This window comes from Intrasporangium flavum, from assembly GCF_001956915.1.
In the GTDB taxonomy this organism is placed as follows: domain Bacteria; phylum Actinomycetota; class Actinomycetes; order Actinomycetales; family Dermatophilaceae; genus Monashia; species Monashia flava.
On sequence record NZ_MLJO01000002.1, the window covers coordinates 114,580 to 167,916 of the forward strand.

Below are 53,337 nucleotides of genomic sequence, written 5' to 3' on the forward strand. Positions count from 1 at the left end.
CCACGGCGAAGTTCGGGGCCGTAGGGTTCTCCGACGGCCTGGCCGCGGCCCTCAGCGGGTCCGGCGTCACCGCCACCACCGTGGTCCCCGGGCTGATGCGCACCGGCTCGCACCAGCGCGCCACCTTCGCCGGCGACGCTCCCGCGGAGTACGCGTGGTTCGCGCCGGCCGCATCGCTTCCCCTGCTGTCGGTCGACGCCGAGCGCGCGGCCCGGCGCATCGTCGACGGCGTGCTGGCGGGCAAGCCGATGGTGGTGCTGACGCCGCTCGCCTGGGTCGGCATCCGCGTGCGCGGCCTCGCGCCGGCGACGACCACGCGGGTGCTCGGGCTGCTCGGGCGGTTGCTGCCGGAGCGGCCCGAGAGGGGCAGCCGTCGCACCGTCGCAGGTCTGGAGGCAGCCCGTCGGCTGGCCTCGCCCCTCGTGGACCGCCTGACCGTGGCCGGGGACCGCGCAGCGACGCAGACCAACCAGTCCCCGCCGCCGGGGGAGTGACCCGGGGGAGTGACCCGGGGGAGTGAGCCGGGGGAGTGACCCGGGACCCCGACCGGGCGTCCAGCCTTCTCCCAGCCTTTCCTGACCATCTCCTGACCGAGCCCGGCCGTAGCCCCGGGTGGTGTCGGATCGTTGACCCGGTCGAGCGAGAACGCCGTCGTTCTCGCCCGATGGTGGTCACCACACGCCTCGGGGGCGTCGTCTCTTCGCGATCCAGGAGAACGCATGCTGTCACCCACGTCCCGCGTGCCGCGCTTCCGCGCGCCGCGCTCCCGCGCCGTGCCCCTGCTCGCGGCCGCCTCCCTCGTCGGGGGGCTAGTCGCCGCGGCGCCCGCCCTGGCCGCGACGCCCGACAACGGCTCGGTCTCCGACACGAGCACGAGCGTCCAGTGGTCCGCCGGACCGTTCGCGGCGCCCAACGTCACCGGCACCACCGGTGACGTCACGTGCGGGCCGGGCCTGTGCGACGACTTCGCCCTGCACGTGACGACACCGGCCGGCTACGGCGACACCCACCAGCTGACGGTCAAGGTGGGCTGGGGCAACGCCGCCGCCGACTTCGACGTCTACCTGCTCGACCACAGCGGCGCCGTCGTCGCCTCGTCGGCGTCGAGCTCGGACCCCGAGGTCGTCGTCGTGCCGCCGACGAGCGGTGACTACACCGTGCGGGTCGTGCCCTTCGCCCCGCTCGGGGAGTCGGTCACCGGCACCGCGAGCCTGACCGACGTGCCGGCCAACCCGGCCCCCGGCACGGCCACGCCGCCGACCTTCAGCCAGTACGGCGCCCCGGCGTCGTTCGCCCGGGCGCACGACGCCGGCGAGCCGTCCATCGGCAGCAGCCACGCGACGGGCTCGACCTTCTACCAGGCGCTCTACGACACGTACAAGGCCACGTGGGACGACACCGTCTCGCCGTCGAAGGTCACGTGGACCGACGTCTCGGCCACGCCGGCCAAGGGCTGCGCCACGGGTGGCTCCACCTCGCTCGACCCGATCGGCTTCACCGACGCCAGGACCGGTCGCGTCTTCGAGAGCCAGCTCGCCGGCAAGACCTCCCTCATGTGCTACTCCGACGACGAGGGCAAGACGTGGTCGCCGAGCCAGGGAGGCGGCCTCAACTCCGGCGTCGACCACCAGACGGTCGGCGGAGGGCCCTACTCGCCGGGCGGGATCGGTGCGCTGCCCACCTCGACGTACCCGAACGCCGTCTACTACTGCAGCCAGGACATCGCCGACGCCAACTGCGCCTCGAGCCACGACGGTGGCGTGACGTTCGGGCCGGCGATCCCGATGTACTCGCTCCTCGACTGCGGTGGCCTGCACGGTCACGTCAAGGTCGCCCCGAACGACGGCACCGTGTACGTGCCGAACAAGTCGTGCGGCGGCAACCAGGCCGTCGCCGTCAGCGAGGACGGCGGCACGACGTGGTCGGTGCGCAAGGACCCCGCGAGCACCGCGGGCGACTCCGACCCGAGCGTCGGCATCGGCGCCAAGGGCACGGTCTACATGGGCTACCAGGCGGCCGACGGCACGCCCCGCGTCGCCGTCAGCCGCGACAAGGGCAAGACGTGGACCGACGACCAGAACGTCGGCGCGAGCCTCGGTGTGCACAACACTGTGTTCCCCGCCGTCGTCGCCGGTGACGACGACCGCGCCTCGTTCGCCTTCATCGGCAGCACCACCTCCGGCAACTACCAGGACGCGACGAACTTCAAGGGCGACTGGCACCTCTACGTCTCGACCACCTACGACGGCGGCAAGAGCTGGGTCACCGTCGACACGACGCCGACCGACCCGGTCCAGCGCGGCTCGATCTGCACCGGCGGCACGACGTGCGGCAACGACCGCAACCTGCTCGACTTCATGGACGCCACGGTCGACCGCACCGGACGCGTCGAGGTGGGCTACGCCGACGGGTGCACCGGCGCGTGCGCCCAGCCCGGCGGCGCCCAGAACTTCGACGCCTACGCCACCATCGCGCGCCAGCAGACCGGCAACACGCTCTACGCCGCCTACGACGCGCTGCCCAACCTGACGCCGACCGCGATGACGGTGGCCAAGGCGGGTGGGCTCTACGCCACCAGCGCCACCGTCGCCAACACCGGCAAGGCGCCGGCCTCGGGCGTCACGGCGCGCCTCTTCGTCGACGGCGTCAACGTGGCCACCTCGGCGCCGACCGACCTCGCAGCGGGCCGGTCCACGACCGTGGCCTTCCCGGGCGTGCGGCTGGCCAAGGGCACCCACGCGGTCGCCGTCGTGGTCGACCCCGACGGCCGCATCCGCGAGTCGGACGAGGGCGACAACCGGCGCCAGACCCAGGTGACCCGGTGAGGGCGCGGGTCGGCCTCGCGCTCGGAGCGCTCGCCGGTGTGCTCCTGCTCGCCGGGTGCGGCGACGAGATGGAGGACGCCATGGCCGAGACCGCCTCGGGGTCGACGCCGGCCCCGCTCGTCTGCGCGAAGGACGCCAAGCCCGTCGCCCTGCCGGACGGGTTCCCCTCGCAGGCAACGCTGCCCGCCGGCTACGTCGTCTCCGCCGTCGAGGCCCGCAGCGGTGGCCGCACGGTGGTGACGGCCGTGTCGCCGAAGGCGTTCGAGCAGACCCTGGCCGACATGCAGGGCGCGTACTCCACGCGCGGCTGGACCGCGTCCGAGGGCGAGGTCGAGGAGCGCGACGCCGAGTCCAACTTCGACGGCAACGGGCTGCGTGGCCGCTGGGCGATCCGGCAGATCCCGGACTGCACGGGCAACACCTCGGTGAGCGTGCTCATCGGCAAGTGACCGCTCGGTGGCGGGGCGACCGACGCGCCTCGCCACCGGGCTCCCGGGTCGCGTCATCGGGCCGCACCGTTTGCAGGACGCCGCAGCCACCTCCGGAGCACCATGTGCTCATGCGCGACGCGGTGTCCGGGGACGGCGGGCGGCGCCCGGCCCGTCACCGTCCGGCGCCGGGCGACCTCGGCGTGCTCGTCGTCGTCGCTGCCGCCTACTACCTCGGGGCGCGCCTCGGGCTCGGCCTGTCGCTCGTCGAGCACAACGTGACGCCGCTGTGGCCTCCGACGGGGATCGCGGTGGCCGCCTTCCTGCTGCAGGACCGCAGGCGCTGGACGGCCGTGACGGTGGCGGTGCTCCTGGCCGCGTTCGCCGTCAACCTGCCGATCAGCACGGGGCCGGTACCGGCGGCCGTGACGGCCCTGGGCAACGCCGCGGCCCCGCTCGTGGCCGCGCTGCTGCTGCGCCGGGTCGGCTTCCGTCGACAGCTGGACCGCCGGCGCGACGCCCTGGCCATCGTGCTGCTCGGCGCGCTGGCGAGCATGCTCGTCAGCGCCACCGTCGGGGCCGGCACGCTCGCGGCGTCGGGGTCGATCCCGATGAGCGAGCTGCCCTCCGCGTGGGCCGTGTGGTGGACGGGCGACGCGATGGGCGTCCTCGTCGTGACGCCGTTCCTCCTCGCGGTGCCGCTCATCACCGACGGCACGTGGGGCCGGTGGCAGTGGCTGGAGGGCGCTGCCGTGCTCGTCGCGACCGGCCTGGTGTCGGCGTGGGCGGCCTTCTCGCAGCTGGCGGTCCTCGTCCTCGTCCTGCCCGTCCTGGGCTGGGCGGCGTGGCGTCTGCAGCTGCGCGGTGCCGCACCCGCCGCGCTCGTCGCGTCGGTCGTCGCGACCTCGGCGGCGGCGCACCAGAGCGGACCGTTCGCGGGGCTCAGCCTCCTCGGGCAGATGCTGAGCCTCCAGTCGTTCAACGCGTGCGTGGCGCTGACGTCGTTCTTCCTCGCCTCGCTCGTCAGCGAGCGCCTCGACGCCGCGGCAGCCCTCTCCCGGTGGGCGGCCGACCTCGAGGTGCGCGTGGCGCAGCGCACCGCCGACCTGTCCGAGGCGAACGCGCGGCTGCGGCGCGAGATCCGCTCGCGGTCCCGGGCGCAGCGGCAGCTGAGCCACGAGGAGGCCCGGGCCGAGCGCGAGCACGAGATCGCCGGGGTGCTCCAGCGCAGCATGCTGCCCGGCCGGCTGCCCGACCTGCCCGGCATCGGCGTGGCCGCCCGGTACGTGCCCGCGACGACCGACGTCCAGGTCGGCGGCGACTGGTACGACGTCATCCCGCTCCAGCGCGGGCGGGTCGGTCTCGTCATCGGCGACGTCGCCGGCCACGGCGTGCAGGCCGCGGCGACGATGGCGCAGGTGCGGATGGCCGTGCGTGCGTACGCCGTCGAGGACCCGTCACCGGTGAGCGTCCTGTGCCGCGTGCACCGGCTGCTGTCACGGCTCGCCGCCGACGAGATGGTCACGCTCGTCTACCTCGTCGCCGACCCCTCGAGCGGCACGGTGCGCCTCTCGAGCGCCGGCCACCCGCCGCCCCTGCTCGTCCACGCCGGGGCCTCGCGGCACCTCGACGGCGCGCTGTCCCCGCCGCTCGGGGTGACTCCCGAGCCGTCCTACACCGAGGTCGTCCACGCGCTACCGCCCGGGGCGACCCTGCTGCTCTACACCGACGGCCTCGTCGAACGCCGCGGCGTCGCGATCACGGACGGCCTCGAACGGCTCGCGGCCAGCGCGGTCCGCCTGGTGGGGGAGGACGGCACCGACCTCGGGGCGCTGTGCGACGCACTCCTGCACGACCTGCTCGGTGACGCCGACCGCTCCGACGACGTCGCCCTCGTGGCCGTCCGGACCGAGCCGGTGGTGCAGGGTCGGCCCGACCCGTCCTGAGACGGGGTTCGTTCGACTCAGGAGAAGAGCCAGCGGACGACCGTGACGGCACCGACGACGAGCACCGCGCCGAGGGCCAGCACGCCGACGAGGCACCCGAGCGCGCCGGCGGCCTCGCGCACCGAACCACGCGTCCGCTCATCCGGAAGATCGGGGTCAGGGACACGACGGGTCGGGAGGTCCTCGATCGCGGACAACCGGGTGCGCACGTGCACGGAGGTGGTCGCCGTGTCGGGTCACCGTGGGAGGTCAGCCTCGACGCGCCCCATGAGGCGCTCGCGCAGCTCGCGGTGGGCATCGGAGGTCATCGGGCGAGCATGGCAGGCAAGGGCGCCCGGCCGCCGGTGGTTTTGCGCGCGTCGCGGCCGACCCGGCCGGGGTCGGGGCCGCACAGACCTACACTGGAGACGCGTCGCTGCAGGGGATCACGAGGGGTGGACGCTCATGTCGGCTCGACGCTCGACCATCGTCGCGGCCTGTGCCGCGGCCGCGCTCGCGGGGGCTGCCGTCCCCGGCCTGACGGCCCGCGCCGCGACGCTCGCCGCGCCCGCGCGGGTGACCCTGGTCAGCGCCGCCACCGCGGCACTCACCCCCGTTGACCTCGCCAAGGCGACGCTCGCCCGGATGACCACGGCCCAGCGCGTCGGCCAGCTGTTCATGGTCGGGGGTCCGGCCACCGGGCTCGGCAGCGCGACCGAGTCGGCCATCACCCGCTACCACGTCGGCAACCTCGTGCTCACCGGTCGCACGACGAGCGGCACCGCCCCGGTCCGGGCCCTCACTGCCCACGCCGACGCGCTCACCACGTCGGCGGCCACGGCCGGCGTCCCGTTGTTCATCGCCGCCGACCAGGAGGGTGGCTACGTCCAGGTGCTCCAGGGACCCGGGTACTCCCGGATGCCCACGGCGCTCACCCAGGGCAGCTGGTCCGACGCCACCCTGACCGCGAACGCGACGACGTGGGGCTGGCAGGTGCTGCGCTCCGGCGTCGACCTCGACCTCGCCCCGGTCATGGACACCGTCGCCAAGAGCTTCGCCTCCTCCAACCTGCCGATCGGCTACTACCAGCGCGAGTACGGCTACACGCCCTCGGTCGTCGCCGACAAGGGCACGTCCTTCCAGCGCGGCCTGCAGGTCTCCGGCCTGGCGACGACCCCGAAGCACTTCCCGGGCCTCGGCCGCGTCACGGGCAACACCGACACGTCGGCCGGCGTCACCGACACCGTCACGACCCGAACCTCCGCCGACCTCGTCCCCTTCAAGGCGGCGCTCGACGCCCACGCCCGCGTCCTCATGGTGTCCTCGGCGTACTACCGGCTCATCGACGCCACGCACCCGGCGGTGTTCTCACCGACGGTCATCGGCGGGATGATCCGCCACGACCTCGGCTTCACCGGCATCGTCATCAGCGACGACCTCGGCAACGCGCGGCAGGTGACCGGGTGGACGCCGGCCGCCCGCGCGGTCCACTTCCTCGAGGCCGGCGGCGACGTCGTGCTCACCGTGGACCCGACGGTGGTCCCGGCGATGGTCTCGGCCGTCACGTCGAAGGCCGCCACCGACAGCGCGTTCCGCGCGAAGGTCGACGCCGCCGCCCTCCGGGTGCTCACCGTCAAGGCCCAGGACGGCCTGCTCGCCCCGCGCCCACCGGTCGACGGCGTGCTCGGCACCTCGACCGTCGTCGCGCTCCAGCGCTGGCTGGGGACCACCCGCACCGGTGTGTTCGACACGGCGACGATCCGGGCCCTGCAGGCGCGCATCGGGATGACGGTCGTCGGGGTGTGGGGCCCCAACTCGATGGCGGCGATGCAGTCCTACCTCGGCATCTCACGCGACGGCGCCACCTCCTGGAACGCCCGCACCGTCGCCCAGCTCCAGCGCTACCTGGCCACCCAGCTCTGAGCCGCGCCCGGCCTGCGCCGACGCGTCAGTCGATCGACTCGCTCCGCACCTCGGTGGTCGGGGCCGGGACGTCGGTGACGCGGGCGGCGTGCGCCGACACAACGTACGGGTTGCCCTGGGCGACCTCGTCCGCGACGGCCTCGACCCACGGGTCGGGCATCGGTCCCAGACCCGCCGCGTCGACGGCCTCGACGAGCGCCCGGACCACCTCCGGGTGGCTGCGGCCACCCTCGCGGGCCATGTCGTTGATGATCGTCTGCAGTCGCTCGTCTCGCGCGCGGGCGATGTTCTCGCGCTCGGCGTCGTCCATCGGGTCCGTGGTCGGCTCCATGGCCGCCTCCTCGGGGTCGGGTTCTCGGTCGGGCGCGCTCCTCCGGAGGTGGCCGTACCCGCTCGGTTCGACTCCGGCACGCTCGTTTCCTAGACTCTCTGGGTCCATCTGCACGGATCCGGGCTCAGGGGACCGGACGAAGACCGGAAGGCCGTCGTGGGTTCCCTCGTCCTCGAAGCCGTCCTCTCGAGCGTGCTCGCCACGCTGGGATGCCTCCTCTCCGCACCACGCCGCTCCTCGGGCCGCGTGCGTCGCGCCACCCCCGCCTCGTGGCCGGCCCGAGCGCTGTTCCCGCTCGTGCCGCTCGCCCTCGTCGGCGCGGGGACGCTGGCCGTCGCCGACGCGTCCGAGGTGGTCGTGGCCGTCGGCGTGCTCTGGGTGGCCACGCTGCCCTGGCTCGGCAAGACGTCACGCTGGGGGGTCTGGGCCCACTCCGCGTGGGCGCTCGCGGTCGCCGCGGGCCTGTCCTACGTCGGCGCGATGCTCTGGTGGACGCTCGACTCCGGCCTGAGCGGCCTGACCCTCGTCGGCGCCTGGCTGCTGCTCGGGCTCGAGGCGGCCGCTTTCCTGCTCCTGCTCGCCTACGGCTGGGAGGTCGTCGACGTCCTCGGCAGCCGGCGCTGGCACCGCCGGCTCGCGCCCGGCACGACCGCCGTCGCCGCGACGCGCACCGACCTGCCGTTCGTCTCGATCCACGTGCCGGTCCACAACGAGCCGCCGGACCTGGTGCTCGACACCCTCCGCTCGCTCGCCGCCCTCGACTACCCGGCGTACGAGGTGCTCGTCGTCGACAGCAACACCGAGCGCGACGCGCTCGTGGCCCCGGTCGCGGACTTCTGCGCCGAGCACCCCGACGTGTTCCGGTTCCACCGCCTCCTCGACTGGCCCGGCCACAAGGCCGGCGCACTCAACTACGCCCTGACCGTCACCGACCCGCAGGCGCTCGTCGTCGGCGTCGTCGACGCCGACCACCAGGTCGACGCCGACTGGCTCCTCCAGACCGTCGGTGCCTTCGAGGACCCGCAGGTCGCCTTCGTCCAGAGCCCGCGTGACTACCGGGACTGGGAGGGCTCGGGCTACCTGCGCCGCCTGTACTTCAGCTACGACTACTTCTTCTCGGTCTCCCAGCCCTCCCGCGACGAGCGCGACGCCGCGGTCTTCGGCGGCACCATGGGCCTCGTCCGGCTCAAGGCGCTGCGCGACGTGGGCGGCTGGGACGAGGGGTGCGTCACCGAGGACGCCGAGCTGTCGCTGCGGCTGCTCGCGGCCGGCTACAGCGGCCACCACCTCGACCGCTCCTTCGGCCGTGGCGTCCTGCCGCTGACCTTCGAGGCGCTCAAGCAGCAGCGGTTCCGGGCGTGTTTCGGCGGCATGCAGATCCTGCGCCGGCACTGGCGCACGCTCCTGCCGTGGAGTCGCACCCCGCTGGACCGCAGCCAGCGCCTCGCCCACCTCGTCGGCGGCCTCCAGTGGGTCGGCGACCTGCTCTCGCTCGTGTTCGCCGCGGTCGTCGTCGTCAGCCTGCTCGACGTCGCCCTCGGTGACGGGCTCGTCCTGCAGCGTCTGGGCGGTCTCGTGCTCGTCGCGGTCCCGGCCCTCATCCTCTTCGGCCTGCTGCGCGCGGTCGCCGTCGTCAAGGTCGTGGCGCAACGGGCCACCTGGCGCGACGCGCTCGGTGCCTTCGTCACGTGGCTCTCGCTCGGCTGGGTCGTCTCGGCCGCCGTGGTCCGTGGGCTCACCGCCCCCGAGGGCGTCTTCGACCGGACGCCGCGGGCCACGGCCGACACGAGCGTGTCCGGCGCCGTCCGGTCCAACCGGGTCGAGCTGGCGTCGGCGGTCGTCGCCGGCGTCGCGGTGCTGACGGCGGTGCTCGTGCGTCCCGGCGCGGTGACGCTCGGTCTCGCCGCCCTGCTCGTCGTGCCGATCGTCGGGTGGCTGGCCGCACCCGCCAGCACGCTCGCGGCGGCGCGCGCCGACCTGCCTCCCGGCCTGCGCGCACGGCGCGACTCGGAGCGCGCGCGGGCCCGGTGGGGACGCTCCGGCGGCGCTGGCGGCGCCCGCGGCTCCCGCGCCTCCCGCGGCTCCCTGGCGACGGCCGCCGGGGTGGCGGTCGTGCTCGGCGTCGTCGTGCTCGTCGTCTCCCCGGCCTCCCAGCAGACACCGCGCGACAGCGCGCTGCCGGGCGTCCCCCGCACGAGCGTCCGGGTCCAGCCCGACCCGGCGCTCGGCGACGGAGGCAGCACGTGGGCCCCGTCGACGGGTGGAGCCGGTGTCGCCGGTGCGGCCGCCACGGGGACCCCGGTCCCCGGTTCCACCTCCGTCGGCCCGACGAGCGCGTCCGGCGCCACGGGCGCCGCGGGCGCGGCGAGCACCGGGGCCGCGACGCGCGTGAGCCCGTCGACGGTCTCCCGCGGCGGATCCCGCACGACGACCCCGCCGACCTCGCCGTCCGCGACGCAGCCGTCCGGGACCACGTCCACCTCGGCGTCGCCGCCGGGCCAGACCAAGACCGTGCCGGGTGCCACGAACCGCCCGACGAAGACGAAGAGCGCCTCTCCGGCGCCCTCGTCCGCGCCGCTGGCGACCTCGTCGTCCTCGACGCTGTCGATCCCGCTGTCGATCTCCGCGTCGGTCTCGGTGTCCCTGCCCGTGTCGCTGCCGGTGCCGTGACCGGGTCGCCCATCCGCGCGCGACGCGGGTGGGCGCCGCCCGCGGGCCGAGAACACCGGCGTCCGCTGGCAGGATGACGCCATGAGCTCGGACGTCCCCCTCAGCGTGCGCACCCCGTCCCCGCTCGGGGAGTTCCTCCGTGCCCGCCGCAAGGCCCTCGCGCCGGAGGACGTCGGCATCAAGCGTGCCAAGGGGCGCCGGCGCGTCGGCCTGAGCCGCACCGAGGTGGCCGAGCTCGCCAACATCTCGGTCGCCTACTACGACCTCATCGAGCGCGGCCGCGACCTGCGGCCCAGCGCGTCGGTCCTCGACGGCCTGGCCCGGGCCCTGCGCCTCGACGCCGACGGCCGCAGCCACCTGCACGGCCTCGCCGCCGGCGGGCCCCGACGCCGCCGCGTCGAGCCGGAGGAGCTGACCGACGAGCTCGCCGACCTGCTCGACGCCGTGCACCCGAACCCCGCCTACGTCGTCGGCGCGCGGTGGGACGTCATCGGGGCCAACCGGGCCGCCTGCCGCCTCTTCACCGACTGGGAGGGCCGGCGGGCCAAGCGCGAGCGCAACCTGCTGTGGTTCTACTGCTGCGACCCGGCCGCGCGCTCCCTGTTCGTCGACTGGCAGCAGGAGGCCGCCGACCAGCTCGCCCTCTTCCGCGAGGCCTACGCCCGTCACCCCGACGACCCCGGCTACCAGCGGGTCCTCGACGAGGTGTTCCGCGGCAACCCCGACACCGTCGACTGGTGGGAGCGCCACGACAGCGACCCGAGGCGCGGGCGCACCAAGCGCATCCGCCTCGACGACGGCCGGGTGGTGCGGCTGCGCCAGCTCGTGCTCCAGGTGCTCGACGAGCCCGACATCCGCGTCATCAGCTACTTCGCCGACACCGACGACGACCTCGACGCCGCCGACCTCGACAGCTGACCGACAGGGAGGGCGCCCCGACCCACGAACGGTCGAGGCGCCCCGGTCGGCGGCAGCGGTGGCTGCTAGCGCTTGCGGGTGCCGAAGATGCTGCGGGTGATCTCGCGGCCGATGACCGTGCCGGCGGACCGGATCATCGAACGGAACGCCGAGGACTGCACCACCTGCTCGACGATGCCGGGCTCGGGCTTGGCGGCACGCGTCGCGGGCCCCGGCGCAGGGGCCGAGGGAGCCGCGGGGGCAGGTGCCGGTGCGGCCGGGGCCGGGGCCGCCTGGAGCCGGGCAGCGAGCTTCTCGTAGGCGGACTCGCGGTCGAGCACGTCGGCGTACTTCGCCTTGAGCGGCGACGTGGCGACGATGCCGTCGAGCGTCGCCTGGGGCGAGGGGTCCATGAGCGAGTTGGGCGCCTTCATGCGCGTCCAGGCCACCGGCGTCGGCACGCCCTTGTCCGACAGCACCGTGACGACGGCCTCGCCGATGCCGAGGCTCGTCAGGAGCTTCTCCATGTCGTAGGCCGTGTGCGGGTAGGTGGCGATCGCCTGCTTCAGGGCCTTGGCGTCGTCGGGGGTGAAAGCGCGCAGCGCGTGCTGGACGCGGTTGCCGAGCTGGGCCAGGACGCCGGACGGGACGTCCTTGGGCGACTGGGTCACGAAGAAGACGCCGACGCCCTTGGAGCGGATGAGCCGGACGGTCTGCTCGATGGCCTGCAGGAACGCCTTGCTCGCGTCCTGGAAGAGCAGGTGCGCCTCGTCGAAGAAGAAGACGAGCTTCGGCTTGTCGACGTCGCCCTCCTCCGGCAGGTCGTGGAAGAGGTCGGCGAGCAGCCACATGAGGAACGTCGAGAACAGCTGCGGCCGGTCCTGCACCTGCGGCAGCTCGAGGCAGGAGACGATGCCGCGGCCGTCGGCTCCGACCCGCAGCAGGTCGGCGGTGTCGAACTCCGGCTCGCCGAAGAAGTCGCCCGCGCCCTGGTCCTCGAAGGTGATGAGGTTGCGCAGGATGACGCCGGCCGTGGCGCTCGAGAGGCCGCCGAGGTCCTTGAGGTCGGCCTTGCCCTCGTCGGAGGTCAGGTGCGTGATGACGGCGCGCAGGTCCTTGAGGTCGAGCAGCGCCAGGCCGTTCTTGTCCGCGTAGTGGAAGATCAGCCCGAGGCTGCTCTCCTGGGTGTCGTTGAGGCCGAGGACCTTGCTGAGCAGGGTCGGGCCGAACCCGGTGATCGTGGCGCGGATCGGGATGCCGGTGCCCTTGCCGCCGAGCGTGTAGAACTCGCTCGGGTAGGCCTTCGGCTGCCACTCCATGCCGACGTCGGCGGCCCGCGCGGTGATCTTGTCGCCGCCCTCGCCGGGCGTCGCGATGCCGGACAGGTCGCCCTTCATGTCGGCGAGGAACACCGGCACCCCGGCGTCGGAGAGCTGCTCGGCCATCAGCTGGAGCGTCTTGGTCTTGCCCGTGCCGGTGGCGCCCGCAACGAGGCCGTGCCGGTTGAGCACGCTGAGCGGGATCTGGACGGGCGCATCGGCGTGGGCCGTGCCGTCGACGACCGCGGCGCCGAGCTTGAGCACGCCCCCGTCGAACGCGTAGCCCGCCCGGATCTCGTCGATCTGGGCGGTGTCGGTGGTGGCTTCGTCCGGTGCCTCGCTGGCTGAACCGCTCACGCGTCGAACTCTAGCCCGCGCGTACACGGGTTCGCTGTCTATGCTGACCCGGTGATTTTCAAGGCCGTCGGCGACTCCCGCCCGTACCCGGACCACGGACTCGAGACGACGAAGGACTGGTCGAACGTGCCGCCACGCGTCGTGCAGCTCGGCGAGCTCATCACGACCAAGAGCACGCTCGACCTCCGGGGTCTGCTCGCCGACGACTCGACGTTCTACGGCGACCTCTTCCCGCACTGCGTCGAGTGGAAGGGCGAGCTCTACCTCGAGGACGGCCTGCACCGGGCTCTTCGCGCCGCGCTGCAGCAACGTCCTGTCCTTCACGCCCGAGTCCTCGTACTCTCCTGACACACGCGCACCACAGGGGGTGGTGCGCCGAGACGAAGGAGACCCGATGTCGGAGGTCGCGAACGACGACGGCGGCGGCACCTACCGCGTGCGGCGCCAGCGTCGGTCGACCATCGTCATCGCCGTCGTGCTCCTGGCGCTCGCCGGCGCCTTCTACTACGCGTCGAGCTACTGGAACGCCTCGCAGCCCAAGCCCGGGCCGTGCAGCACGGAGCCGGTCGTCGTGCCGCTCGAGCCGCGCGACGTCGCCCTCAACGTCTACAACGCCACGGGCCGGCGCGGGCTCGCCGCGGCCGTCGCCAAGGGGGCCGTCACGCGCGGCTTCTCGGTCAAGGCCGTGGCCAACGACCCGAAGAACGCATCGGTCAAGGGCGTCGCCGTGATCCGCTTCGGCCCCGAGGGGGCGGAGTCGGCGCGACTGCTCAAGCAGTACGTGCCCAAGGCGTCCTACGTCAACGACAAGCGCAAGGGCGACACCATCGACCTCGTCGTCGGCGACGCGTGGCAGATGTTCGGGGCGACGCCCGCCGCGCCGACCCCCACCTCGACGTTGCGGCCCTGCCCCACCGTCACCGTGACCGACGGCTGAGGCAGCCGCGTCAGGACGCGCCGGGACGCGTCGGGACGCGCTGGGACGCGTCGGGACGCGTCGGGACGCGTCGGGACGCGTCGGGCACTTCTCCGACGCGTCCCGCCCCGTGCGTCGGACCCTCAGGACGCGTAGGGGATGCGCTCCCACGACAGGACGTGCTCGGCGCCCGGCCGGGTGACCGAGACCTTGAGGAAGTCCTTGTTGTTGCTCGACCCGTCGACGGTGACCCGGGTCAGGTTCGGGGCCGAGCCCTCGACGCCGTAGAAGTCGAGCCACTTCGACCCGGCCGCGAGCGGGTGGTCGGCGTTGTAGACGTGGCTGTCGCCGTTGAAGAGGTAGACCTCACCGTCGAAGTCGCGCGACTGCGCGACGAGCTCGCGCACGAGTGGCTGGAAGGCCGAGTCGTCGGCCCAGGTGACCTCGTAGGTCGGGTCGAACATGTCGGCCTGGGTGAAGAGGGCCACCGCGCGGTCGTGGCGCTGGCGGGCCGAGGCGAACGCCTTGCGCACCTGTGCGACTGCGGCGTCCATGCGGGCGCGCTCCTCGGCGGCCTGCTCCGGGGTCGGGCTCGAGAAGCCGAGCTCGGGCCAGGGGAGCAGCCCGTTGTTGCTGCCGACGACGTGCAGCGTCGCCAGCTCGACGCCTTGGCGGCGCAGGGAGACGTTCTCCGGGAAGCCCTGTGCTGCTTGGGAGTCCACGGTCATCGGGTCGGCGCTGAGGGTCTGTCCCGGCGTGGGGAAGAACGTCCGGCGGACCGCGGCCAGGCGCTCGAGCGGGTTGTACGTGCCGTTGTTGGTGCGGTGACAGTCGGTCCACTCGTTGTCGCCCGGGGTGTAGAGCAGCGGCATCGTGAACCGGTCGAACTGCGTGCGGACCATGTCGAAGTACTCGTCGGTGCACTGCGAGGAGCCGTTCTTGATGTCGCCGACGTGGATGGTGAAGGCCAGCCCCGGCGTGGCGTCGATCTGGTCGACCCAGCGGGGGAAGGCCGCGACCTGGGCGTCGCCGTACGGCACGTCGCCGATGACGGCGAAGGAGAAGTGGCCGTCCTTGCCCTGGCCCGGCGGGACGTCGGAGGTGGGTGCGGCGGCCGCCGCCACGGCCGGGATCGCGAGGAGGGCGGCGGCGACGGCCGCGACGACGGGGGTGCGGGAGATGTGCATGACTGTTGTTCTCCCGCAAGGCGGCCCGGGCCGCCACCAACGCCGCGTGAACGTCAGACGTCGAGTCGGGCCAGCGTCGCCACCATGAGCGCCTTGATCGTGTGCATCCGGTTCTCGGCCTGGTCGAACACGACCGACGCGGCGGACTCGAAGACGTCGTCGGTCACCTCGAGCTCCTTGAGCCCGAACTGCTGGTGGACGTCCTGGCCGACCTTCGTGTCGAGGTCGTGGAAGGCGGGCAGGCAGTGCATGAACCTGACCTGCGGGTTGCCCGTCGCCGCAAGCAGATCCGCGTTCACCTGGTAGGGGCTCAGCTGCTCGATGCGCTCGGCCCACACCTCCTTGGGCTCGCCCATCGAGACCCAGACGTCGGTGTGCACGAAGTCGACGCCGCGCACGCCCTCGGCGACGTCCTCGGTCAGGGTGACCCGGGCGCCGGTCTCGTCGGCGTAGCGGCGGGCGATGGCAACGACGGCGTCCGAGGGCCACAGCGCGCGCGGGGCCACGATGCGCACGTCCATGCCGAGCATCGCGCCGGTGACGAGCAGCGAGTTGCCCATGTTGAAGCGGGCGTCGCCGACGAACGCGAAGGCGATCTCGCCGTCCGGCTTGCCGCCGCCGTGCTCGCGCATCGTCAGGGCGTCGCACAGCGACTGCGTCGGGTGCCAGTCGTCGGTGAGGCCGTTCCACACCGGCACGCCGGCGTAGGCCCCGAGGGTCTCGACGACGTCGTGGCCGGCCCCGCGGTACTCGATGCCGTCGTAGAACCGGCCGAGGACGCGCGCGGTGTCCTTGGCCGACTCCTTGTGGCCGATCTGCGAGCCGCTCGGGTCGAGGTAGGTCGTGCTCGCGCCCTGGTCGGCGGCCGCGACCTCGAACGCGCAGCGGGTGCGCGTCGACGTCTTCTCGAAGACGAGCGCGATGTTGAGCCCGGTGAGGTGGCGCGGCTCGCGGCGCTCGCGCTTGGCGGCCTTGAGGTTCGCCGCGAGGTCGAGCAGCGCCCGGAACTCGGCGGGCGTCAGGTCGGTCTCCTTGAGCAGGGAGCGTCCGTAGAGGGCGTCGAGCGTCATGGACCGATGTTTCCAGCCCGGGGCCGGGTGCGGCAAAGCGGTCTCAGGTCAGCTGGCGCCACGCATCGCGGACGCGCTCGACCGCGGCCCGCGCGAGGAGGGGTGCGGCGACGTTCACGCCGTTGCCGACGCAGAGCACGACGTCGTCGAGCCGGTGCGTGCCCGGGCGGCCGGCGTGGGCGGCCCACCCGTCGCGGACCCGACGCAGCTGCTCGACGCCGAGGAACGGCGACGGCTCGTCAGGCTGGTAGCGCGCGCCGAGCGGGTAGTCGCGGCCGGGACGGCTGGTCATCTCGACGTGGCAGCCGAGCACGTGCCGCACGCCGTGCTCCTCGGCGAAGGCGACGAGCCGGTCGAGCGAGGCCGCCATGGCATCCGGGTCCTCGACGTAGAGCCGGCCCGGGTAGACGGTGTCGCCGGTGTGCAGCAGCCCGGTCGCGCGGTCGTGGAAGGCGACCGACGCCGCGTGGTGGCCGGGGATCGCCAGCACGTCGACGACGCGCCCGCCGAGGTCGAAGGGTGCCGACGCGTCGGGCGTGGGGGACGCGTCGGTCAGGGATGCGTCGGGTGCGTCGGGTGCGTCGGGTGCGGCGGGTGCGGCGGACGCGTCCGGCGCGGTGAGGCCGAAGAACGCGTGGACCGACGCGGCGTCGTGGGCGACGACCGTCGTGCGCGGGCGGTCGGCGAAGGCGGCGTCGCCCGCGACGTGGTCGCCGTGGGAGTGGCTGTGCGCGACGACGAGGTCGATGCCGCCGAGCTCTTCGGAGCGCGTCCACGCGTCGACCTGCTCGTCGACGACCGCGCGCAGGCCCGCGCCAGGGACCGCGCCGGTGTCGACGAGGAGGGCGCGCTCGCGGCCGAGGAGCAGCAGGACGAACGGCGCCTCGTAGGTGAGGTCCTTGCTCTGGCGCACGAGAACCGTTCCGGCAGCGAGCTGCTCGACCTGGTGGTCGGGGTCGGTGCGGTGGCGGCGGGAGCGCGAGCCGTGGATCCAGCGGTGGCTCGTGTCGAGGGGGAGGGGTTCGGGCATGCGGCTGATTCTGGTGGGTGGTGCGGGTTGGGGGCATCTCTATTCGGGCTGAGGACACGACGCGGTGCGGGGGACGGGGAGACCGGCGGTCGCCCCGGTCTCGGTCGCGTGGACGGGCCGCGACGGCCGATTTCATCCCCGCCGGTCTCCTCCGGTAACCTCCCCCACGGAGGATTCGCATAGTGGCCTAGTGCGCACGATTGGAAATCGTGTTGGGATAAAACCCTCGGGGGTTCAAATCCCCCATCCTCCGCCAACGAGAACGGCCCGCATCGCACGCAGCGATGCGGGCCGTTCTCGCTGTCGGTGCCGGGCGGCAGACTTGCGCGGTGACCACCCACGCCTCGACCGGCCGCCCGCGCCTGTCCTCGTTCTGGCACGACCTGCCGCGCGAGGGCCGCTGGCTCATCTCCACCGTCCTCGTCCAGTCGATCGGCACCGGGCTCGTCCTGCCGTTCCTCGTCGTCTACCTCCACGAGGTCCGCGGCTTCCCGCTCGAGACCGTCGGTCTCCTCCTCGCCTTCCAGGCCGTCGTCGGCATCGTCGTCGTCACGCCCGCCGGCGCGCTCATCGACCGCATCGGCGCCCGTCTCGTCTACGCCAGCGCCCTGCTCGCCCTCCTCGTCGGCGACGTCGTCCTGGCCCTCGCCACGACGCTGCCGCAGGCGGTCCTCGCGCTGCTGTTCTTCGGCTACGGGTTCGGGGTCGTGTGGCCGGCGTCCAGCTCGCTCATCGGCTCGGTCGTGCCGAGCGAGCAGCGCCAGCGGTACTTCGGCATCAACTTCACCCTGCTCAACCTCGGCATCGGCATCGGCGGCATCGTCGGGGGCCGCTTCGTCGACGTCGCGCGGCCCGGCACCTTCGTCACGATCTACCTGCTCGACGCCGCCAGCTACCTGCTGCCGCTCGCGATCCTCCTCGGCCCGCTGCGCCGCGCCGGCGGCCGCGCGCCCGCCTCGCCCGACCACGATGCTGGCGAGCGCGTCTCCTACCGCAGACTGCTGCGCGACCCACGGCTGCGCGCCCTGCTCGGCCTCGGCGCCGTCGCCGCGATCGTCAGCTACCCGCAGCTCAACGTCGGCATGCCCGCGTACGCGCGCGCCGAGGGGCACGTGTCCACCGAGGCGCTGGGCTACGCGTTCGCCGCCAACACCGTCGTCATCGTGCTGCTCCAGCTGTTCGTCCTCCAGCGCATCGAGGGCCGACGCCGCACCCGCGTCACCGTCGTCATGGCCGCCACGTGGGCCGTCGCGTGGGCGCTGCTCGGGGCCACCTCGCTCGTGCCCGGCACGGTCGCGGCCACCGTCCTGCTCTGCGCCACCGCCGGCGTCTTCGGGCTCGGCGAGACGATGCTGCAGCCCACGAGCGCCGCCATGGTCAACGACCTCGCACCCGACCACCTCCGGGGCCGTTACAACGCGCTCAGCTCGCTGATGTTCTCCCTCGCCTTCGCCGGTGGTCCGGTCGTGGCCTCGTTCCTGGTCGGCCGCGGCCTCGGCTGGGTCTACATCGGCTTCCTCGTCGGCGGCTGCGTGCTGCTCGCCGCCATGGCCCTGCGCGTCGAACGACGCATCCCGCCGCACGTCAACGGGGTCCGCGAGCCCGACCCGCTCGTGGCCGCGACCACGTCGACGGGCACCCCGCCCGACCGGATTTCCGGCTGACCGACGCCCCGGCATACACTGGCGCCCGGCACCCCGCGTGGTGGTACCTCTCCGAACTCCCCCAGGGCAGGAATGCAGCAAGGGTAGGAGAGCTCTTCCAGGTACGCGGGGTGTCCCTTTTCCCCCGGTGGCGCGCCCCATCGAGTTGGCAAGGCGTCCCGCGCGTCACACCCGCATGGGACTGGTCACACCCGCATGGGGCTGGAGTGACGGGGCGCTCACTCGATGAAGGGGTGGGTCAGGGTGGGGGAGCGGTGGTGCTGCCGACGCGGAGCGTCACGGGCTGGGTCACGCTGCGGACGCGTCGGCCCTCGAGGCGCCGACGGACGAGGTCGCCGAGCACCCGCCCCTTCTCGCGCCCCCGCTGGTCCATCGTCGTGAGCCGGTGCGGGAGCCACGGCAGGTCGACGCCGTCGAACCCGGTGACCGACAGGTCGGCCGGCACGCGCAGGCCCAGCTCCTCGGCGGCGATGACGACGCCGGCGGCGATGACGTCGGACTGGCACACGACCGCGGTCGGACGCCTCCCGGCCGGGCGGTCGAGCAGCAGGCGCCCCATGGCGATCCCGCCCTCGACCGAGGAGCCGTCGCCCGTCTGCACCGCTTCGGCGCCGGGACCGAACACGTCGCGGAACCCGATGAGACGCCCGGTCGAGGGGATCGTGACGTCCTTGGCCGACACCTCGGTGTCCGGCACGGCACCGGCGACGCTGCGGTAGGTCAGTGGCATCGCGACGTGGGCGACGCGTCGGTGGCCGAGCTCGCGCACGTGGCGGGCCACCTCGGCTCCGGCCGCGCGCTCGTCGACGCGCACCTGGGTGACGCGCCGGTCGCCGGGCACGCCGGTGCTGAACATCGGGATGCCGCGCGAGGCCAGGTGCCCGACCGCCGGGTGCTCGCCCGGGCCGCACAGCGAGAAGACGACGGCGTCGAGGGCCAGGCCCGACAGCTGCTGGACGACGGTGTCGAGGTCGTCGGTCGGCTGGCCGAGCAGGAGCATCCCGGTGGGGACCGACTCGAGCACCTCGGCGAGGCCGTCGAGGACGGCGATGCCGAAGGGGTCGCGGAACGCCGTGCGCAGCCGGCCCTCGACGAGCACGCCCACCGCGCCGGCCCGCCCCTGGCGCAGCGACGACGCGAGGGGGTTCGGCCCGGTGAAGCCGAGAGCGGCTGCGGCCTCGCGCACCCGGATGGCGGTGGCCTCGGCGACCGGGCCCTTGCCGCTGAAGACGAGCGACGCGGTCGAGACTGAGACGCCGGCGCGCTCGGCGACGTCGCGGAGCGTCGGGCGGGCTTGACCGGGGGGCGTCATGGGAGGCATGCTATCGAAACGATTCGACTCGAATCGTTTCGACCATCAACGCGAGAGAAATGAGAGGCTGGGCCGATGGCCGGCGTCGCCACCCCCGAGCTGAGCGTCGTGCGCACCGCGCGCACGGCGGTGTTCACGGCCTTCGCGATCAACGGCGCGGCTTTCGCGGCGTTCGCCTCCCGCGTGCCCGACCTGAAGCACGAGCTCGCGCTCTCCGCAGGCCAGCTCGGCCTGACGCTGCTCGCCGCCTCGCTCGGCTCGGTCATCGGCCTGCCGCTGTCCGGCTGGATCGTCCACCACCTCGGAGCGGCGCGCACCCTGCTCGGCGCGGCCACCGTGCAGGCCGTCGGCTTCGTCGGCGTCGGCCTCGGCGTCACCGTCCTGCAGGAGCGCGCGGTCGTCATGGCCGGGCTCTTCCTCGTCGGCATGGGTGCCGGCGTCTTCGACGTCGGCATGAACCTCGAGGGCGCCTCGGTGGAGCGGCTGCTCGGCCGCGCGATCATGCCGCACTTCCACGCGGCCTTCAGTGGTGGCACGGTCGTCAGCGCCCTCGTCGGGGCCGGCCTGTCGGCCCTGCACGTCTCGATACTCGCCCACCTGCTCGGCGTCGTCGTGCTGCTGCTCGTCATCACCCCGTGGTTCCTGCGGGCCTTCCTGCCCCGCTCCGTCGAGGTGGACGAGCACGGCGAGGAGGTCAAGGAAAAGGCCGGCATCGCCGCGGCCTGGCGCGAGCCGCGCACCCTGCTCATCGGCGTCGTCGTGCTCGCCGCCGCCTTCACCGAGGGCACCGCCAACGACTGGGTCGGCGTCGCGCTGTCGGAGGGCTACGGCCTCGAGCGCTGGGTCGGGGTCATCGGCTTCGCCGTCTTCCTCAGCGCCATGACCGCCGGGCGGATCCTCGGCACCCGCTTCCTCGACGCGAAGGGCCGACTGCCCGTGCTCCGCGTCCTGTTCGTGTCGGCGGTCGTCGGCTGCGCCCTCGTCGTCTTCGGCGGCCCCGTGCTCGCCTTCGTCGGCGCCGCGATCTGGGGCGTCGGGGCGAGCCTCGGCTTCCCCGTCGGCATGAGCGCTGCCGCCGACGACCCCCGCCGCGCCGCCGCCCGCATGAGCGTCGTGTCGACGATCGGCTACACCGCGTTCCTGGCCGGGCCCCCGCTGCTCGGCTTCCTCGGCGACCACGTGGGCGTGCTGCACTCGCTGCTCGTCGTCGGGGTGCTGTGCGGGGTGGCGCTCCTCGCGCTGCCCGCCGTCCGTGAGCCCGAGCAGCAGCGGGTCGACGCCCGCAGCTGAGCCAAACGCGTGGCCACGACCTGCACGGGAAGTGCGCCGTGGCGGAGTTGGCGCGGGGTTCTGGGGTCGGATCGCGCCGGAAGTGCGCCCTGGCGGAGTTGGCGCGGGGTTCTGGCGGGGCCGCCGGTCAGAAGTACTCGGTGATGTACGGGGTCGCGGCGAAGATCGCGTCGAGGGCGGCGTCGGTGTCGGGGGACCCGCCGTCGAGCAGGCCGGCGAGGCGCAGCCGCGAGGCCGACCACCCGCACCACAGCGCCGCGAGGCCGCGCGCGTCGACGCAGGACACCGACGCGTCGGCGCCGCCTGACCCCATGGCGCCACCCGACGCGTCGGGTGCGGCCTCGGCGACGCGGGTGGCCGTCCCGGACCCGCCGTCGACGGCGAGACGCCACCGACCGGCGTTGGCCGGCGCGTCGGGGTCGGCGACGTCGAGCTCGACCGCGGCCGACGTGTGGGTCGCGAAGCCGCGTCCGGCGAACGCGGGGGCGAGGTCGATGACGCGAGCCATCCACGGCACCTGCGTGACCGAGGCCTCGGGCAGGCCGGCGAGCGCCAGCATGACCGGGTCGCGCGGGTCGAGGTAGGTGTGCACGGTCGGGACGGCCGAGGAGCCCGAGCCGACGACGCCCCAGAGAGCCGCGGCCGTGGCCGCGTCGGCGGCGACGAGGTGCTCCACGGTGGCGGCCTCTCCCGACAGGTCGTAGACGACGAAACCGGTCGGCTCGCCGGACCCGGCGTCGTGGCCGGCGACGTAGGTGATGAGCGTCTGCTCCTCGAGCATCCGGCGGAACACCTCGGCGCGCGGCACCATCGGCCCGCTCTGCCCGTGGCGCGCCTGGGCCGTCCGCGTCAGGACGGTGAGGGTGTCGGCGTCCTCGGGCGTCGCGGGGCGGACGCGCCGACCGTCGGCCGCTGAGCCGAGTGCGCGGACGAGGTGCGACGGGAAGGTGGTCCGCGACTGCACGCCACCGACCTCGTAGCCCGAGCGCCGGTAGAGGGCGGGGGCGGTGGGGAAGAGGCAGGACACGACGTCGCCGAGCTCGCCCATCCGGGCGACGAGGGCCCGCGTCAACGTGGTCGCGACGCCGCGGCCGCGCGCGCTCGGCTCGACGTAGACCCCGGCGACGCCACCCATCGACAGGTGCCGCCCGCCCCACGCCTGCTCGAACGGCCGGATGCGCCCCGCGCCGACCACGGCGCCGTCACCGTCGGTGACGACGACCATCCGCCCGCCGAGCGTCTCGGCCGCGACGCGGTCCCACCAGTCGGTGCCGCCGATGCCGAGCGGCCCGAAGGAGCGGTTGCGGATGCGGAGGACGGCCGCCAGGTCGTCGCGGGTGGCGTCGCGGGTGCGCAGGTCGGTCATGCGCCCGAACCTAACGACTGCCGGCGGGCACGGGCGACCGGGTTGTCAGGCGCGGTGCAGGTAGGTGAGCCGCCGCACCTTCGAGACCGCCCAGGCCAGGACCCCGTAGACGAGCCAGCCGATGACCGACAGCCACGTGTACCGGCCGGCCTTGGTCAGCACGGCGATGAGCGAGCCGAGCACGACGACGGTGAGCGCCGGCACGGCGTACCAGGCGATGACCATCTGCGGGCGCAGCACGAACGTCGGCGACCCGCGGAACGCCGCCAGCACGTTGCCCGCGGCCACGAGGACGAGCACGAGCCACAGCGAGAGCACCGCGCTGGCCGGCAGCGAGCCGATCGCGGCGGCGACGGCCGACCAGCAGCCGAGCACGAGGGCCGTCAGGACGGTCGGGACCGTCGCGTGCGCCACCGCCTCGGTGACCTCGCCGGTGCCGAGCAGCGACGGCGTGCCGACGTTGTCGGCCTGCAGGCGCAGGCCCTCTGCCCAGGCGCCGAAACCGAGGTAGAGCGGGAGCAGGCCGATCGTCGCCGCGATGCTCGGGGCCGCCGGCTGCGTGAACGCCCACGTGACGATCGCGCCGCCCAGGAGGGTCAGCCCCAGGCCCGAGAGGAACGCGCCCGGCGTGCGGCGCAGGCCGATGACGTCGCGGCGCACGAGCACCCCGAACGGGCGGCCGGGCCTGAGCCGGGCGCTGCGGCCGTGCCGCACCGGACGCGTCAGGGCCAGGCGCGCGGTGCGCAGGTTGCCGGTGAGCGCCGACCCGGCCATCGTCGAGGTGTTGGCCGAGTGGGTGCGCAGCGACTCGGCGTGCAGCTCGCGCAGCGCGTCGGGGACCCGCCACAGCAGGCTGAGGCCGCGGTCGGGGCCGGGCCACGAGCGCACCTGCGACCAGAGCCACAGCCGCGAGGCGAGCACCCCGAGCACGGTGCCCGAGAGCGTCGTCACGACCATCGTCACGATCCCGCCGAGGTGCGCGAACGCGAGGCCGGCACCGATCGTCAGGCCGCTCAGCGCCCCGACGAAGAGGCCGCCGATCGCGGCGTAGCGCCACCAGCGACGCAGGGCGAGCGACCGGTCGAGCGGGGCCTGGAGCACGAGGTCGATCCACGGCATCGGCGGCACCACCGGGCCGCGGAACCGGCCGGCGAACACGACGGCACCGAGCAGCGCGGCGACCGACGCCACGAGCAGGGCGATGGCCTCCGGCGAGCGCAGCTGCCGGCCGAGCGAGCTCGCGTCGGAGGTGCGGAAGACGGTCTGCACGATCGGCAGGCCGTAGACAAGCGCGCCGAGGAACAGGACGTAGCCGGCGTAGAGGCCCTGCTGGCGCGCCTTGCGGGCGGCCTCGCCGCCGATGACCCAGTCGGCTTGGCCGAGGAGGTCGTGGTCGTCGTAGTCGACGGTGTCGTGCTCGAGGTGGCCGGCCGTGTCGTCGATGTCGTCGGGGGTGCTCATCGCGGGTCCGGTCAGCGTGCCGGGACGATGTCGACGACGCGGGTCGCGAGCGACTGAGTCAGCTCGGGGTCGTGGCAGGCCATGACGACGGTGGTGCCTGCCTCGATCCGGTCGCGGATGAGGTCGGCGACGACCTGGCGCTTGGCCGTGTCGAGCCGCTGCTCGGGCTCGTCGAGGAGCACGACGCTCGCCGGGCGCGAGAAGGTCAGGGCGAGGCGGAAGAGCTGTTCCTGACCGGACGACAGCTCGTGCGGGAACCGGTCGTCGAGGTGGGCGATGCCGAAGCGCTCGAGCAGGGTCAGGCTGCGATCGTCGGACGTCACGGGCTCGCCGCCCCACGTCGAGTCGATGAGCACGAGGTGGTCGACGAGCGTCAGGTCGCGGTAGGTCGTCGGAGCCCCGAGCAGGGCCGCGACGGCGGCGCGCACCGCCCGGTCGCGTTCGTCGGCCTCGCGGCCGCCAATCGTCGCCGTGCCCGTGGTGGGCACGAGCAGGCCGCCGATGATCCGCAGCAGGGTCGTCTTGCCCGACCCGTTGGGCCCGCGCAGCACGATGCACTCGCCGGGGTCGGCGTGCACGTCCGTCGCGAGCAGGAGCGTCGTGTCGTCGATCGTCTTGCTGACGCCCTCCGCACGGACCTCGCCGGTCAGCACCGCGACCGCAGCCATCTGCACCCGTCCCTTCGCCAGAACCCTGTCGAGGCCACCGTATGCCGCGGCCCGGCGCCGACGCCGCCCGGGCGGCTCCGGCGCGGGCGCCGCTCAGCCCTGCTGCGGCACCGGCGGGCCCGCCACGAGCGCCACGGCGGTCAGCGCGAGCACGGCGGCGACGCCGACCCCGACCGCGACGCCCGGTCGCGCGAGGAGCGTGGCGACGACGCGTTCGGCCGGCGTCACGGGCTGCTCGCCGTCACGGCCGAGGCGCCAGCCGCCCTCGAGGCGTCCGCGCCGCTCGAGGCGCCGCTCCCACCAGATGGTCAGGAACGGCGGCACGGCGCTGAGCAGGCCGAGCGCGGCCTCGCGCAGGGTCCACCGCTGGTTGACCCAGAGCAGGAGCGTCACGAGGCAGAAGGCGATGAAGACGACCCCGTGTGCCAGGCCGAAGACGCGGACGCCGAGGTCGGTCGTGCGGGTCACGTACTTGAGGACCATGCCGAGCAGCAGCAGGGCCCACGTGACCACCTCCGCGGCGGCGAGGCGTCGGTAGAGGGTGCGAGGGGTCATGCGGCGTCTCCTACGTCGTGTCGTACTGGAGCGCCCAGTGTGCCAAACCCGTAGGTAGCGCGATCGCCCGCACCTGTGTCACTGCCCCGCTGGGTGGGGCACTGACGCAGGTGGCGTGTCCCGACGGTGCTGCTCGGTGCCCTCTACGTCACTGCCCCGCTGAATGGCTCACTGGCTGGATGGGGCGCTGACGGCGGACGTCGTGCTCGAGGGTGTCCTCAGCCGGTGCGCCGGGCCAGCGTCAGCGCGAAGTCGCCCGCGGCGTCGGTCCACGTGCGCTCGACGTCGAAGCCCGCGGCCCCGAGCTCGGCGGCGAGCCGTTCGGGCCGGAACTTCGTCGAGATCTCGACGCGGATCTCCTCGCCGTGCGCGAGGTCGAAGACGAGGTCGGCCCCCGGCACCGTGACCCGCTGCGGCATGTCGGCCCGCAGCCGCAGGTCCATCCGCTCCTGGCGCGGGTCCCAGAACGGGACGTAGGAGAACGCGTCGACGTCGAAGTCGGCGCCGAGCTCGCGGTTGAGCACGTGGAGACAGTTGGTGACGAAGGCCGCCGTGACGCCCTGGCTGTCGTCGTAGGCGGCGATGAGCCGGTCGGTGCTCTTGACGAGGTCGGTGCCGAGGAGGAACCAGTCGCCGGGCTCGAGGCTGTCGGCGAGGGCCCCGAGGAACGCCGCGCGCTCCTCGACGTAGAAGTTGCCGATGGTGCCACCGAGGAACGCGACGAGGCGCCGGCCCCCGCGCGGCAGGTGGCCCAGGTGCAGGGTGAAGTCGCCGACGAGGGCCTCGACGCGCAGGCCCGGATAGCGCTCGCAGAGCATCGCCGCGGCGTCGCGCAGCGTCTGCTCGGACACGTCGACCGGCACGAACCGCTCGAGGTGCCCGACCGAGGTGAACGCGTCGAGGAGCGTGCGGGTCTTGTCGCTCGTGCCGCTGCCGAGCTCGACGACGGTGGTGGCGTCGCAGGCCCGGACGATGTCGGCGGCGTGGTCGCGCAGGATCTCGCGCTCGCGCTCGGTGGGGTAGTACTCCGGCAGCCGGGTGATCTCGTCGAAGAGGCCCGAGCCGGCGTCGTCGTAGAGCCACTTGGGCGGCAGGGTCCGCGGCTGCGAGCCGAGCCCGCGCCGGACGTCGGCGACGAGGGAGCCGGAGGCCCAGTCGGGGTCGAGGGCCACGGTGACGACGGGCTCCTGCCCGCCCCGAGCGTCGGCGGCGCTCACCGCACGCCCCCGTCGGCGAGGCGGACGCCGGACAGCGCCCAGCGCGAACCGGGCGGGAAGAAGTTGCGGTAGGTGGCGCGGGCGTGTCCCGGCGGGGTCAGCGCGCAGCCGCCGCGCAGCACCATCTGCCCCGACATGAACTTGCCGTTGTACTCGCCGATGGCGCCGGCCGGCGGGTGGTAGCCGGGGTAGGCCAGGTAGGCCGAGGACGTCCACTCCCAGCAGTCGCCGTACACCTGGCGCAGGTGCCCGGTGGACGGGCCGGCCGCGCGCGGGTGGAAGGTCACGGTGTCGGCGAGGTTGGCGGCCGCGTCGGCGCGTGACGCGTCGGTGCCGGACGCGTCGGTGCCGGACGCGTCGGCCTGGCCGTCGGCGACCACGGCGTGCTCCCACTCGACCTCGGTGGGCAGGCGCTTGCCGGCCCACGTGGCGTACGCGTCGGCCTCGTAGTGGCTGACGTGGCTGACCGGCAGGCCCGGGTTGACCGGCCACGTGCCGCTCAGGGTGTGCTCGAACCAGATGCCGTCGACCTCGGTCCAGTAGAACGGCGCCCGCCAGCCCTCGGCCCGCACCCGGCCCCAGCCGTCGGAGAGCCAGAGCTCGTGCCGGTCGTAGCCACCGTCGGCCATGAACCGCAGCCACTCGCCGTTGGTGACGAGCCGGTCGGCGAGCCGGTACGGCTCGAGCCAGGCCTGGTGCAGCGGCAGCTCGTTGTCGAAGGAGAACCCTCCGCCGCGGTGGCCGATCTCGACGAGGCCGCCCTCGACGTCGACCCAGCCGAGCGCGTCGGGCTCGGAGTCGGGGCTGGGGGTGCCGGCGTAGGCCGGCTGGAGCGGGTTGAGCGACAGCACGTGCTTGATGTCCATGAGGAGCAGCTCCTGGTGCTGCTGCTCGTGGTGGAAGCCGAGCTCGATGGTGGAGGTGAGCTTCTCGAGGGCGCCGCCGTCGAGGGTCTGCACGAGGTCGCGCATGCGTGCGTCGACGTTGTCGCGGTAGAGGCCGACGTCGTGGGCGCCGGGGCGGCTGATGAGGCCGCGGTTCGGGCGCGCGTAGCGGGGGCCGACACCCTCGTAATAGCTGTTGAAGAGGAACCAGTAGCGGTCCTGGTAGGGCGTGAACGACGGCTCGTGGTCGGCGAGTACGAAGGTCTCGAAGAACCACGTGACGTGCGCCCGGTGCCACTTCGTCGGCGAGACGTCGGGCATCGACTGGACGGTCTGGTCCTCGGGGGACAGCGGAGCGGCCAGCGCCTCGGTGTGGGCGCGGACCTCGTCGTAGCGGGCCACGATCGTGTCGGCGTCCCACTCGTGCACGGCTGTCGGGTCGGGTGTCGGATCGGACATCGTGTGACCTCTTCCTGGCGGTCGCTGACGGCGCTGGTTGCACCCGGACCTGAACGCCTTCGACCCTAGGTCGGCCCGCCGACAGCCACCACCCCGTTGCGGGACGCGCGGCCAACCGTAAGGACCTGTTCACCGGGCAGACCGGCGTCGGTCCGGACGGTTAGGGTTCCGTGCATGGCCACCGCCCTGTACCGCCGCTACCGGCCCGAGAGCTTCGCCGACGTCATCGGCCAGGAGCACGTCACCGAGCCGCTCATGCAGGCGCTGCGCACGGGCCGGGTCAACCACGCCTACCTCTTCAGCGGCCCGCGCGGCTGCGGCAAGACCACGAGCGCCCGCATCCTGGCCCGCTGCCTCAACTGCGAGGAGGGCCCGACGCCGACCCCGTGCGGCACCTGCCAGTCGTGCGTGGCGCTCGCGCGCGGCGGCACCGGCAGCGTCGACGTCATCGAGATCGACGCGGCCAGCCACGGTGGCGTCGACGACGCCCGCGACCTGCGCGAACGCGCGTCGTACGGCCCCGCGCAGAGCCGGTTCAAGATCTACATCATCGACGAGGCGCACATGGTGACGCCGCAGGGCTTCAACGCGCTGCTCAAGATCGTCGAGGAGCCGCCCGAGCACGTGAAGTTCGTGTTCGCCACGACCGAGCCCGAGAAGGTCATCGGCACGATCCGCTCGCGCACGCACCACTACCCGTTCCGGCTCGTCCCGCCGGCCAAGCTCACCGCCTACATGGAGCGCCTGCTCGAGTCCGAGCACGTCGCGACCCAGCCGGGGGTGCTCAGCTTCGTCACGCGCGCGGGCGGCGGCTCGGTCCGCGACTCCCTGTCGGTGCTCGACCAGCTCATCGCCGGCTCGGGTCCCGAGGGGCTGACCTACGACGGCGCGGTGTCGCTGCTCGGGTTCACCGACGGCGAGCTGCTCGACAGCACCATCGACGCGCTCGCGGCCGGCGACGGCGCGGCCACCTTCCGCCAGGTCGACAAGGTCATCGAGTCGGGCCACGACCCCCGCCGGTTCATCGAGGACCTCCTCGAGCGACTGCGCGACCTCATCGTCGTCGCCGCGGTGCAGGAGGGTGCGGCGCAGGTGCTGCGTGGCGTCCCGGAGGACCAGCTCGAGCGGATGCGCGTGCAGCAGTCCGCCTTCGGCCCCGGGGCCTTGTCCCGCGCGGCCGACATCGTCAACACCGGCCTCACCGAGATGACCGGCGCCACCGCGCCCCGCATGCAGCTCGAGCTCATCTGCGCGCGCATCCTGCTGCCGGCCTCGTCGGGCGAGCAGGGCTACGCCGCACGCCTCGACCGCCTCGAGCGTCGCCTCGAGGTCGGCGGCGTGCCGACCGCCGCCCGCGCCGATGCGCCGGCACCCCCGGCCCTCGCGGCCCCGCCGCGCACCGTCTCCGACTACACACCCCCGTCGAGCGGCGCGACCTCTGGTCCGTCCCTGCCCGCCGGCGGCATGGGCGGGGGTGGCCGCAGCAGCGGCGTCGACCTCGGCGCCTCCGCCGGGGCTCCCGCATCCGCTCCCGCCTCCGCGTCCGCCTCCGCGCCCGCCTCCGGGCCGTCGATGGCGGGGCCGGGTGACGCCGGACGCGTCGACGCCGCCCGCGCCGAGGTGGGCGCGCCCCCGGTGGTCGCGCCGGCCGAGTCCGTCGGGGGTCCGTCGGCCGTCGAGGAGGCGCAGCGCGGCCCCGGGCACTCCACGCCCGGCGCGTCGGCGCCCGAGGTCGTCCACGACCCGTCCCGCGGTGTCGCGCACGCGCACGGCGAGAGCCCTGCGGCTTCGTCGTCGGAGGTCTCCGCAGCCGACGCGGCCCCGAGCGGCGGCATGGACACCGACGCCATCCGCCGGGCGTGGCCCAACGTCCTCGGCCGCATCTTCACGATGCGCCGCATCACGTGGACCTTCGTCTCGCAGAACGCCCAGGTCACTGCCTTCGACGGGCGCACCCTGACCCTCGGCATCGCGACCGCCGGCCTCACGACCACCTTCCGCTCGGGCAACCACGCCGAGATCGTCCGCCAGGCGCTCATCGACGAGCTCGGCGTCGACGCCCTCGTCGACGGCGTCCACGTGGCCGAGGTGTCGCAGCAGGCTCCCGTGGCCCCGCCCGCGGGTTCGGTTCCGCCCCCGCCCGACGAGGCTCCCGCAGGGGGCGGCGACGCTCCGGACGGGGCCGGTGGCTCCGCCGGCGCTAACCCCGCTGCGGCACAGGGCGTTCCGGGCAACGACGGCCCCGGTGCCTCCGCCGCGCGCCCGTCCTGGGGTGACGCCGGCGCCGGGCACGACGCCGGGGCCGCGGGGGGTGCCGCGGGCGGTGCCTCCGGTGGCGGCCAGGGCGGTCAGGGCGGCTCGGGCGGTGCCGCGCCGAGCGCCCGCCTCGCCGACGCCGGCCTCAGCCCGGTGTCCGGCCGCTCGCTCGAGGACAACGCCGGCTGGGGGAGCGTCTCGGGCCCGCCGCCCGACTGGGCCACCGGTCCTGCCGGCGACCCGTCGACCGGCGCGCCGTCCGCAGCGTCCCCGGCCGCGGGCGCCACGGCCACCGCCGTGGCCGCGCCTCCGGTGGGTGCGCCGAGCTCGCCGAGCCAGCCGCAGGCCGCAGCCAGCCCGTCCGCCGACTCCGCCCCGGCGGCGCCGACGGCCACTGCGCTGCGGGGGGCCAGCGCCGCCCGCGCCGCGTTCGCCGAGGCGAGGTCGGCGAGTGCCCGTCGCGCGACCACGGGTGCCGACGACGAGCCCGCCCCCGCACCCCTCACCGACGACTCCGCGGTGAGCGACGACGACGAGGACATCGTCGTGTCCGGCGACATCGGCCGGTCGGTCATCGAGAAGGTGCTCGGCGGCCGGGTCGTCCAGGAGATCGAGGACTAGCCTGGCGACGAGCACGGCGAGCACGGCGAGCCCGACGCGCGTCGGCGGCCGAGCCGGACGCGCCCGGCCCGGCGGTCAGCGCGACAGGCCGAGCTCCCGGGTCAGTCGCGGGACCACGGCGGCGAGCGTCGGGTCGAGCGCGCCGCGCGAGATGACCGACAGCCGCACCGGCAGGTCGACCCGGCACGCGAGCACCCGGTCGTCAGGGCCGGCCGAGCGTCGGGCCGCGCTCGAGGGCAGCACGGCGACGGTGCCGCGCTGTCGCGCCATGTCGACGGCCACCGGCGCCGTCGCGGCGTAGCGGGTGGTGCCCCCGAGCGCGGCGACCCGCTCGGCGATGAGGGGCCCGGAGTTGTCCCACGCCGTGTACACGACGTCGAGGTCGCGGAACGGCCGCGCGCCGCGTCGAGGCCCGTCGACGCCGCTCGGCACGAACGTCACGAGGCGATCGGTGCCGAGCCGCGTGGCCACGACGTGCCTCGGCAGCTGCATCTGCTCGGCCACCCCCACGACCGCCGCGTCGAGGCTGCCCTCGTCGACGTAGGCGACCATCTCGCGGCCGTGGTAGACGATCTGGCGCACCTGCACCTCGTCGCCGATCAAGGTGTCGAGCACGGGGAAGAGGTAGGCCGACAGCCCCGCGAACGTGCCGATGCGCAGGGTTCGGGCCCGCGCGGCGGAGCGGACGTTGGGGAAGACCTGCTCGAGGTGGCCGAGGATGTGCTCGGCCTGGCGCACCAGCTCCGCCCCGGCAGGGGTGGCCGTGGATCCGGTGGTGTCCCGGACGAACAGGGCTGTGCCACAGCGGCGCTCGAGCCGGGCGAGCCGTTGCGACAGGGCCGGCTGGCTCACGAGCAGCTCGCGGGCCGCGGATCCGAGCGACCGGGTGCGGTGCAGCGTCACGACGAGACGCAGGTCGTCGATGTCGGGCACCGCAGCCAATGAGGCCATAGACCTACCTTATGACCTGCGCCCAAGGGTGGGCGTCTACCGGCGCCGTGGCGTCCCCGGGAGGCTCGACGCATGGGTCCCAGACGTGCCATCGCCGTGGTCCTCGCCTCCAACGCGGTCGAGTACCTCGCCTTCCGGTTCACCCAGGTCGCCCTGCCCGTCGTCGTCGTCCAGCAGCTCGGGTCGGCATCGACGGCGGGGCTCGTCGCCGGCGCCTCGGGCGTGCCGGTGCTCCTGTCGCCGTGGTGGGCCCGACGCCTCCGGTCCCGCGTGGTCGACGGCCGCGGCCTCGCCGTCGTGGCGCTCTGCCAGGCGGGGGCGCTCGCGCTCGTGCCGCTCGCCGTCGCGGTCGGCCTGCTGCACCCCGTGCTCCTGCTCGCGGTCGGACTCGTCGTCGGTGCCGGGGACGCCCTCGCCGCGCCGGGCCGCACCGCGCTGCTCGGAGACCTCGGCGACCGGCTCGGCGAGGCCACTGCGACGCGCGCCGTGACGTGGGACGACGCGTCGCGCCGGGCCACCATGGTCGCCGGTCCCGCGCTGGCCGGCCTCGGCGTCCACGCCGGGCTCGTCGACGCGATGCTGTGGGTCGAGGCGGCCGGGCTCGTGCTCTCGGCCGTCGTCGTGCGCCGCGTCGTGCTCGACCACTCCTCGGAACCGGCGTCCCGACCCGTGGACACCGCTGACGCCCCCGTCGGCACGCGCGGCACGCCCGACGCGCCCGGCATCCTCGAGTCGGTGCGCGCCCACCCGCACGTCGTCCGCGGCTGGGTCATGCGCGGCACGAGCTGCCTGCTGTGGTTCGCCTTCGTCCTCGGGCTGGCCGTCGCCGGCGAGCGCTCGGGCGAGCCGGGCGTCCTCTACGCGTGGGGCCTGTCGGCGTACGGGATCGGCTCGCTCGTCACGACCGTCGTCGTCGCGCACCGCCCGCTCGCGGGCCGCCCGCTGCGACTGGCCACCCTGGCCTGGGTCGGGCAGGGCGCGGCCTTCGCGGCCATGGGTCTGCTCCAGTCGCCCCTCGGCGTGGCGGCCACCGCGGCGGCCGCCGGCCTCGTGACGGTCGTGGGCATCCGGGCCATCACCCAGGTGATCCTCACGCAGACCCAGGGCCCGGCCCGGCGGTCGGCACTCGCCGGCCAGGCCGTCGTCGTCAACGCGACCTCCGCCCTCGGGCTTCTCGTCGGCGGTGTCGTCATCGACCACGTCGGGGTGGGGCCGACGCTCGTGGGATCAGGTGTCGTCACGGCGCTCGTCGCCCTCGCGGCGGGCTCGTTCCGGGCGCCGACGCCGGGTACTCCTTCGCATACGGGAAGAGTCGGGATTCGGACATCGCGATGACCTGACCGGCGGTAGGTTCGGAGCGTGACCTTCGAGGTTGCGGCCGACGCCTACAACCGCTTCATGGGGCGCTACTCGGGGCCGCTCGCCGTCCGCTTCGCGGACTGGGCCGGGGTCGGCACCGAGCCGGTCCGCGCGCTCGACGTCGGCTGCGGGCCGGGAGCCCTGACCCGGGTGCTCGTCGACCGTCTCGGCGTCGACGCCGTGTCCGCGGTCGACCCGTCGCAGCCGTTCCTCGCCGCGCTGCGCCACGAGTACCCGACCCTCGACGTGCAGGTCGGCGGGGCCGAGCAGCTGCCCTACCCGGACGACCTCTTCGACGTCGTCCTCGCCCAGCTCGTCGTGCACTTCATGGCCGACCCCGTCGGGGGGCTGCGCGAGATGGCCCGGGTGGCGCGACCGGGCGGCACGGTGGCCGCGTGCGTCTGGGACCACGCCGGCGGGGGTGGACCCCTGGCGCTCTTCTGGCGGGCCGTCGCCGACCTCGACCCCGAGGCCAGGGGCGAGGGTGACCTGCCCGGCGCGTCGGAGGGCAGCCTCGCCCTCCTCTTCGACGAGGCCGGGCTCACCGGCATCGAGGACACCGCGCTCACGGTCCCGGTGCGGCACGCGACGTTCGAGGAGTGGTGGGAGCCGTACACGCTCGGCGTCGGCCCGGCCGGCGACTACGTCCGCTCGCTGACGCCCGAGCGACGCGACGCCCTGCGCGGGCGGTGCCGCGAGCTCGCGCCCGAGGCGCCCTTCCACGTGCTCGCGACCGCGTGGGCCGTACGGGCCCGCGCCTGAGGCGTCCACGGGCTGGTCGCCCAGGGGGTCGCGAGCGGTCGTGACCGGCGGGTAGCCCTACAGTTGGCGCATGTTCTACAGCCTCGGGCGCAACCTGCTGTACCCGCTGTCCCACGCGCTGTACCGGCCCACCATCGAGGGCAAGGAGAACATCCCGCGTGAGGGCGGGGTCATCGTCGCGAGCAACCACCTGTCGTTCATCGACTCCTTCGCCATCCCGCTCGCCTCGCCCCGGCAGGTGCGCTTCCTCGCCAAGGAGGAGTACTGGACCGGCCCCGGTGTCGGCGGCTTCCTGCGCAAGGGCTTCTTCAGCGCCGTCGGGATGGTGCCCGTCAACCGCCACTCGCCGACGGCCGCGCAGGAGAGCCTCGACGCCGCGCTCGAGGTGCTCAAGAACGGCGACGCGTTCGGCATCTACCCCGAGGGCACGCGCTCGCGCGACGGTCGCCTGTACCGCGGCCGCACCGGCGTCGCCTGGCTCGCGCTGACCGCCCGCGTGCCGGTCGTGCCGGTCGGGTTGATCGGCACCGAGGACATCCAGCCGGTGGGCGCGAGCTTCCCCCGTCTGGCCAAGGTCACGGTGCGCTTCGGCGAGCCGATCCCGGTCGAGGAGTACCAGGGCATGCCGGCCGGCAAGGCCCGGCGCCTGCTCACCGACCGCGTCATGGAGGCGATCGCCGCCCTGTCCGGCCAGGAGCGCGCCGACACCTATAACGAGGTCCCGGGCGGCGAGCCGACGGTCTGACGCGGGGCGGGGCCGCCCCGACCGGGGCTCGTCCTCATGCAGGTGCTGTAGCCCGTCTACGGCATCTGCACGTTGCAGATGCGACCGTGTCGCATCTAGCGTGGCCCTCGTGACCGCAGCGACCACGACCCGCCGCCCCGTGCGCGCCCGCCTCGCCGCACGCGTCGGGCCGCAGGAGCGTCGGAGCATCGCCGGGATGGCGGTGTTCGTCGCCCTGCTGCACGTCGTCGGCTGGGGCCTGCTCGTGTTCCTCGTCGCACCGGCCGAGTACCGCGTCGCCGGGCAGCTGTTCGGCGTCGGGCTCGGGGTCACCGCCTACACGCTCGGCATGCGGCACGCCTTCGACGCCGACCACATCGCCGCCATCGACAACACGACGCGCAAGCTCATGGCCGAGGGCCAGCGCCCGATGAGCGTCGGCTTCTGGTTCAGCCTCGGCCACAGCTCGGTCGTCTTCGTCATGGTCATGCTGCTCGCGGCCGGCATCCGCGCCCTCGCCGGCGCCCTCACCGACGACGGTTCGACGCTCCAGCAGGTCACCGGCGTCTGGGGCACCACGGTGTCCGGCGTCTTCCTCCTGCTCATCGGCCTGGTCAACCTCGCCGCCCTCGTCGGCATCCTCAAGGTGTTCCGCCGGATGCGCGCTGGGCACTTCGACGAGGCGGAGCTCGAGCGGCAGCTGGACAAGCGCGGCTTCCTCAACCGGATCCTCGGCCGCGTGACGCGCACGGTCACCAAGCCGTGGCACATGTACCCGGTCGGGCTGCTCTTCGGCCTGGGCTTCGACACCGTCACCGAGGTGGGGCTGCTCGTCATCGCCGGAGGTGCCGCCGCGGCCGCCCTGCCCTGGTACGCCGTGCTCGTCCTGCCGGTGCTCTTCGCCGCCGGCATGTCGCTGCTCGACTCGATCGACGGCACCTTCATGAACGTCGCGTACGGGTGGGCCTTCAGCCGACCGGTCCGCAAGATCTACTACAACATCACCGTCACCGCCCTGTCGGTCGCGGTGGCCCTCGTCATCGGCGTCATCGAGCTCGTCGGGCTGCTCGCCGACAAGCTCGGCATCACTGAAGGCCCGCTCGCCTGGATCGCCTCGATCGACCTCGGCGACATCGGCTTCTGGATCGTCGGGCTCTTCGTCGTCACCTGGCTCGTCGCGGTCGCGATCTGGCGGTACGGGCGCATCGAGCAGCGCTGGGAGGCCTCGCTCGCCGACTGACGCGTCCGCCCGACGCGTCCCGCCGCCCGACCTCCGACCCGAAGTCCGCCATGGCGCCGTTCCAGTCGCGTTTCGACGCGTCACGCCACCGGAAGTGCGCCATGGCGCAGTTCCAGCGGGGCTCGGGGTCAGGCGGGACCGATGCCGGTCGCGGCCGCGCGGGCGGCTCGCAGGTGGGGGAGGGCTGCCTCGAGCGAGTCCGCGGTCGCGGTGAGGCAGATGCGGAACCAGCCCGGCGTCTCGAAGATCGCCCCCGGCATGACGAGGACACCGCGGTCGGCGAGGTCCCCGACGAACGACTCGTCGTCGGGCGCGGGCGAGCGCACCCAGAGGTAGAAGGTGCCCTCCGGCGTCGCGACCTCGTACCCGGCGTCCCGGAGCCCGGCCACGGTGCGGTCGCGCTTGGCCTCGAGGCCGGCGATGTCGTGCGAGAGCTGCTCGAGCCGCGGCGTCGCGTGCTGCATGACGGCGTTCGGGAAGAGCCAGCCGGCAGCGATCTGCATCATGTCGACGGCCTCGAGCAGCTCCTCCCGGCCCGCGATGCCCGGCGGCACGGCGAGGTAGCCCAGGCGTTGGCCGGGTGCGAGCAGCGTCTTGCCGTACGAGTAGCAGATCGCGGTCTGTTCGTAGAACTCCGCCGGGCTGTGGAACTCGTTGCCGGAGAACACGATCCGGTTGTACGGCTCGTCCGACACGATCCAGATCCGCCGGCCGTGCCGTGCCGACGCGTCGTCGAGCAGCCGCGCCAGGGCACGCAGCGTGTCGGGGGAGTAGATGCGTCCGGTGGGGTTGTTCGGCGAGTTGACGATGACGATGCGGGTGCGCTCGGTGATGGCCGACGCGATGGCGTCGAGGTCGAGGTCGAAGCTCGGTTCGCGGGCCTTGACCTTGACCGGCACGAGCCCGGCCTCGAGGGCGAGCGGCTCGTAGAGGAACCACGGCGGCAGCGTGTAGACGACCTCCTCGCCCGGGTCGGCGAGCACCTTCATGGCCACGGTGATGGCGCCGAACCCGCCGGTCGTCATCCGCAGATCGCCCGCGGTCCAGCCGAGCGGCACGACCCGCTCGAGCGAGGCCGCGGCCGCCTCCTGGGCGCCCACCTCGCTCTGCTTGTAGGCGAACCACAGCTCGTCGCGGGGCACGGCCGCCTCGCGCAGGGCCTCGACGTACTCCGCCGTCTGGACCTCGTGCGGGTCGCCGAAGGTGAGGTCGAGGACACCGGGCTCGAGGCGTCGCTCGGCGTAGCCCGACCGCATCCGGAAGTCGAACATCTTGCGGAAGGGGACCGCGGCCTGCACCCGCGCGGCGCGCGTCGACGTCGCTGTGAGCCCGTGACCGTCCCGGCCCGAGCCGGGGCCTGCTGGCTGCTCGCCCATCGTCCTCCCTCGGACGTGCGGATCGACCCGTCCACGGTACGCGCGGGCTGCCACGCGCGTCCGCGGTTCGGTGACCGCGGGCGTCACCGGTCGGGCTTAGGGTTGCGGTGTGTACGAAGGCGCGGTGCAGGACCTCATCGACGAGCTCGGACGGCTCCCCGGCGTGGGGCCCAAGAGCGCCCAGCGCATCGCCTTCCACCTGCTGCAGGCCGACTCCGAGGACGTCACGCGTCTCGTCACGGCGCTCACCGAGGTCAAGGCGCGCGTCCGCTTCTGCGAGGTGTGCGGCAACGTCGCGCAGGCCGAGCGCTGCCGCATCTGCGCCGACCCGCGTCGCGACCAGACCTCCATCTGCGTCGTCGAGGAGCCCAAGGACGTCGTGGCCATCGAGCGCACCCGCGAGTTCCGCGGCACCTACCACGTGCTCGGCGGCGCCATCAGCCCGATCGACGGCATCGGGCCCGACGACCTGCGCGTCCGCGAGCTCATGACCCGCCTCGCCTCCGGGGAGGTCGAGGAGGTCATCATCGCCACCGACCCCAACCTCGAGGGCGAGGCCACGGCCACCTACCTGAGCCGCCTGCTGCGCGACGTCGGCGTCACGGTCACCCGCCTCGCCTCCGGGCTGCCCGTCGGTGGCGACCTCGAGTACGCCGACGAGGTCACCCTAGGGCGCGCCTTCGAAGGTCGCCGACGCGTCGACGCGTGAGCCCCCGCCGCGCCGACGCGTGAGTCTCCGGAGTGTCCTCGCGTGAGCGTCCCGGGCATCGACGCGTGAGGGTCCGAAGCGTCGGTGCCCCGGTCCCGACGGCGTCGACCCATGCGGCATGCTGGTGCCCATGAGCACGGAGCCGGGGACCGCCGCCACCGCAGACCACGAGGCAGACCACGAGATCGACGACCTCGCCGGCCTCGCCGACCTCACGGCGGCCGAGGCCAGCGCCTTCCTCACGTCGGTCACCGAGGTGGCCTCGGGCAGCTCGCCCGACACCGCCCTGCCGATCCTGACGCTGGCCCTGTCGCAGGTGCTCGTCGCGGGTGCGCGGCTCGGCGCGATCCAGGACGTCGTGCCCGAGGAGCGGTTCGAGCCGGACGCCACCGACGACGACGCCGACCCGCTGCGCACCGGCCTGGCCAACGTCTTCGCCGGCATCGACGACTACGTCTACGTCATCGACCCCATCACCTCGTCCGACCGGGCCGACGGCTCGATCACCAACGACCTCGTCGACGTCGCGGTGGCCCTGAGCCACGGCCTCAAGCACTACGCGACGGGCCGACGCGTCGAGGCGCTGTGGTGGTGGCAGTTCAGCTACCTGTCCGAGTGGGGCGACCGCGCCATGACGGCCCTGCGCGCGCTCCAGTCGATCCTGTCGCACCTGCGTCTCGACGTCGACGACGAGACCGTCGGCGAGGCCGAGTTCGACGCGCTGCACCCGTGACGCGTCGCGCCCTCCGCTGACGGCTCGCGTGGCCCTCGGACGGGCCGCGGTCGCACCCTTCCGGAACCGCAGATCCTCCGGTCGTCGGGGGCCTGCGGCGGACGTCTCACGATGACGACCGGCCGGCGGCCGGACGGCCCCTCCCGCCTACACTCGGGGTGCCCTGTCAGCGAGCAGAACCGGAGCCCCAGGTGAGCATCGTCGTCCAGAAGTACGGGGGGTCGTCCGTGTCCGACGCCGAGGCCATCAAGCGCGTGGCCCGGCGCATCGTCGAGACGCAGAAGGCCGGCCACTCGGTCTGTGTCGTCGTCTCGGCCATGGGCGACACGACGGACGAGCTCATGGACCTCGCCGAGCAGGTCACGCCGACGCCGCCGGCCCGCGAGCTCGACATGCTGCTCACCTCGGGCGAGCGCATCTCGATGGCCCTCGTCGCGATGGCCATCGCGCAGCTCGGCGCGGAGGCGCGGTCCTTCACCGGCAGCCAGGCCGGCGTCATCACCGACGACGCGCACGGCGCCGCCCGCATCATCGACGTGACGCCGGGGCGCATCCAGAGCGCCCTCGAGGCGGGTCACATCGCCATCGTCGCCGGCTTCCAGGGCGTCAGCCAGACGACGAAGGACATCACGACGCTCGGCCGCGGCGGCTCCGACACCACGGCCGTCGCGCTCGCCGCGGCCCTCGGCGCCGACGTCTGCGAGATCTACACCGACGTCGACGGCGTCTTCACCGCCGACCCCCGCATCCTGCCGAGCGCCCGCAAGCTCGACGTGCTGTCGATGGAGGAGATGCTCGACCTCGCCGCCAACGGCAGCAAGATCCTGCACCTGCGCTGCGTCGAGTACGCCCGCCGCTACGGCATCCCGATCCACGTCCGTTCCTCGTGGTCGCAGAAGGCGGGCACGTGGGTCAAGGACAACCCCTACGAAGGAGAAGGCGCTGTGGAAGCTCCGATCATCGCCGGCATCGCCCACGACCGCAGCGAGGCCAAGATCACCATCGTCGGGGTGCCCGACCGGGTCGGCGTCGCCGCCAAGATCTTCGGCGCGATCGCCGAGGCCGGCATCAACATCGACATGATCGTGCAGAACGTGTCGGCGGCCGAGACGGCCAAGACCGACATCTCCTTCACGCTGCCGCAGGCCGACGGCGCCCGGGGCATGCAGGTGCTCCAGGCGATCAGGCACGAGGTCGAGTACCAGGACCTCCGCCTCGACGACAAGATCGGCAAGATCGCCCTCGTCGGCGCCGGCATGAAGAGCCACCCGGGCGTCTCGGCGAAGTTCTTCGGCGCGCTCGCCGAGGCCGGCATCAACATCGAGATGATCTCGACCTCCGAGATCCGCGTCTCGGCCGTGACCCGCGCCGAGCAGCTCGACGACGCCGTCCGCGCCGTGCACACGGCCTTCGGCCTCGACTCCGCCGACGAGGCCATCGTCTACGGCGGCACCGGCCGCTGAGGCTCGACGGCTGAGAGGTCGGCCACTCGGGTCGAGGTGACCGGTCGCGCTCCGGCGCGCCGAACCACCTCGACCGGACTACGTTCGGCGGGTATGACCAGACCTGCGCGACTCGTCCTCGCGGCCCTCGCCGCGTCCGCCCTCCTCACGGGGACCGCCATGACCTCCTCCGCCGGCCCCGCGCCGATGCCCGACGCCGCCCGTCCCGCCGCGGACACCGCCCGGCACCACGGCCCCGACGCGTCCGACTGGTCGTGGACGCCGACGCCGACCGGCACGACGGAGCGCTTCCGCGGCCTCGCGCCGGTCTCGCGCGACGTCGCCTGGGTCAGCGGCACCAACGGCACGGTGCTGCGCACGACCGACGGTGGCACGTCGTGGCGCGACGTCAGCCCGGCGGGCCTCGGCACCGACGCGCTGCAGTTCCGCGACATCGAGGCCTTCGACGCGCGTCATGCCGTCGTGCTCTCGATCGGCGAGGGGACCGACTCGCGCATCCTGACGACCGACGACGGCGGCGCGAGCTGGACCGAGACCTTCCGCAACACCGACCCGGCCGCCTTCTACGACTGCCTGGCCTTCAGCTCGCCGCGCCGCGGCCTGGCCATGAGCGACCCCGTCGACGGGAAGTTCCGCCTCGTCGAGACCCGTGACGGCGGACGCTCGTGGTCGCCCGTCGACCCGGCCGGGATGCCGGGCGCCGAGGCCGGCGAGTTCGGCTTCGCGGCGTCCGGCACCTGCCTGAGCACCGGCGCCGGCGGCCGCACCTACCTCGCGAGCGGCGGCGTCGACCCGGCGCGACTGTTCACCTCGACCGACCACGGCCACACGTGGACCGTCGCCGACACCCCGGTCGCAGGTGGCGCGTCGGCCGGCATCTTCTCGGTGACCTTCCGCGACGCGCGTCGCGGCGTCCTGCTCGGCGGCGACTTCGCGGCCCCCACCGGTGCCGAGAAGAACGCGGCGTGGACCGACGACGGCGGCCGCACGTGGCACGCCTCGACCTCGAACCCGTCGGGCTACCGGTCCGGCTCGGCCTGGGTGTCGCACACGTCGCGGACGGTGCTCGCCGTGGGTCCGAGCGGCTCGGACGTGTCGACCGACGGCGGCCGCTCGTGGTCGACGTTCGACACCGGCAGCTTCGACTCGGTCGAGTGCACGTCCGACGGCGCCTGCTGGGCCTCGGGCGAGCAGGGTCGCGTCGGCGTCCTGCACCGCTGACGCGTCCGCCTGAGCCCCACCGCCGGCGAACGAGCCTCCACCCCGTCGAGTGGGCACTTGGTCTCGCTGGCGCCCGTGACAAAGTGCCCACTCGACCCGGGAATTCCCGTCGAGTGGGCGCTTGGTCTCGCTGGCGCCCGTGACAAAGTGCCCACTCGACCCGGGAATTCCCGTCGAGTGGGCGCTTGGTCTCGACGCGTCGGTCCCGAGGCGTCAGCGGGCGACCGCCGGGACGGCGCGGGCCACGACCTCGGCGAGCTCGCCTCGGGTCGGGCCCGGGTCGAAGGGGTGTCGCCAGCCGGTCGCGTAGACGGCGCGGGCGCGGTCCTCGGCCACGCGCAGGCTCGCCGGCAGGGCGGCCATCGCGGCGTACGGCCCGATGGCCTCGCCGATCGAGGGGTCGCGGTCGGCGGCCATCATGATGACGTCGGAGGGCAGCGGCCCGGACAGGTCGACGTCGTCGCCGGCCCACCGCCGGGCCTGAGCGGAGTCCATCTGCACGTGGTCCTCGACCCACGGGCGCATCCGCTCCTCACCGAACGCGTCGAGCCCGCAGGCCACGGCCTCGAGGTCGGTGCCGTGCTCGTCGACGAGCCGGAGCAGCTCGGCCACCTGGAGCAGCGACGTGGTGATGCCGCGTCCGAAGTTCGGCGTCGTCGTGCAGACCGAGTCGCCGACGAAGACGAGCCCGGGCAGTGCCGGCCTGCCGTCGGGCCCGCGCTGCCCGCGGTAGACGTTGAGCAGCGGGCCGCCGGGGAGCACGTCGGTCAGGGGCACGGCCACGGACGGGTCGGTCCACGCGGCGAGTCCGGGCACGGCGGCCGCGGCGGCCTCGAACGCCGCGCCGTGGCGCAGGTCGAGCAGGCTGCGGTCGGAGGTGTTGCGGATGATGAGGGCGGAGAAGATGCCCTGCTCGTGGAGGAAGACGAGCACGCCGAAGCCGTCGTAGCTGCCCTGCCAGGCGACGGGGTTGGTGAGCGGCGGCTGCTGCCCGGGCCGGAGCCGGTACTGGCGGTCGACGTAGGCGATGCCGCACTCGCCGCCGATGCCGGGAGCGCGGAGGTGGCGGTTGACCCGGCCGGACCGGCCCGAGGCGTCGATGACGAGGTCGGCGGGGACGTCGTGCCCGTCGACGCTGAGGCCCCCGACGCGTCCGCACCGGGTCGTGACGCCGTCGACGTGCCCGGTCGCGAGGGTGAGCCCGGGCTGGTGGGCGGCGGTGGACCGGACGGCGCGCTCGAAGGTCTCGCGGCGTGACCGCATGCCGCCGAGCACCTCGGTGCCGTCGGGCAGGGTCATGGTCACCGGTTCGGCTCCGGCCGCGAGCCAGGCGTCCCACGCCCCTGGCGCCACGTCGCGCAGCGTCTGGCCGACCTGGGCGCGGAAGGCGTGTGCGTGGTGGAACTGCATGACGCCGCGGCGGTCCCAGCGTCCGCCGGCCGGTGGCCCGGCGTCGCGGTCGACGGCGACGACCTCGTGCCCGCGGCGGGCGAGGCCGATGCCGGCGACGAGCCCGGTCGGTCCTGCTCCGATGATCGCGACCTTCACGATCATCACCCCCAGTTGGTGTTACTGTCGGTGTATTGACTTAACCCAGAGTGAAAGCACAGGGCGATGACGTCAAGCGGTTTCCGGGAACTGCGGTGAGTGCGGGCCCGAAACGGGCGTACGTGTCCGGTTTGCGTGAGGCACAAGCCCGCCGGACCCGCCGTGCCGTCGTCGAGGCGGCGAGCGAGCTCTTCGTCGAGCAGGGCTACGCGGCGACGACGATCGACGCGGTGGCCTCCCGCGCAGGTGTCAGCCGCAAGACGGTTTTCGACGCGGTCGGCGGGAAGGTCGCCCTCCTCAAGGAGGCGTACGACTGGGCGATCGTCGGCGACGACGAGCCGGTCGCGTTCTCCGACCGCCCTGCCATTCGCACCCTCCAGGCCACGACCGACCCCGCGGAGGCCCTGGACCGCTGGGTCCGCATCGTGCGCGACGTGGCGCGCCGCGTCGCGCCCATCGGCACGGTCCTCGTCCTCGCGTCCGACACCGACGCCGAGGCCGCGGCACTCAAGCGCACCGCCGACACCAACCGCCTCTTCGGGGCGCAGCAGTTCGTCCGGCACCTCGCGGCCGTGGGGGGCCTGCGTCCCGGGGTCACCCGCGCCACGGCCGCCGACGTGTGCTGGCTCTACATGGACCCGATGCTCTACAACCGCCTCGTCGTCGAGCGTCGGTGGTCGGTGGCCCGCTATGAGGCCTTCCTCCGAAATGCCCTCGGCGCAGCGCTTCTCGCCTGATGTGTGGCGTCGGCCGGCGGCCCGCGGGGCCGTTCCCGGCCGATGTTTTCGATCCGGCCACACGGGTATGGTCGAAGAGGTAACCACCTGTCCGCATCCTCGGGGGATGAAGGCGATAACCGTGACCCCTCACGAATCCCACCTCAACAGCGACGGAACGGTCTTCCCGCCGGTCACGCCCGACCCGCCCCTGCCGCCGGGGATGGAGGACATCCCGGTGCCCGACATCGTCCCGGTCCGCGCGCCCGACGGCCCCGACCGGGCCGTCGACACGCGGGACGCCTCTCGCGCCGCGCCCACCCCCGAGAGCGACACCGCCTCCGCCTGAGCGACGCCCGCCGCTGCACCGGCCGGCTGCCACCCGTGTGCTGACGCGTGCCCCGCGGGGTACGTGTGGCCCATGAGACTGCGGCGCAGCACCATCGACGGCCCCGGCGTGCGCCGCGTCCGTCGTGGCAAGGGGTTCGGCTACGTCGACGCCGACGGGAAGGTGATCGACGCCGACACCCGCGAGCGCGTCAAGTCGCTCGTCATCCCGCCGGCCTGGCAGGACGTCTGGATCAGCCCGCACCCCAACGGGCACATCCAGGCCGTCGGCACCGACGATGCCGGACGCCGCCAGTACCTCTACCACGAGAAGTGGCACGAGGCCCGGGGCCGCGAGAAGCACGACCGCGTGCTCGCCCTGGCCACGTGCCTGCCGGCCGCCCGCAAGCAGCTGGCGAACGACCTGCGCGACCGCGGTCTGGGCCGGCGTCGCATCACCGCGGCCGCGCTGCACATGCTCGATGCCGGCCTGTTCCGCACCGGCGGCGAGGAGTACGAGTCGCAGAACGGCTCGTACGGCGTCGCGACCCTGCTGCGCCAGCACGTCACCGTGAGCGGGGAGGACATCACCTTCGAGTTCCCCGCCAAGTCCGGGGTGCTGCGCGAGGCGGTCATGACCGACCAGCTGCTCGCCCGGCTCGTCCTGTCGCTCAAGCGGAGCAGCTACCCGGGGGAGCGGCTGCTCGCCCACCGCGACAAGACCGGCTGGCACGAGCTGCACTCGGCTGACCTCAACGTCGCCTTCAAGGAGCTCGTCGGCGACGAGTTCACCGTCAAGGACCTGCGCACGTGGGCGGCCACGGTGACGGCCGCCGTGGCCCTGGCGCAGACCGGTCCGGCCGAGACCGAGCGCGAGCAGAAGCGCGCCGAGAAGGACGCGATGAAGGTCGTCTCGGAGCACCTCGGCAACACCCCGGCCGTGGCGCGGCGCTCGTACGTCGACCCGCGGGTCCTCGACGAGTACGCCGTGGGGCGGACGGTCGCCCGCGGCCTGAGCCGGCTGACCAAGGCCGACCGGACGCGTCTGGAGAACGGCGAGCTGGTGCGGGTCCGCGACCGCGACGCCCTCGAGCGCGCCGTGATCCGACTCGTCAAGGGCGCCGCGTAGCGGCACCCGCACGGGGTACGGGCCCGGCGAGGACGACGGACCTCCGGCGTCACGACGAGAGGAGAACCCAATGCCGAATCGCAAGAGCCCCGGGCCCTCGGTGAAGGACGCGAAGACCTACGAGGCGCTGCGTGACGAGGGCGCCAGCAAGGAGAAGGCGGCCCGCATTGCCAACGCCGCCGCCAACACCTCCCGCTCATCGGTCGGCCGGAAGGGCGGCGAGGCCGGCAGCTACGAGGACATGACCAAGGACGAGCTGCTGAAGCGGGCCCGGGAGATCGGCATCGAGGGCCGGTCGTCGATGACGAAGTCCCAGCTGGTCTCCGCCCTCCGCCACCACTGAGCCTGCCCGGTCGCCGGTGACCGTGCCCTTCCGAGGTCGACGAGCTGGGTGTCCCTCCGGAGTGCCCGCTCCCGCATCCGTTCCGACGCGACGCGGGGCGCCGGCGTCGCTAGGGTGCGGGCACCACAACAGGGGAAAGGACACTCATGTCTGCACGCTTCACGGTACGGACCGTCATGACCGCCGTCGCCGCGCTGACCGCGGCGCTCGTCGTGCCGCTCACCGCCGCTCCGGCCCAGGCGAACTCGTTCACCAAGTACGTCTACCAGGGCAAGTTCTGGTACGACGACGGGGCGGACCAGTTCTGCGCCCGCGCCGACGAGACCAACATCAACGACCGGGCCGTCCTCGAGGTGACCCTCACGCCGTACGACAGCTCGCGGGGCCCGTCGATCTCCTTCGGTGACACCGACAGCCCCGGGGCGACGTGCCGCAGCCTCGCCACGGCCTACGAGGACACGTACTACAAGGCCGTCGTCAAGAGCCTGACGCACTTCGACCGTGTCGACGGCTCCACGTACGAGAAGACGGTCGTCAGCTTCTACAGCTGAGCGCCCTGCCCCGGCCTCCGGGGCGATCGACGCCCGACCCCTGCCGGTCCTCCGGCAGGGGTCGCCGCGTCGTGCGGCCGGTGCGCCTCAGGCGCCCGAGCCCTCCACGGCGCCGACCTCGACCTCGTCGGCCACCGCGTCGTCGGTGGCGTCCTGCCGCAGGTCGTCGGCCCGGGTGGCCGGCATGAGCAGCCCGGCCACGATGCTGACCGCCGCGGCCACGAGGACCGCGAGGAACACCGCGCTCGAGCCGGCACCGACGGCGTCGGGCGACGCGTCGCCGCCCGACCGCGCGATGACGGCGTTGGCGATGGCACCGAAGACGGCGACGCCGACGGCGCTGCCGACCGAGCGCATGAACATGTTCGAGCCGGTCACGACGCCCCGCTCGTGCCACGGCACCGACGCCTGGGCCGCGATGAGCGTCGGGGTGGCCACGAGCCCGAGGCCGAGGCCGACGACGAAGCACGACAGCGCGGTGGTCCACACGTTCGGGTGGGCGCTGACGAGCCAGAGCACGAGCGAGCCGACACCCGCGACGACCAGCCCGATGAGGGCCGTGGGCCGGAACCCGATCCGCAGGTACAGGCGGCCCGACTGGGAGGCCGAGACCGGCCAGCCGAGCGTCAGCGCCGCCACGGCGAGCCCGGCCACGAGCGGCGTCGCGCCGGTCGTCCGCTCGAGGAACGTGGGGACGTAGGAGGTGAGCCCGATGAGGACGCTGCCCACGCCGATGGAGATGAGCGAGGTGGCCACGATGAGCCGGCGGCCGAAGATCTGCAGCGGCAGCACCGGCTCGGCCGCCCGCCGCTCGATGACGACGAACGCCGCGAGGAGCACGCCGCCGACGACGAACGCACCGATGCTCTGCCACGAGGACCACGCCCACGCCTGGCCGCCCTCGAGCACGGCGAGGATGAGCAGCGTCATCGAGACGGTGAGGACGCTCGCGCCCGCGTAGTCGATGCGGTGCCGGCTGCGCTCGACGGACTCGTGGTAGCTGCGCCAGAGCATCCACGCGGCGAGGAGGCAGAAGGGGATGTTGACGAGGAAGATCCAGCGCCACGAGACGAACTGGGAGAAGACGCCGCCGAGCGTCGGGCCGACCACCGAGGACATCGCCCACACGGACGCGATGTAGCCCTGGGCCTTGGCGCGCTCGGCGACGGTGTAGATGTCGCCGGCGATGGTGATCGTCAGCGGCAGCACCGCGCCCGCGCCGAGGCCCTGGACCGCGCGCATGACGATGAGCGAGCCCATGTCCCAGGCCAGGCCGCACATGACCGAGCCGAGCAGGAACAGCGCGATGCCGAAGAGGATGACCGGCTTGCGGCCCAGGGTGTCGGCGAGCTTGGCGTACACGGGCACCGACACCGCCTGGGCGAGCAGGTACACGGAGAAGAGCCACGGGAACTGGGCGAGGCCGCCGAGGTCGTCGACGATCGAGGGCACGGCCGTGGCGATGATCGTGGAGTCGAGGGCGATGAGCGCCGTCGAGAGCATGAGGGCGATGAGGATGGGCCCCCGCTCGGACCGGAACCCCACGCCGCTGCGTCGCCGGGCCGCGGCGTCGGTGGGTGTTTGCTGATTCATGGCGCTCCTCGGGTCTGGTGGCGACACTGGAGGGACAAGTGGCTCGGCGTGCCCTGCATTCCCGGGCGGCGCGATCGGTCGTCGCCCGAGGGGGTACGGGGCCCTCAGCAGTCGCTGGTCCGGTCCCGTCCCGATGGCGCGGAAGGAACCCGATGGTCCGAACTCTCGGCATCGAGGAGGAGATGCTCCTCGTCGACGTCCGCAACGGCCGCCCACGACCGCTGTCCAGCCTGCTGCTCATCCGGGCCGCGCACGCACCGCCCGAGGTGGCCGGCGTCGGCGTGCACGGCGCGGTCGAGGGAGAGTTCCAGCAGCAGCAGATCGAGACGCACACCGCACCGGCCGCCGAGCTGTCGGTGCTGCGCCGGGAGGTGCAGCGGTGGCGGGCCGAGGCGATCCGGGCCGCCCGCGGCACCGGCTCGGGGGTGGCCGCACTCGCGACCTCGCCGCTGCCGGTGCACCCCGTCGTCGCGCAGTCGACGCGGTACTCGTGGATGGAGGACCGCTACGGCCTCATCGCGCGCGAGCACCTCATCTGCGGCTGCCACGTGCACGTGTCGGTCGACGGCGACGAGGAGGGCGTGGCCGTCATCGACCGGATCCGCGTCTGGCTGCCGACCCTGCTCGCCATCACCGCCAACTCCCCGTTCTGGCGGGGCGAGAGCACCGGGTACGCCAGCTTCCGCTCGCAGATGCTGGCCCGCTGGCCGTCGTGGGGTCCGCCGGACGTCTACGGCTCGGCCGAGGCCTACCACCGACGCGTGCGCGAGATGGTGCTCAGCTCGGTCATCCTCGACGAGGGCATGGTCTACCTCGACGCCCGGCTGTCCGAGCACTACCCGACCGTCGAGGTGCGGGCCGCCGACGTGTGCTTCACCGACGAGGAGGCCGTCGTCCTGGCGGCCCTGTGCCGCGCGCTCGTCGAGACGGCTGCCGGGGAGTGGCGACGCGGGCAGCCGCCACCGGACGTGCCGACCCAGCTGCTGCGCTTCGCCTCGTGGCAGGCGGGGCGCGACGGCATCGAGGGGCAGCTCATCGACTGGCGCAGCGGGCTGCCGCGGCCGTGCTGGTTCGTGCTCGGTTCACTGCTCGAGCACGTGGGCCCGGCCCTCGAGGCCGCGGGCGACCTCGTCACCGTGACCGAGGGACTGGACCGGCTGCGCGAGGAGGGCAACGGTGCCGTGCGCCAGCGGGACGTGTTCGCCCGGACGGGCCGGCTCACCGACGTCGTGGCCGAGGCCGTGCGCGTCACGGCCTGCCACGTCGACGCCTGAACCGGCTCACGCGTCGGTGGGGAAACGGACGTCCCGCGCCGTCGTGAAGGTGCGCCGGCCCATCTCCAGCTGGCTGAGCGCGTAGAGCAGGGCCGTGACGACGCCGACGACCACCGTCAGGGCTGTTCCTGCCCCCGAGGCGTCGGCGACCAGGGCGCCCAGGGTGCCGGCGACGAGCGTGTTGACGGCCATGAGGAAGACGCCGGTGCTGCCGACGACGTGCAGCACCGTGTTGCGACGGCGCCCCAGCGCGTACGTGTGCATGAGGCCTGCGTCGTCGTCGTGGATGCCCGCCGTGAGGTAGGGCGCCAGCTCCGGGACGAGGTCGACGTAGGCGTGCCGGATGCGGTTCATCGCGCGCACGAGGTCGGCGTCCTCGAGGCTCGCCGTGTTGATGCGGACCGCCGTCAGGGTGCCCATGACGAGGGCAGCCGACGCGAAGCCGATCGCGAGCACCCGGAACGGCGTGCCGAAGCCCGTGGCCTGCGCCGTCAGGGCGAGCACGACGAGGAAGGCCGACAGCACCGTGAGATGGATCTGGATGCGGCTCATGATCTCCGACCACGTCATCGACCGCGTGCCGAGCAGGCTCCAGTGCTCCGTCGAGAGGAAGACCGGCAGCGGGGAGGCTGCCGACCCCGAGGCTCCGGACGCCGAGGCTCCGGACCCCGCCGAGGGCTGCCCGGCGGAGGGGTCGGCACCGGGGAGCGGGTGGGTGCCGTCGGTCATGTCGCCGCTCCTTCGCGCGCACGGTGGTTGGCCTCCAGTGTGCGGCGCGCGAGCACCCGACGCTGCGGGTTCGGGGCCGAGGGAATGGGAGAGTGGGGCCATGCGTGAGCTGCCGGTGACCCTCGACCTGCCCCGTCCGTGGACCGCGCGGGTCCCCGACGCCGACGACGCGCCCGCGGTGGCTGCGCTGCTCGCCGACCACCAGCGCGCGGCCAAGGGGTCCTCGGGCGTCGACCCCGACGCCGTGCTCGGCCAGCTGGCCGGCATCGGGTCGTGGACGCGTCGGCAGGCCCTCGTCCACGACCCCGAGGGTGCGCTCGTCGCGTGGCTGTCGGTGCACGACCGGGCGGCGGGGCGCACCGTCGTCGAGGTCACGGTGGCGCCCGCGCTGCCCGAGGCCGACGCCGGGGCGCTCGCCGGCGCGCTCTTCGCGTCGGGTCGGCGGCACGCGCTCGACATCGCCGCGATGCGTGGCCTGCGCTCGACGCTTCTCGACTCGGGCGCGTACGCCGACGACCCGCGGCAGCAGGGCTGGCTCTCGGCCGCCGGGTACGAGTGCACGCGCACGTGGCTGCAGATGACCCGACGCGTCGCCCCCGAGGAGGCCACGAGCCTGCCCGGGCCGCGCGTGGGCGTCACGGTACGGCCCGTCGAGCAGCACGACGACGGCCTGCCGGTGGCCGCCGACCTGCAGGCGGTGCACCGGGTGCTCGAGGAGTCGTTCCAGGACCACTTCAGCAGCTACCGCGAGAGCTTCCCCGAGTTCGTCATGCGGCTGCGCGAGGACCCCGGCCACCGGTGGGACCACTGGTGGCTCGCCACGGTGCAGACCGACGACGGCGAGCTGCCGGCCGGCGCCGTCGTCTCCACCGTGCTGCCGCCCGACGCCGACGGGGTCGAGGGGAGCTACATCGACTACATCGGCGTGCACCGCAGGGCGCGCGGCCGCGGCGTCGCGAAGGCGCTGCTGCGCCGCGTCATCGCCGAGGCGGCGGCGCAGGGGCGCAACCGCGTCGGGCTCGAGGTGGACGCCGACTCACCGACCGGCGCCGACGGGCTGTACACGGCGATGGGGTGGGTGACCGACTACCGCACCCAGTCCTGGCACCAGCACCTCGACGTCGAGCGCTGAGTCAGGTCGCGGCGGCGCACGCCCGACGCGTCTCGGCCACGAGCGTCTCTGCGTCGCGCAGCGTCGCGGCGAGGGCCCCCGGTGTCGTGCCAAGGGCGCCGAGGAGGCGGTGGGCCCGGGCCGTGAAGTCGGTTGGCGCGATGGCGAGGTCACCGGCCTCGGCGACGGCCCCCTTCTCGTTGACCACCCACCGTCCCGCCCGCGCGTGCAGGCCGTGGGCGCACAGCGTCACGGCGCGGAAGACGCACCCGGCGACGTAGGTGGCATCGGCCCGGCCGACCGCCTTGCGTGCACCGGCGAGCAGGAGCTCGGCCTCCCATAGCCCACCGACCACGGCCGCGGTCAGGGCCGGTGGGTAGTCCTGAACCTGCTGCTGGAGGGTCGTGAGCGCGCCCGACGGGTCGGCGAGCACGACGCCGAGCGCCAGCTCACCGGCGTAGGCGAAGTCGGGCACGCCCAGCGGGTGGCCGGCCTGCGGGTGGAACTCGAACCGGCCCTCCTGCGCGTCGGCCCAGGAGCGGCGCACGCGGGCCACGTCGCGGTAGATCCAGTCGACGGCCGTGCCGTCGAGGTGCAGCCAGGCGCCGCCGTCGACCCACGGGCCCCAGCCGCCCGGGGCGGTCACCTCGGCCTCCGCGTCGCCGAGCCGCCGGGCCAGGATCTGGAGAGCGGCGACGTCGAGCGGGGCCTCGTAGTACAGGCCGAGGTCGACGTCCGAGTCGGGAGCGTGCCGGCCGCGGGCCCGGCTCCCACCGAGCACGACCCCGACGATGCCGTCCACCTCGACGAGGGCATGCGCGATCGCCTCCAGCTGCGGCTGCTCCATGCACCCATCCTGTCGCCCCACAACGCCGCAGGGCCCGCTGGATGACTTCGTCATTCCAGCGGGCCCTGCGGCGTTTGGTCGGGGTGACAGGATTTGAACCTGCGACCTCTTCGTCCCGAACGAAGCGCGCTACCAAGCTGCGCCACACCCCGGTTCGCTGCCGTTCGGGCGTACCCGGGGCAGCAAGCAGAGACTCTAGCGCAGGCCCCCGCCCATCTCCGAATCGGGCCCCCGGGCGCGGTCCCTCGCCTCCGGTGGGTCACTGTCGCGTCCGGTGCAGCAGGGTCGGAGGCGCCGTTCCCACGTCACTGCTGCGCCCGTGCAGCCCCGTGCAGCACTGTGCAAGCCGACTCTCCTACGTCAGTGCTCACTCTCGCTGAGCATTGACGCAGGAACCGGGGAGCGAGCTCTCCGGCCGGTGGCCCCTGCTGCGTCGCTACGTCAGTGCTCACTCTGGCTGAGCAGTGACGCAGGAGCCGGTGCGGGTGTGGTGCCGTCAGGCCTGAGAACGCGGCACGAGGGTCAGCAGGGTCGCCTCGGGGCGGCAGGCGAGGCGCACCGGCGCGGTCGGCGCAGTGCCGAGGCCGGCCGACACCTCGAGCCACGCGGCGTCGGCGGGCGCCTGCGACGACGGCGTCGATCCGGCGCCGGGCCACCACCGCGACACACCCTTGACGCGCGAGGTGTCGAGGTCGCAGTTGGTGACGAGGGCCCCGTAGCCGGGCACGCAGACCTGTCCGCCGTGGGTGTGGCCGGCCAGGACCAGCTGCGCGCCGTCGGCCGTGAACGCGTCGAGCACTCGCTGGTAGGGCGCGTGCGTCACGCCGATCGTCAGGTCTGTCGACGGGTCGGCGGGGCTGCGGACGAGGTCGAGCCGGTCGTAGCCCAGGTGCGGGTCGTCGACGCCGACGAGCTCGAGGCGTAGGCCGCGCACCTCGAGCACCCGGCGACGGTTCGTCAGGTCGGTCCAGCCGCGGTCGAGGCCACGGCGCAGGTCGTCGGTGGGTAGGCGCGGCGTCGAGCCGACGCCCTTGGCGTGGTGGCGCGTCAGGTACCGCAGCGGGTTCTTCACCTTCGGCGCGAAGTAGTCGTTCGACCCGAAGACGTAGGCGCCCGGCACGTCGAGGAGCAGGTCGAACGCGTCGAGCAGGGCCGGCACGGCGTCGTGCGAGGCGAGGTTGTCACCGGTGTTGACGACGAGGTCGGGGTCGAGCGAGGCGAGGCTGTGCACCCACGCGGCCCGGGCGCGCTGGCGCGGGACGAGGTGGATGTCGGACACGTGCAGCACCCGCAGCGGCCGGCTGCCCTCCGGCAGGACGGGAACCTCGAACCGCCTGAGCACGAAGGCGTTCCGCTCGACGAGCGAGGACCACCCGATCACTGCGGCCCCGGCGGCCCCGAGGCCGAGCACGGTCTTCGTCACGGCATGCATGGGCCTCATCCTCGCACCCCTGACCGGACCGGCGAGAAACCCGGCGAGGGCGTGCGGCGCGACCTGAGAGACTGACGCCATGAGCACCCTCAAGGATCAGCTGAAGTCCGACCTCACCGCCGCGATGCGCGAGCGAGACCAGGTGCGGTCCGGCTCCATCCGCATGGCCCTGACCGCCGTGACGAACGAGGAGGTCGCCGGCAAGGAGCACCGCGAGCTGTCCGACGACGACGTGCTCAAGGTGCTGGCCAAGGAGGCCAAGAAGCGTCGCGAGGCGGCCGAGGCCTACACCGGCGCCGGCCGTGCCGAGCTGGCCGCGAAGGAGGAGGCCGAGCTCGCGGTGCTGGAGACCTACCTGCCGAAGCAGCTCGGCGACGACGAGCTCGAGTCCATCGTCCGCGAGGCCGTCGCTGCGTCCGGCGCGACGGGGATGCCCCAGATGGGGCTGGCCATGAAGGCCGCGAACACCGCCGTCGCCGGGCGTGCGGAGGGCGGTCGCGTGGCCGCCGTCGTCCGGCGCGTCCTCGCCGGCTGAACCACCTGCCGCAGACCTGACGAAGGGGCCGAC

The 53,337-nt window shown here is 73.6% G+C and carries 47 protein-coding genes, 2 tRNA genes and 1 other RNA gene (1 of these 50 only partly in view); 30 read left to right on the top strand and 20 right to left on the bottom strand.

Annotated elements, in window-relative coordinates:
- The 5 genes from BIV28_RS01435 to BIV28_RS01455 form a co-directional block, all read left to right on the top strand.
- Positions 1 to 494, top strand: the end of a protein-coding gene (locus BIV28_RS01435) for an SDR family NAD(P)-dependent oxidoreductase (protein WP_083706940.1). 535 nt of this gene lie to the left of the window's left edge; the window shows 494 of its 1,029 coding nt (coding positions 536–1,029); its start codon lies off the left edge, out of view; the stop codon is at positions 492 to 494.
- A 225-nt stretch (positions 495 to 719) separates the two neighbouring features.
- Entirely contained in the window at positions 720 to 2,825 is a 2,106-nt protein-coding gene (locus tag BIV28_RS01440; protein WP_076258665.1) for a CARDB domain-containing protein, read from the top strand.
- Positions 2,822 to 3,274: a hypothetical protein gene (locus BIV28_RS01445; protein WP_076258667.1), complete on the top strand. Its 453-nt coding sequence runs from the start codon at positions 2,822 to 2,824 to the stop codon at positions 3,272 to 3,274. The genes BIV28_RS01440 and BIV28_RS01445 overlap by 4 nt, the downstream gene beginning before the upstream one ends.
- A 110-nt stretch (positions 3,275 to 3,384) precedes the next feature.
- The gene (locus BIV28_RS01450) at positions 3,385 to 5,199 is read left to right on the top strand and encodes a PP2C family protein-serine/threonine phosphatase (protein ID WP_083706951.1); all 1,815 of its coding nucleotides are present in this window, start codon (positions 3,385 to 3,387) and stop codon (positions 5,197 to 5,199) included.
- 444 nt (positions 5,200 to 5,643) lie between these two features.
- Complete coding sequence (locus tag BIV28_RS01455) at positions 5,644 to 7,101, top strand: glycoside hydrolase family 3 N-terminal domain-containing protein (RefSeq protein ID WP_076258670.1); 1,458 nt, start codon at positions 5,644 to 5,646, stop codon at positions 7,099 to 7,101.
- Positions 7,102 to 7,126: 25 nt separating this feature from the next.
- Here BIV28_RS01455 and BIV28_RS01460 read toward each other — a convergent pair whose 3' ends face one another.
- Positions 7,127 to 7,432 (bottom strand): hypothetical protein, encoded by a 306-nt coding sequence (locus BIV28_RS01460; protein WP_076258671.1) that lies wholly within the window; start codon positions 7,430 to 7,432, stop codon positions 7,127 to 7,129.
- A 156-nt stretch (positions 7,433 to 7,588) separates the two neighbouring features.
- On the opposite strand from BIV28_RS01460, the gene BIV28_RS01465 reads away from it, so the two are divergent.
- Entirely contained in the window at positions 7,589 to 10,102 is a 2,514-nt protein-coding gene (locus BIV28_RS01465) for a glycosyltransferase family 2 protein (protein WP_076258673.1), read from the top strand.
- A gap of 81 nt (positions 10,103 to 10,183) precedes the next feature.
- Positions 10,184 to 11,020, top strand: a complete 837-nt coding sequence (locus BIV28_RS01470; RefSeq protein ID WP_076258674.1) for a helix-turn-helix domain-containing protein — start codon at positions 10,184 to 10,186, stop codon at positions 11,018 to 11,020.
- A 65-nt stretch (positions 11,021 to 11,085) separates the two neighbouring features.
- Here BIV28_RS01470 and BIV28_RS01475 read toward each other — a convergent pair whose 3' ends face one another.
- Positions 11,086 to 12,675 (bottom strand): helicase HerA-like domain-containing protein, encoded by a 1,590-nt coding sequence (locus BIV28_RS01475; RefSeq protein ID WP_076258676.1) that lies wholly within the window; start codon positions 12,673 to 12,675, stop codon positions 11,086 to 11,088.
- Positions 12,676 to 12,726: 51 nt separating this feature from the next.
- On the opposite strand from BIV28_RS01475, the gene BIV28_RS01480 reads away from it, so the two are divergent.
- Both BIV28_RS01480 and BIV28_RS01485 read left to right on the top strand, forming a co-directional pair.
- Positions 12,727 to 13,023 carry a type II toxin-antitoxin system VapB family antitoxin gene (locus tag BIV28_RS01480; protein ID WP_076258677.1) on the top strand — a complete coding sequence of 99 codons (297 nt, stop codon included), beginning with the start codon at positions 12,727 to 12,729 and terminating at the stop codon, positions 13,021 to 13,023.
- A gap of 46 nt (positions 13,024 to 13,069) precedes the next feature.
- The gene (locus BIV28_RS01485) at positions 13,070 to 13,612 is read left to right on the top strand and encodes a LytR C-terminal domain-containing protein (protein WP_076258679.1); all 543 of its coding nucleotides are present in this window, start codon (positions 13,070 to 13,072) and stop codon (positions 13,610 to 13,612) included.
- 122 nt (positions 13,613 to 13,734) lie between these two features.
- On the opposite strand, the gene BIV28_RS01490 is transcribed toward BIV28_RS01485, so the two are convergent.
- The 3 genes from BIV28_RS01490 to BIV28_RS01500 are packed head-to-tail and all read right to left on the bottom strand — an operon-like array spanning position 13,735 to position 16,878.
- Positions 13,735 to 14,778, bottom strand: coding sequence for a metallophosphoesterase (locus BIV28_RS01490; protein ID WP_076258681.1), 1,044 nt, complete (start codon positions 14,776 to 14,778; stop codon positions 13,735 to 13,737).
- Between the two features lie 53 nt (positions 14,779 to 14,831).
- The gene (gene argF / locus BIV28_RS01495) at positions 14,832 to 15,848 is read right to left on the bottom strand and encodes an ornithine carbamoyltransferase (protein WP_076258682.1); all 1,017 of its coding nucleotides are present in this window, start codon (positions 15,846 to 15,848) and stop codon (positions 14,832 to 14,834) included.
- Positions 15,849 to 15,891: 43 nt separating this feature from the next.
- Positions 15,892 to 16,878, bottom strand: coding sequence for an MBL fold metallo-hydrolase (locus BIV28_RS01500; RefSeq protein WP_076258684.1), 987 nt, complete (start codon positions 16,876 to 16,878; stop codon positions 15,892 to 15,894).
- A 168-nt stretch (positions 16,879 to 17,046) separates the two neighbouring features.
- On the opposite strand from BIV28_RS01500, the gene BIV28_RS01505 reads away from it, so the two are divergent.
- The 3 genes from BIV28_RS01505 (at position 17,047) to ffs (ending at position 18,663) form a co-directional block, all read left to right on the top strand.
- Positions 17,047 to 17,134 (top strand) — tRNA-Ser (locus tag BIV28_RS01505).
- Positions 17,135 to 17,207: 73 nt separating this feature from the next.
- Positions 17,208 to 18,542 (top strand): MFS transporter, encoded by a 1,335-nt coding sequence (locus tag BIV28_RS01510; protein ID WP_076258685.1) that lies wholly within the window; start codon positions 17,208 to 17,210, stop codon positions 18,540 to 18,542.
- 24 nt (positions 18,543 to 18,566) lie between these two features.
- An RNA gene (gene ffs / locus BIV28_RS01515) (signal recognition particle sRNA small type) lies at positions 18,567 to 18,663 on the top strand.
- Positions 18,664 to 18,780: 117 nt separating this feature from the next.
- Here ffs and BIV28_RS01520 read toward each other — a convergent pair.
- A complete protein-coding gene (locus tag BIV28_RS01520; RefSeq protein ID WP_083706942.1) occupies positions 18,781 to 19,854 on the bottom strand; it encodes a LacI family DNA-binding transcriptional regulator in 1,074 nt (357 codons plus the stop codon).
- A 75-nt stretch (positions 19,855 to 19,929) separates the two neighbouring features.
- Between BIV28_RS01520 and BIV28_RS01525 the strand changes: the two genes are divergently transcribed.
- On the top strand, positions 19,930 to 21,144 hold the full coding sequence (locus tag BIV28_RS01525; RefSeq protein WP_076258689.1) for an MFS transporter: 1,215 nt from the start codon (positions 19,930 to 19,932) through the stop codon (positions 21,142 to 21,144).
- 127 nt (positions 21,145 to 21,271) lie between these two features.
- On the opposite strand, the gene BIV28_RS01530 is transcribed toward BIV28_RS01525, so the two are convergent.
- From BIV28_RS01530 to egtB, 6 genes are all read right to left on the bottom strand, one after another.
- Positions 21,272 to 22,510 carry a GNAT family N-acetyltransferase gene (locus BIV28_RS01530; protein WP_076258690.1) on the bottom strand — a complete coding sequence of 413 codons (1,239 nt, stop codon included), beginning with the start codon at positions 22,508 to 22,510 and terminating at the stop codon, positions 21,272 to 21,274.
- 45 nt (positions 22,511 to 22,555) lie between these two features.
- Positions 22,556 to 23,971, bottom strand: a complete 1,416-nt coding sequence (locus BIV28_RS01535) for a hypothetical protein (RefSeq protein WP_076258692.1) — start codon at positions 23,969 to 23,971, stop codon at positions 22,556 to 22,558.
- Positions 23,972 to 23,982: 11 nt separating this feature from the next.
- Positions 23,983 to 24,639, bottom strand: coding sequence for an ABC transporter ATP-binding protein (locus tag BIV28_RS01540; RefSeq protein WP_076258694.1), 657 nt, complete (start codon positions 24,637 to 24,639; stop codon positions 23,983 to 23,985).
- 93 nt (positions 24,640 to 24,732) lie between these two features.
- Positions 24,733 to 25,194, bottom strand: coding sequence for a DUF3817 domain-containing protein (locus BIV28_RS01545; RefSeq protein ID WP_076258695.1), 462 nt, complete (start codon positions 25,192 to 25,194; stop codon positions 24,733 to 24,735).
- Positions 25,195 to 25,412: 218 nt separating this feature from the next.
- Complete coding sequence (gene egtD / locus BIV28_RS01550) at positions 25,413 to 26,411, bottom strand: L-histidine N(alpha)-methyltransferase (RefSeq protein WP_076258697.1); 999 nt, start codon at positions 26,409 to 26,411, stop codon at positions 25,413 to 25,415.
- Complete coding sequence (gene egtB / locus BIV28_RS01555; RefSeq protein ID WP_076258699.1) at positions 26,408 to 27,754, bottom strand: ergothioneine biosynthesis protein EgtB; 1,347 nt, start codon at positions 27,752 to 27,754, stop codon at positions 26,408 to 26,410. Before egtB ends, egtD begins: the two co-directional genes overlap by 4 nt.
- Positions 27,755 to 27,928: 174 nt before the next feature.
- Between egtB and BIV28_RS01560 the strand changes: the two genes are divergently transcribed.
- Complete coding sequence (locus BIV28_RS01560; RefSeq protein ID WP_076258701.1) at positions 27,929 to 30,631, top strand: DNA polymerase III subunit gamma and tau; 2,703 nt, start codon at positions 27,929 to 27,931, stop codon at positions 30,629 to 30,631.
- Between the two features lie 75 nt (positions 30,632 to 30,706).
- Here BIV28_RS01560 and BIV28_RS01565 read toward each other — a convergent pair whose 3' ends face one another.
- A complete protein-coding gene (locus tag BIV28_RS01565) occupies positions 30,707 to 31,582 on the bottom strand; it encodes a LysR family transcriptional regulator (RefSeq protein ID WP_083706943.1) in 876 nt (291 codons plus the stop codon).
- A gap of 72 nt (positions 31,583 to 31,654) precedes the next feature.
- Between BIV28_RS01565 and BIV28_RS01570 the strand changes: the two genes are divergently transcribed.
- From BIV28_RS01570 to nicT, 4 genes are all read left to right on the top strand, one after another.
- Positions 31,655 to 32,917: an MFS transporter gene (locus BIV28_RS01570; RefSeq protein WP_207555697.1), complete on the top strand. Its 1,263-nt coding sequence runs from the start codon at positions 31,655 to 31,657 to the stop codon at positions 32,915 to 32,917.
- A gap of 24 nt (positions 32,918 to 32,941) precedes the next feature.
- Positions 32,942 to 33,703 carry a class I SAM-dependent methyltransferase gene (locus BIV28_RS01575; protein WP_076258707.1) on the top strand — a complete coding sequence of 254 codons (762 nt, stop codon included), beginning with the start codon at positions 32,942 to 32,944 and terminating at the stop codon, positions 33,701 to 33,703.
- A 70-nt stretch (positions 33,704 to 33,773) separates the two neighbouring features.
- Positions 33,774 to 34,448 carry a lysophospholipid acyltransferase family protein gene (locus tag BIV28_RS01580; protein WP_076258709.1) on the top strand — a complete coding sequence of 225 codons (675 nt, stop codon included), beginning with the start codon at positions 33,774 to 33,776 and terminating at the stop codon, positions 34,446 to 34,448.
- A 109-nt stretch (positions 34,449 to 34,557) separates the two neighbouring features.
- Positions 34,558 to 35,667 carry a Nickel transporter NicT gene (gene nicT / locus BIV28_RS01585; protein WP_242652715.1) on the top strand — a complete coding sequence of 370 codons (1,110 nt, stop codon included), beginning with the start codon at positions 34,558 to 34,560 and terminating at the stop codon, positions 35,665 to 35,667.
- A gap of 128 nt (positions 35,668 to 35,795) precedes the next feature.
- Here nicT and BIV28_RS01590 read toward each other — a convergent pair whose 3' ends face one another.
- Complete coding sequence (locus BIV28_RS01590) at positions 35,796 to 37,043, bottom strand: aminotransferase class I/II-fold pyridoxal phosphate-dependent enzyme (RefSeq protein ID WP_076258710.1); 1,248 nt, start codon at positions 37,041 to 37,043, stop codon at positions 35,796 to 35,798.
- Between the two features lie 109 nt (positions 37,044 to 37,152).
- Between BIV28_RS01590 and recR the strand changes: the two genes are divergently transcribed.
- From recR to BIV28_RS01610, 4 genes are all read left to right on the top strand, one after another.
- Positions 37,153 to 37,752 (top strand): recombination mediator RecR, encoded by a 600-nt coding sequence (gene recR / locus BIV28_RS01595; protein WP_076258712.1) that lies wholly within the window; start codon positions 37,153 to 37,155, stop codon positions 37,750 to 37,752.
- A gap of 130 nt (positions 37,753 to 37,882) precedes the next feature.
- Positions 37,883 to 38,485, top strand: a complete 603-nt coding sequence (locus tag BIV28_RS01600; protein WP_076258759.1) for a DUF5063 domain-containing protein — start codon at positions 37,883 to 37,885, stop codon at positions 38,483 to 38,485.
- Between the two features lie 191 nt (positions 38,486 to 38,676).
- Positions 38,677 to 39,948, top strand: coding sequence for an aspartate kinase (locus tag BIV28_RS01605; protein WP_076258714.1), 1,272 nt, complete (start codon positions 38,677 to 38,679; stop codon positions 39,946 to 39,948).
- A gap of 93 nt (positions 39,949 to 40,041) precedes the next feature.
- Positions 40,042 to 41,169: a WD40/YVTN/BNR-like repeat-containing protein gene (locus BIV28_RS01610; protein WP_207555698.1), complete on the top strand. Its 1,128-nt coding sequence runs from the start codon at positions 40,042 to 40,044 to the stop codon at positions 41,167 to 41,169.
- A 213-nt stretch (positions 41,170 to 41,382) separates the two neighbouring features.
- Here BIV28_RS01610 and BIV28_RS01615 read toward each other — a convergent pair whose 3' ends face one another.
- Positions 41,383 to 42,723: an FAD-dependent oxidoreductase gene (locus BIV28_RS01615; RefSeq protein WP_083706945.1), complete on the bottom strand. Its 1,341-nt coding sequence runs from the start codon at positions 42,721 to 42,723 to the stop codon at positions 41,383 to 41,385.
- Between the two features lie 116 nt (positions 42,724 to 42,839).
- Here BIV28_RS01615 and BIV28_RS01620 point away from each other — a divergent pair, with 116 nt between their 5' ends.
- From BIV28_RS01620 to BIV28_RS01640, 5 genes are all read left to right on the top strand, one after another.
- Positions 42,840 to 43,454 carry a TetR/AcrR family transcriptional regulator gene (locus BIV28_RS01620; protein WP_207555700.1) on the top strand — a complete coding sequence of 205 codons (615 nt, stop codon included), beginning with the start codon at positions 42,840 to 42,842 and terminating at the stop codon, positions 43,452 to 43,454.
- Between the two features lie 121 nt (positions 43,455 to 43,575).
- The gene (locus BIV28_RS01625; RefSeq protein WP_207555701.1) at positions 43,576 to 43,782 is read left to right on the top strand and encodes a hypothetical protein; all 207 of its coding nucleotides are present in this window, start codon (positions 43,576 to 43,578) and stop codon (positions 43,780 to 43,782) included.
- 72 nt (positions 43,783 to 43,854) lie between these two features.
- Positions 43,855 to 44,889 carry a DNA topoisomerase IB gene (locus BIV28_RS01630; RefSeq protein ID WP_076258720.1) on the top strand — a complete coding sequence of 345 codons (1,035 nt, stop codon included), beginning with the start codon at positions 43,855 to 43,857 and terminating at the stop codon, positions 44,887 to 44,889.
- A 70-nt stretch (positions 44,890 to 44,959) separates the two neighbouring features.
- Entirely contained in the window at positions 44,960 to 45,232 is a 273-nt protein-coding gene (locus tag BIV28_RS01635) for a DUF7218 family protein (protein ID WP_076258721.1), read from the top strand.
- Between the two features lie 146 nt (positions 45,233 to 45,378).
- On the top strand, positions 45,379 to 45,783 hold the full coding sequence (locus tag BIV28_RS01640) for a hypothetical protein (protein ID WP_076258723.1): 405 nt from the start codon (positions 45,379 to 45,381) through the stop codon (positions 45,781 to 45,783).
- A gap of 87 nt (positions 45,784 to 45,870) precedes the next feature.
- Here BIV28_RS01640 and BIV28_RS01645 read toward each other — a convergent pair whose 3' ends face one another.
- On the bottom strand, positions 45,871 to 47,376 hold the full coding sequence (locus BIV28_RS01645; RefSeq protein ID WP_076258725.1) for an MDR family MFS transporter: 1,506 nt from the start codon (positions 47,374 to 47,376) through the stop codon (positions 45,871 to 45,873).
- Between the two features lie 152 nt (positions 47,377 to 47,528).
- Between BIV28_RS01645 and BIV28_RS01650 the strand changes: the two genes are divergently transcribed.
- Entirely contained in the window at positions 47,529 to 48,650 is a 1,122-nt protein-coding gene (locus BIV28_RS01650; protein ID WP_076258727.1) for a glutamate--cysteine ligase, read from the top strand.
- Positions 48,651 to 48,656: 6 nt separating this feature from the next.
- Here BIV28_RS01650 and BIV28_RS01655 read toward each other — a convergent pair whose 3' ends face one another.
- On the bottom strand, positions 48,657 to 49,379 hold the full coding sequence (locus BIV28_RS01655) for a hypothetical protein (protein ID WP_076258729.1): 723 nt from the start codon (positions 49,377 to 49,379) through the stop codon (positions 48,657 to 48,659).
- A gap of 100 nt (positions 49,380 to 49,479) precedes the next feature.
- On the opposite strand from BIV28_RS01655, the gene BIV28_RS01660 reads away from it, so the two are divergent.
- The gene (locus BIV28_RS01660) at positions 49,480 to 50,511 is read left to right on the top strand and encodes a GNAT family N-acetyltransferase (RefSeq protein WP_076258731.1); all 1,032 of its coding nucleotides are present in this window, start codon (positions 49,480 to 49,482) and stop codon (positions 50,509 to 50,511) included.
- A gap of 1 nt (position 50,512) precedes the next feature.
- Here BIV28_RS01660 and BIV28_RS01665 read toward each other — a convergent pair whose 3' ends face one another.
- The 3 genes from BIV28_RS01665 to BIV28_RS01675 form a co-directional block, all read right to left on the bottom strand.
- A complete protein-coding gene (locus tag BIV28_RS01665) occupies positions 50,513 to 51,337 on the bottom strand; it encodes a nucleotidyltransferase domain-containing protein (protein ID WP_076258732.1) in 825 nt (274 codons plus the stop codon).
- Between the two features lie 75 nt (positions 51,338 to 51,412).
- A tRNA-Pro gene (locus BIV28_RS01670) sits at positions 51,413 to 51,489 on the bottom strand.
- Positions 51,490 to 51,833: 344 nt separating this feature from the next.
- Positions 51,834 to 52,769: a metallophosphoesterase gene (locus BIV28_RS01675; protein ID WP_076258734.1), complete on the bottom strand. Its 936-nt coding sequence runs from the start codon at positions 52,767 to 52,769 to the stop codon at positions 51,834 to 51,836.
- Positions 52,770 to 52,848: 79 nt separating this feature from the next.
- Here BIV28_RS01675 and BIV28_RS01680 point away from each other — a divergent pair, with 79 nt between their 5' ends.
- Positions 52,849 to 53,304: a GatB/YqeY domain-containing protein gene (locus BIV28_RS01680; protein ID WP_076258736.1), complete on the top strand. Its 456-nt coding sequence runs from the start codon at positions 52,849 to 52,851 to the stop codon at positions 53,302 to 53,304.
- Positions 53,305 to 53,337: the final 33 nt, after the last annotated feature.

What these genes read in the sequence shown, in the direction of transcription:
- BIV28_RS01600 (WP_076258759.1), top strand. Translation starts at nt 37,883, where the DNA reads ATGAGCACGGAGCCGGGGACCGCCGCCACCGCAGACCACGAGGCAGAC.
- BIV28_RS01490 (WP_076258681.1), bottom strand. Translation starts at nt 14,778, where the DNA reads ATGCACATCTCCCGCACCCCCGTCGTCGCGGCCGTCGCCGCCGCCCTC.
- BIV28_RS01500 (WP_076258684.1), bottom strand. Translation starts at nt 16,878, where the DNA reads ATGCCCGAACCCCTCCCCCTCGACACGAGCCACCGCTGGATCCACGGC.
- BIV28_RS01640 (WP_076258723.1), top strand. Translation starts at nt 45,379, where the DNA reads ATGTCTGCACGCTTCACGGTACGGACCGTCATGACCGCCGTCGCCGCG.
- argF (WP_076258682.1), bottom strand. Translation starts at nt 15,848, where the DNA reads ATGACGCTCGACGCCCTCTACGGACGCTCCCTGCTCAAGGAGACCGAC.
- BIV28_RS01470 (WP_076258674.1), top strand. Translation starts at nt 10,184, where the DNA reads ATGAGCTCGGACGTCCCCCTCAGCGTGCGCACCCCGTCCCCGCTCGGG.
- BIV28_RS01460 (WP_076258671.1), bottom strand. Translation starts at nt 7,432, where the DNA reads ATGGAGCCGACCACGGACCCGATGGACGACGCCGAGCGCGAGAACATC.
- BIV28_RS01650 (WP_076258727.1), top strand. Translation starts at nt 47,529, where the DNA reads ATGGTCCGAACTCTCGGCATCGAGGAGGAGATGCTCCTCGTCGACGTC.
- BIV28_RS01655 (WP_076258729.1), bottom strand. Translation starts at nt 49,379, where the DNA reads ATGACCGACGGCACCCACCCGCTCCCCGGTGCCGACCCCTCCGCCGGG.
- BIV28_RS01520 (WP_083706942.1), bottom strand. Translation starts at nt 19,854, where the DNA reads ATGACGCCCCCCGGTCAAGCCCGCCCGACGCTCCGCGACGTCGCCGAG.
- BIV28_RS01440 (WP_076258665.1), top strand. Translation starts at nt 720, where the DNA reads ATGCTGTCACCCACGTCCCGCGTGCCGCGCTTCCGCGCGCCGCGCTCC.
- BIV28_RS01615 (WP_083706945.1), bottom strand. Translation starts at nt 42,723, where the DNA reads ATGATCGTGAAGGTCGCGATCATCGGAGCAGGACCGACCGGGCTCGTC.
- BIV28_RS01565 (WP_083706943.1), bottom strand. Translation starts at nt 31,582, where the DNA reads ATGGCCTCATTGGCTGCGGTGCCCGACATCGACGACCTGCGTCTCGTC.
- BIV28_RS01540 (WP_076258694.1), bottom strand. Translation starts at nt 24,639, where the DNA reads ATGGCTGCGGTCGCGGTGCTGACCGGCGAGGTCCGTGCGGAGGGCGTC.
- BIV28_RS01535 (WP_076258692.1), bottom strand. Translation starts at nt 23,971, where the DNA reads ATGAGCACCCCCGACGACATCGACGACACGGCCGGCCACCTCGAGCAC.
- BIV28_RS01645 (WP_076258725.1), bottom strand. Translation starts at nt 47,376, where the DNA reads ATGAATCAGCAAACACCCACCGACGCCGCGGCCCGGCGACGCAGCGGC.
- BIV28_RS01545 (WP_076258695.1), bottom strand. Translation starts at nt 25,194, where the DNA reads ATGACCCCTCGCACCCTCTACCGACGCCTCGCCGCCGCGGAGGTGGTC.
- BIV28_RS01570 (WP_207555697.1), top strand. Translation starts at nt 31,655, where the DNA reads ATGGGTCCCAGACGTGCCATCGCCGTGGTCCTCGCCTCCAACGCGGTC.
- BIV28_RS01560 (WP_076258701.1), top strand. Translation starts at nt 27,929, where the DNA reads ATGGCCACCGCCCTGTACCGCCGCTACCGGCCCGAGAGCTTCGCCGAC.
- BIV28_RS01485 (WP_076258679.1), top strand. Translation starts at nt 13,070, where the DNA reads ATGTCGGAGGTCGCGAACGACGACGGCGGCGGCACCTACCGCGTGCGG.
- BIV28_RS01590 (WP_076258710.1), bottom strand. Translation starts at nt 37,043, where the DNA reads ATGGGCGAGCAGCCAGCAGGCCCCGGCTCGGGCCGGGACGGTCACGGG.
- BIV28_RS01450 (WP_083706951.1), top strand. Translation starts at nt 3,385, where the DNA reads ATGCGCGACGCGGTGTCCGGGGACGGCGGGCGGCGCCCGGCCCGTCAC.
- BIV28_RS01635 (WP_076258721.1), top strand. Translation starts at nt 44,960, where the DNA reads ATGCCGAATCGCAAGAGCCCCGGGCCCTCGGTGAAGGACGCGAAGACC.
- BIV28_RS01630 (WP_076258720.1), top strand. Translation starts at nt 43,855, where the DNA reads ATGAGACTGCGGCGCAGCACCATCGACGGCCCCGGCGTGCGCCGCGTC.
- BIV28_RS01525 (WP_076258689.1), top strand. Translation starts at nt 19,930, where the DNA reads ATGGCCGGCGTCGCCACCCCCGAGCTGAGCGTCGTGCGCACCGCGCGC.
- BIV28_RS01530 (WP_076258690.1), bottom strand. Translation starts at nt 22,510, where the DNA reads ATGACCGACCTGCGCACCCGCGACGCCACCCGCGACGACCTGGCGGCC.
- BIV28_RS01665 (WP_076258732.1), bottom strand. Translation starts at nt 51,337, where the DNA reads ATGGAGCAGCCGCAGCTGGAGGCGATCGCGCATGCCCTCGTCGAGGTG.
- BIV28_RS01675 (WP_076258734.1), bottom strand. Translation starts at nt 52,769, where the DNA reads ATGCATGCCGTGACGAAGACCGTGCTCGGCCTCGGGGCCGCCGGGGCC.
- egtB (WP_076258699.1), bottom strand. Translation starts at nt 27,754, where the DNA reads ATGTCCGATCCGACACCCGACCCGACAGCCGTGCACGAGTGGGACGCC.
- BIV28_RS01610 (WP_207555698.1), top strand. Translation starts at nt 40,042, where the DNA reads ATGACCAGACCTGCGCGACTCGTCCTCGCGGCCCTCGCCGCGTCCGCC.
- BIV28_RS01580 (WP_076258709.1), top strand. Translation starts at nt 33,774, where the DNA reads ATGTTCTACAGCCTCGGGCGCAACCTGCTGTACCCGCTGTCCCACGCG.
- BIV28_RS01455 (WP_076258670.1), top strand. Translation starts at nt 5,644, where the DNA reads ATGTCGGCTCGACGCTCGACCATCGTCGCGGCCTGTGCCGCGGCCGCG.
- BIV28_RS01680 (WP_076258736.1), top strand. Translation starts at nt 52,849, where the DNA reads ATGAGCACCCTCAAGGATCAGCTGAAGTCCGACCTCACCGCCGCGATG.
- BIV28_RS01660 (WP_076258731.1), top strand. Translation starts at nt 49,480, where the DNA reads ATGCGTGAGCTGCCGGTGACCCTCGACCTGCCCCGTCCGTGGACCGCG.